Genomic DNA, 56,256 nt, shown 5'->3' on the forward strand with positions numbered 1-56,256 from the left:
GCCCGCTTGGCCGCGCTCGTCTCGAAATAGGGTGCCCACTCGGCCAGGCGGGGCTCGGCCTCGGGCAGCAGCTCCCAGGCGCTGCGCAGCCTGCGCCTGCGCCCCTGCATCGGACGGGGACGGGCCGCCAGGACGGCGGCTGCCGCCCTGAGCGCGGCGAGGTGGGCCGCGACGTAACGCGCGGCGGAGGTCCGGGCGGCGGCGGCCTCTTCGAGGCAGTCGCGCGCGTCTGAGAGGTGTGCCCGCACCGTGGGGGACAGCCGGGGCCCACCGGAATCGCCGAGCCGAGGGGTCATAGCGCTTCAGCCTCCTTGGTCGCAAGCGGCTCCGGCGTTTTCGCCGGTGGTATCACATTCGCAGACCCCACCGACAAATCCGCCGGACGGCCGGACGAGGAGCTTCCCCTCTCCCCGTCCGCCCTGACCTGGTCCGATCGTCTCTGCCGACGATATGGACCCGATCGGCCGCTCTTGGAACACGAGCCGCGAGCCCCGTGTCATCACATCGAACATAAATTCGATCACTAATACTGTCAAGTAAAACGACGAACAAAGGTTCGATCTTCGGGTCCCTGGAGCACGCGAAAGGGCCCCGGGAGATCACCGTCTCCCGGGGCCCCTGCTCTCGACCGGCGTGGGCACGACCGGCGGCTCGCGTTCCGCCGGCTCGCCCCTACCGGACGAACCTGCCTCGGACGTGCACCGGCACCCCCGTACCGAGCAGCCCGGGAAGGACCTCCGCCACGTGCATCGGCAGTCGTACGCAACCGTGGGAGGCGGGCGCCAGCGGCACCGACAGCGCGCCGTGGAAGGCGATGCCCCCGTTGAAGAAGATCGGGTTGTAGAGCTGGCCCAGGTAGGACTTGTGCCAGCCGTCCCTGCGCCAGGTGGTCTTGTAGTCGCCGGTCGGCGTGCGCGCGTCGCCGCAGAACCGCTGGGTCCTGCCCTCCCAGGTGGCCGTCTCGCAGTAGGCGATCCCGCTGCCGGAGGAGGTGTGGCTGATCAGCTTCACCGTGCCGTTCACGTAGAGGACCATCACCTGCTTGGCGAGGTTGACCTCCACCCGGGTCGGCTTGCCGTTGGGGACGAGCACCTTCGGCGCCAGGGGAGCCTCCAGAGCGTCCCAGGTCCTGCGTGCCACGGTGCTGGTCGGCGAGATGCCGTTCACCTTCTGGAAGGCCCAGATCGCCGTCAGGGTCGCCCCGCCGTAGCGGCCGTCGATCCTGCCCGGGGCGTAGCCGAGCTCGGCCAGCCGGGTCTGGAGCACCTTCACCGCGGCGCCCTTCGCACCGAGCTTGAGCGTTTTGCCGGGCGCGACGAACGAGGACACGCCCGTCACCCCCGCCGTGACGGCCGGGGAACCCGACGTCCCCGCCGCCGCGGCGCCGGCGGGAAGGGCGACGCCCACGAAAGACACGGAAGAGAGGAGCACGGCCCCCGCCGTCATCAGCGCGGCCACTCCCGGCCGCAGTCCAACCCCCACTTTCGATCAACTCCTCATATCACTATGGATCGGGTCAAGGGACCATAGCGCACGGTTTCCCTGTGCAGACAGCCGGTCATGAAACGGCAATCAACGGTCAATCTGTTTAGAGTGGCCGCGTGCCAGAAAAGTTGCATCCGAACATCGAGAAAGTCGCCGCCGTCCTGCGCGAGCACGGCGTCCCCGGCGAGATCGTCATCTTCGCGGAGGCCACCCCCACCGCCGCCACCGCGGCCGCGCAGCTGGGCTGCGAGGTCGGCGCCATCGCCAACAGCCTGATATTCGACGCCGACGGTGAGCCGCTCCTGGTGCTGACCAGCGGCGCCCACCGCGTCGACACCGACCTGATCGCCAGGACGGCCGGAGCGGCGAAGGTGAAGCGCGCCGCCCCCGCCTTCGTGCGGGCGGCCACCGGCCAGGTCATCGGCGGCGTCGCCCCGATCGGCCACCCCGCCCCGGTCAGAACCCTGGTCGACACCTGGCTGGCCAAGCACGAGGTCGTCTGGGCCGCGGCCGGCCACCCGCACACCGTCTTCCCGACCTCCTTCGACGAGCTCGTCCGCATCACCGGCGGGGTGCCCGTCGAGGTCGAATAACGGCTTCGCGCGGCTTTTGAACTCGGTGCCCACGGGCTCCGTGCCCACCCCGGGCCTGCGCGCCCGCGACCCGGCGGGCTCGTACGCGCGACACGACCGGTCCCACACCGAACGGACCGCGGGCGAGCACGCCGGCGCTTCGTGCGCACGACGCTCGCGACCGTGCCCGGAGCCGCACGGCTCCGGGCGCGGTCGCGAGAAGCCGGTCAGGCCCTTCGTGACCGGGTCGGCAGGCGGGTGGGAAAGGCCGGGAAACTCCCTGGTGAGCGCCGGACGACCCTCCCTCGCCACACGGTGACCCGTGCCACGGCCACCCTGCTAGGGTGCGACGCGTGATCGGACTGCGACGGATCGGCCCCGACGAGTTCACGCTCCGGCTGGACGCGGTCCTCGGCGTCTACACCGAGGCGATGAACCCTCCGGCCGACCAGATCGCCGGCCGCAGGCTCATCATGGGAAACCACGCCACTCATCCCGCCTTCACCTGCCTGTTCGCCGAGCTCCCCGACGGCACTCCTGTGGGCATCGCCTACGGCTTCCACGGGGTTCCCGGGCAGTGGTGGCACGACGTGGTCAGGCGAGCCCTCGCGGACGAGTACGGAGAGGGCGGCGCCCGCGGCTGGCTGGGCGACGCGCTGGAGCTCGCCGAGATCCACGTCCACCCCGACTACCAGGGCAAGGGCATCGGCCGGGCGATGATCACGGGGATGTGCGCGGGCCGCCTGGAGCGCACCGCCGTGCTGTCGACCCGCGACCGGCCCACCGCGGCACGCCACCTCTATCGCAGTATCGGCTTCGTGGACCTGCTCACGCAGTTCGTCTTCCCCGGTGGGCACGAGCGCTACGCGATCCTCGGGACTCCCCTGCCGCTGGGCGGCTGAGCCGTCCCGAAGGATCCGCGGTCTCAGGTCGGCAGCGGGGCGATCTCCGGCGTGTGGTCGAGCGCCTGGAAGACCTCCCGGGTCGCGCTTGAGCGGTTGAAGGTGATGAAGTGGATGCCCGGCGCGCCCTCGTCGAGCAGGGTCTGGCAGAGCTCGGCGGCGTGTTCGATGCCGAGGCTGCGCACCGCGGCCGGGTCGTCGGCGACGGCCGCGAACCTCTCGGCCACCTCCGGCGGGAACGGCGCGCCGGAGAGCTGCTCGGACCTGGCGATGGTGCTCATCTGCGTGACGGGCATGATGCCGGGGATGATCGGCGTGTCACAGCCGGCGGCGGCCACCCGGTCACGCAACCGCAGGTAGTCCTCGGCACGAAAGAACATCTGGGTGATCGCGTAGTCGGCGCCCGCACGGCACTTGCGCACGAAGTAGTCGGTGTCGGACTCGATCGAGGCCGACCTGGGGTGCTTGTACGGGAAGGCGGCCACGCCCACGCAGAAGTCGCCGGACTGCCGGATGAGCCGGACCAGCTCCTCGGCGTACAGGACGCCCTCGGGGTGGCGCACCCACTCGCCCGTCACGTCGCCGGGCGGGTCGCCCCGCACGGCGAGGATGTTGCGCACGCCCGCTCCCGCGAAGCGGCCGATCAGATGGCGCAGCTCGCGGACGGAGTGGTTGACGGCGGTGAAGTGGGCGACCGGGGTGAGCGTGGTCTCGTGGGCGATCCGCTCGACGATGTCGACCGTGCGGTCTCGGGTGCTGCCGCCGGCGCCGTAGGTGACGGACACGAAGGTGGGGTGCAGCGACTCCAGCTCACGGACGGCGCGCCAGAGCTGACGCTCCCCCTCGTCGGTCTTCGGGGGGGAGAACTCGAAGGAGAACGAGCGGGCACCGGCAGCGAGGAGTTCGCGGACGGTGGCGACACGATCAGGAAGGACAGACGCGCGACCCAGAGCCATGGGGTCAAGGATACTTGCCCGGCCGCTCGGCCGTCCGATCAGATCATCTTCGCCGGGCGTGGCGCGAACTTGTCACAATTAGCACGTAAACCACCACCCCTCTAGATCGAAATGTCCCCTTGGACCGTTAATCTCATTACCTGACCTCCTCACGCCGTCAAAGCCGGGGGATTCCAATTTTCATAGATTGGGTTCCCTGCCTCATCCTCAGTCGCAAGGAACCCGGAGGTGTCGTGCCCCACACCGGCTCCACAGGCGTTCCACCTCTCCGCCGGACCGGTGGAGAGGATCTTGTCCATCATGCGTACGGTGGTCGGGGTGTCATCACCGCCGGTCACGACGCCGGGATGCACGGCGCCGTACCGCGTTTTCCCCCCAGAGCTGAAGCCCAGGGTCTCCACACTGGAGGTATTCGATGATCACTTCTGTAGCCGCGTTGGACATGATCCGGTCCGAGGTGGATCGTTCTCTTCGGCGATTCGTCGAACAACAGCGCCCACAGGTCAGCGCTCCCGAGCTGGCGCCGCTCATCTCTGCGGCCGAGGATTTCCTCGCGGGTGGCAAGCGGCTGCGCCCCGCCTTCTGCTACTGGGGCTGGCACGGTGCGGGCGGGGGCGAGGAGCCCGCCATCTTCTCCGCCGCGGCCTCGCTTGAGCTGCTCCAGGCCAGCGCTCTGGTGCACGACGACGTGATGGACGCCAGCGATCTGCGCCGGGGCATGCCCTCGGCGCACCGCAGGTTCGAGGACCTGCACAGGAAGGCCCGCTGGCACGGTTCGGCCGAGCAGTTCGGCGAGGGGGCCGCCATCCTGCTGGGCAACCTGATGCTCATCTGGTCCGGTGAGATGTGGCGCAACAGCGGCCTGCCGGCCGCCTCCCTGGCGGCGGCGCAGAAGGTCCACGACGACATGCGCACCGAGCTGATGTGCGGTCAGTACTTCGACCTGCTGGAGCAGGCGCACGGCGAGGGCACCTTCGAAAGCGCGCTGCGGGTCGCCCTCTTCAAGAGCGGCAAGTATTCCGTGGAGCAGCCGCTCAGGCTCGGCCTGGTGCTGGCGGCCCGGGGCAGGGAGCCCTGGATCGACCGGCTCTGCGAGGAGTACGGGCAGTCGGTGGGCATCGCCTTCCAGCTGCGCGACGACATCCTCGGCGTGTTCGGCGACCCGGACGAGACCGGCAAACCGGCCGGCGACGATCTTCGCGAGGGCAAGCGGACGATGCTCATCGCCCGCACGCTCGCCGTGGCCTCGGAGTCCCAGGCCCAGGTGGTGCGCACCACGCTCGGCGACCCGGGCCTGGACGAGACGGGGATCGACCGGCTGCGCCAGATCATCGAGGAGACGGGGGCTCTCGTGGCGTGCGAGGACCTGATCAAGGGGTATCTGGAGAACGCCCTCGGTTCGCTGGAGGGCGCACCGATCCTCCCCGAGGCCCGCGTGGCCCTGGCCGACCTCGCGGTGGCCGCCACCTCCCGGCGGACCTGACCGTACCCGGCACATGACGGAGCGGCACATGGCGGAACGGCTCGCGGCGTGGTCGCCCACGACGGAGCGGCTCCCGGCAGAGCCGGCTCCCGGCGGGCGGCGAACAGGACCGGGCCGACGATCAAGGCGATCCGCCCGCCCGTGGGCACGGGCCCGCCGGGCGGCGAGTCACGGGAGCGGCGGAAACCTCAGGCGGGGGCGTCCAGCCTCCGCCTGAACTCCGCCGCCGCCGCCTTGGGGTCGTCGGCCTCGGTGATCGCCCGGACGACCACGACCCTGCGCACGCCGTACGACATGACCTCCTCCAGGTTGGCGAGGTCGATGCCGCCGATGCCGAACCATGGCCGGTCGGTCTCCAGGGCCGCGGCGTGCCTGAGCAGACCGGGGCCCGGGGCGGATCTTCCCGGTTTGGTAGGGGTCGGCCAGATCGGGCCGCAGCAGAAGTAGTCGACTCCGGGCTCGACGGCCGCGGCGGACGCCTCCTCGGGGGCGTGAGTGGAACGCCCGATGAGGATGTCGTCGCCGAGCATGTCGCGCGCGACCCGCACCGGCAGATCATCCTGGCCGAGGTGGAGCACGTCGGGACGGATCGCGTACGCGATGTCGGCCCTGTCGTTCACCGCCAGGAGGGCGCCGTGCCGGTCGCAGGCCTCGCGGAAGACGGCGAGGAGGTCGAGCTCCTCGCGCGCCTCAAGGCCCTTCTCGCGCAGCTGCACGATGTCGACCCCGCCCGCGAGGGCGGCGTCGAGGAAGTCCGCGAGGTCTCCCCGGTCTCGGCGCCCGTCCGTGCAGAGATACAGGCGGGCGTCAGAAACCGAGGGCTTGGGCACGTCTCTTCACCTCGGTGTGGCGGCCCGCCACGATCGCGTCCACCGGTGAGCCCGGCAGCGTGTCGTCGGGAGTGAAAAGCCAGCGAAGGGATTCGACGTCGTCGTATCCGGCGTCCAGGAGCACCGTGAGGGTCCCGGGAAGGCCCTTGATCACTTCTCCGTCGACGAGGAACACGGCGGGGACCTGTGGCTCTCCACCGCCCCTGCGCACTCCGATGAGCTTACGGTCCTTGAGAAGTTGCTTGGCGCGACCGGCGCTCAGGTTGAGCCTTCTGGCCACCTCGGTCAGGGTGAGCCACTCGCCCACCAGCTGGTCGGTTTCCCGGTCGATCTGCGCAACAGAAAGCGTCACGAATCCACCACTACCACATCGAGCCCTTCGCCAAACACCCGGCGGCGAGGTTACGCCACCGTACAATCGCGCAACGCTATCGCAGGGTCGGTGAGGCGATCGACGTCGAGGCGCTGGCCGCCCTCGATGAGGCGGCGCCCCTGGACCAGATCGCGGGGGCGGTTGACCGAGAGCACCGCGGCGAGCCGGTCGTCCTCGGTCACCCAGCAGATCGCCCACCTGGGCTTTCCCTCGGCCGCAGGGTCGCCGCGCAGGACGAGCCGGGCACCGTCGTGGTGGCCGGCGTACTGGACCATGTGGCCGAACTGCTCGGACCAGAAATAGGGGACCGGGTCGTAGACCGCGGCGTCGCCGAGGAGTGTGGCCACCGCGACGTCCGGGGCGCCCAGGGCGGTGTCCCAGTGCTCGACGCGCAGGCGGATGCCGTAGCGGCGCGACCACCAGGCGGCGCAGTCACCCACCGCGACCACGTCGGGCAGCGAGGTGCGCAGGTGCTCGTCGGTGACCACGCCGTTGTCGAGCCTGATGCCGGATCCGGCCAGCCACTCGGTCGCGGGCCGCACGCCCACGCCGGTGACGACCACGTCGGCCTCCAGGGCGGAGCCGTCCGCCAGGGTGAGCCCCCCGTGGTCGACGGAGGCGACCATGGTGCCCAGGCGCAGGTCGACGCCCGCCTCGGCGTACCAGGGGGTGGTGTACGCGCCGACCTGGCCGAGCGCGGCGGCCAGCGGGGTGCGGGCGGCCTCGACGACGGTCACGGCACAGCCCGCCCTGCGGGCGGCGGTGGCCACCTCCGCGCCGATCCAGCCCGCGCCGATGACGGCGACCCTGACTCCCTCGCCGAGCAGGGAGCGCAGCCGGAGCGCGTCGTCGATGGTGCGCACCACGTGCTGGGGGCCGTCCCCGCGCAGCCTGATCGGGCGGGCACCGGTCGCGACGACCAGGCCGTCGTAGGCGATCTCGCCCTCGGTGGTCTCCACCACACCGGGATGGAGACCCTTGGCCGACACGCCCGCGCGAAAGTCGATCTCAAGCGCGTCGAGGTCGGAGTCGACGACCGTGGAATCGGTCTCGCCGAGCAGCACTCCCTTGGACAGGGGCGGGCGGTCGTAGGGCCGGTGCCGCTCCTCCCCGATCAGGGTGATCCTGCCGCCGAACCCACGGGCTCGTAACGCCTCCACGCTGCGCACACCGGCGAGGCCGGCTCCAACCACCACGACATGATTCACACTTCCCGACGATAAGCCGGAACCCCGTACTCCTACCAACGGTCGTTGATAACGAAAACGGGATTTACCTCACATCTAACGCGCTAAGCGTGTTGTCCCAGCCCTTAGGGTGAGAGGAGAAGACGCGCGGGAGCCCGGAACGCACCGGGCTGAGAGGAGGGCTGCGGACGAGGAAGGACCCCCTGCGAGCTGGTGATGTGCGAGGAGGAACGCCCCGCACGGCACGGCGAGCGAGGTCCGGAGACGACCGCGAGCGGGCCCTCGACCGCCACGAACCTGATCCGGGTCATGCCGGCGAAGGGAGCGGAGCACGTATGGCGGACCATCTCGACCTCCTCGTCGTGGGCGGCGGCGTGATCGGCCTGTCGGTGGCGTGGCGCGCCGCCGTCCGGGGCCACAGGGTGACGGTCGCCGACCCCGCGCCGGCCTCCGGCGCCTCGCACGCGGCGGCGGGCATGCTGGCCCCGGTGAGCGAGGTCACCTACACCGAGGAGCCGCTGCTGCGGCTGGGGCTCGCCTCCCTGAAGCGCTGGCCCGCCTTCGCCGCCGAGCTGGCGGACGCGAGCGGGCACGACCTCGACTACCGCACCGACGGCACGCTCGACGTCGCCTTCGGCTCCGACGACCTGGCGGCACTGGACGACCTCGCCGCCTTCGTCTCCAAGCTGGGGCTGCCCGCCGAGCGGCTCACCGGCCGCGAGTGCCGCCGCCTGGAGCCCATGCTCGCCCCCGCGGTCCGCGGTGGCCTGCTGGCCGGCGGCGACGCCTGGGTGGACCCCCGGCGGGTCACCGCGGCACTCCTCGCGGCCCTGGAGCGCGCGGGCGGCACCCTGGTACGCGCCCGCGCGGCCGAGCTGATCACCGCCTCGGGAAGGGCCACCGGGGTACGCCTCTCGACCGGCGAGAGTGTCGGGGCCGACCTGGTGGTCCTCGCCGCCGGAGCCTGGTCGGGCTCCCTGGAGGGGGTGCCCCCGGAGGCGCTGCCCCCGGTACGGCCGGTCAAGGGCCAGATCATGCGACTGCGCTCCCCCGCGCCGATCCTGCGGCGGTGCGTACGCGGGGTCGTTCACGGCTCGCACGTCTACCTGGTTCCGCGCGGCGACGGCGAGACGGTCCTCGGCGCCACCCAGGAGGAGATGGGCTTCGACACCCGCGTCACGGCCGGTGGGCTGTGGGAGCTGCTGCGCGACGCGCGGGAGCTCGTCCCCGGGGTGACCGAGCTGGAGGTGGCCGAGATGACCGCGGGCATGCGTCCGGGCACCCCGGACAACCTGCCGTTGATCGGCGCCACGATCGTGCCCGGTCTCCACCTGGCCACCGGGCATCACCGGGGCGGGGTCCTGCTCGCGCCGCTCACCGCCGACCTCTGCTCGCGGGAGGCGGGCGAGGCGGACGCCGGGCTCTCCGCGATCTGCTCGCCGCTCCGCTTCGGTGATCGCGGTGCTCAGGACCGCCACCGGGAACGCCGGGAACAGCGGGAACACAACCTCGGAGAGCACCACCGGAAGCACGACTCCCGGGAACTCGATTCCCCAGAACCTTCGCCACGGGAGCACCGCCTCCGCGACCACACACCGCAGGAGTACAGATGAACGTGACCATCAACGGCGCCGCGCACGAGTTGCCCTCGGGCGCGACCGTCGCGCAGGCCGTACGGCGGCTGACCGAGGTGCGGAACGGGGTGGCCGTCGCGGTGAACGACGAGGTCGTCTCGCGCGGCGCCTGGGATTCCACGGCGCTCGCGGAGGCCGACCGGGTCGAGGTGCTCACCGCGGTCCAGGGAGGCTGACCGATGACGACGGACGCGAGAGGGACCGGCCGGTCGATGACGGACGCCAGGGAGGCCGACCGGCCGACGACGAAGGCGAGAGGGGGCGACAGGGTGACGACGGACGTGAGGGAGGCCGACGGGGTGACGGCGGACCCGGTGGACGACCTGGTCATCGGCGGGGAGAAGTTCTCCTCCCGCCTCATCATGGGCACCGGGGGCGCCCCGTCCCTGGAGATCCTCGACCAGGCGCTCGCCGCCTCCGGGACCGAGCTGACCACCGTCGCGATGCGGCGGCTCGACCCGTCCGCGCGGGGTTCGGTGCTCGACGTGCTGCGACGGCGCGGCATCAAGGTGCTGCCGAACACCGCGGGTTGCTTCACCGCCGGTGAGGCCGTGCTGACCGCCAGGCTCGCCAGGGAGGCGCTGGAGACCGACTGGGTCAAGCTGGAGGTCATCGCCGACGAGCGCACCCTGCTGCCCGACCCCATCGAGACCTTCGACGCGGCGGAGCGGCTGGTCGCCGACGGGTTCACGGTGCTGCCCTACATCGGCGACGATCCCGTACTGGCACGCAGACTGGAGCAGGCGGGCTGCGCGGCGGTGATGCCGCTGGGCGCGCCGATCGGCTCGGGACTCGGCATCCGCAACCCGCACAACATCGAGCTGATCGTGGAGTTCGCGAGCGTGCCGGTGATCCTGGACGCCGGGATCGGCACGGCCAGCGACGCGGCACTCGCCATGGAGCTCGGCTGCGACGCGGTCCTGCTGGCCACGGCGGTCACCCGGGCACAGCGTCCCGACCTGATGGCCCAGGCGATGCGCTCGGCCGTCTGCGCAGGCCGGTTCGCGCGTATGGCCGGGCGGATACCCCGGCGTCGCTACGCGGAAGCCTCCTCTCCCTCGATCGACAGGCCGCCGGCGGTCCATCGATAGAAAACCACCACGTCTCGGCATCGGTTTGGGATTCGGGGATCCTGTCGGCGCCAAATCGCCCGTAAACTCGGCCACGTGGACACGACGCTTACGGACCCCCTGGTCGGGAAACTCCTCGACGGGCGTTACCGCGTCGAGTCCCGGATCGCCCGGGGCGGAATGGCGACCGTCTATCTGGCCCTGGACGTCCGGCTCGACCGCACGGTCGCCGTCAAGGTGATGCACCGCTCGCTCGCCGAGGACCCCGCCTTCGTGCGTCGCTTCATCGGCGAGGCCAAGTCGGTGGCCAGCCTGTCGCACCCCAACGTGGTGCACGTGTTCGACCAGGGCACCGACGGCGACAACGTCTACCTCTCGATGGAGTACGTGCCGGGCCGGACCCTGCGCGACGTGCTCCGTGCCCGGGGCAGGCTGCCCGCCCGCGAGGCACTGGAGGTCATGATCCCGGTCCTCGCCGCGCTGGGCGCCGCCCACCAGTCCGGCCTGATCCACCGGGACGTCAAGCCGGAGAACGTGCTGCTCGCCGACGACGGCCGGGTCAAGGTCGTCGACTTCGGCCTGGCCCGCGCGATCGAGGCGAGCAACCAGACGCGCACCGGTGTCATGATCGGCACCATCGGCTACATGTCGCCCGAGCAGGTGACCGCGGGAGGCGCCGACGCCCGCAGCGACGTCTACGCGGCCGGCATCATGCTGTTCGAGCTTCTGACCGGCCGCCAGCCCTACGAGGGCGAGACCCCGATGTCGGTCGCCTACCGGCACGTGCACGACACGGTTCCCGTGCCCTCGGCACTGCTGCCCGGCTCTCCCCCGCTGCTCGACACCCTGGTGGCGAAGGCGACGGCCCGCGATCCCGCGAACCGCCCCGTGGACGCCACCGCGCTGCTCGTCGCCGCCGTCGAGGCCCACCGGATGCTGCCCAGGGAGAGCGGCCCGGTGCCGTCCCTGCCCGCCGGCCCGCCGCACGGCCCCGAGACGGCGGCGCCCACGCCCCCCGCCCCGGCCAACCACACGCTGATCCAGCCCCGCGTGGAGTTGCCCACCGGCCCGGCCGACGGCCGCCACACGACCGCTCCCAAGGCAGGCGGGAGGTCCGGCGCCCGCTGGTTCCTGATCGGGCTCGCCGCGGTCATGGTGATCGCGGTGGGGGTGACCGGCTGGCTGTTCTCGCAGAACACCTCCATCGTGGTGCCCTCCACCCTGGTGGGCAAGAACATCACGGCCGCCACCGGCGAGGCCAAGCAGCGCGGCTTCACCGTCGAGACCGGCAAGGCCGAGCACGACGAGAAGGCCCCGAAGGGGACCGTGCTGCGCACCGAGCCCGTGGCCGGCACCGAGGCCGAGCCGGGGAGCAAGCTGATCCTCATCGCCTCCGCCGGCCCCAAGCGGGTCGCGGTGCCCAATGTGGTGGGAATGACCGAACCACAGGCCAGGAGCAGGCTGGCCGAATCCTCACTCCTCGTCGACGACGTCAAGAAGCAGCCCAGCGAGACCGTGCCGCGCGGCCAGGTGATGCGGACCGTCCCCGCCGTGGGAAACCCGGTCAAGGAGAACAGCAAAGTCGACCTGATCGTGAGTGCGGGCCTGCTCATGCCGGACGTGAGGGGCATGCCTCGCGACCAGGCCGACGGGGTGCTGCGCGGGGCGGGGTTCGCTCCCGAGTTCGTCGAGCAGACCGACTCGGCCCAGCCGTGCACCGTCATCGCCCAGGACCCGCAACCCAAGGCCGAGATCGACAAGGGCGCCGTGGTCCGGCTCACCCTGTCGCAGTGCAGCAGCGAGTGGCGCTGGCCCTGGGAGCGCGACGGTGAGGTTCCGCCCGGGGAGAACGGAGACAACGGCGGCAACGTCGTGGTGATCCCGAACATCGTCTTCAAGGACTACCGGGCTGCGAGAGACGAGCTGCGCGCCGCGGGGGTCACAGTGAAGATGAAGCGCACCCTGGGCAAGGGCAGGGTCCTGGCCCAGGTCCCGCCGGGCGGCCAGGCGGTCCCGCCCGGCACCCAGGTCACCATCTGGTACTGACCTCCCGTACGGCCCCTGTGAAGGAGGCCGTACGGGCGGGGTGTGGACCGCGGGTCACCATCCGTCGCCGGGACCGCGTCAGCTCTCGGTCTCGGTGAGGAAGCCGTGCAGGCGGACCCTGGCCAGGCCGCCGTCCGGATAGATGTCCACCCTGGCGTACGTGGCCGCGGGCGCGTCCCGGATGCGGAAGCGGTGCCGGGTGTCGGGCAGCAGACGGGTCCTGGGCAGCAGCGGGAACCAGGTGGTGCCGTCCGCGGTGCCCGTGACGGAGACCTCGGCGGGGGCGTTGAACACCAGGTTGGTGGTGTCGATCTCGGCGAGGCCGACGACACCGGAGCCCGCCAGGCGGATCACCAGCCAGTCGTTGCCGCCGTCGCGGCGGCGCGCGGTCTCCCAGCCCTCGGCCTGGTGACGGGCGAGACCCGGTGAGATGGCGTTGTTGGGCGAGGAGTAGAACTCGTTGGAGCATGCGGTGACGAGCGCGCCGTTCTCCAGGGCGGCCAGGTCCAGGCCGAGTCCTTCGTACAGGGACAGGTCGGGCCTGACCTCGCCGTGCACTCGCAGGCGGGCGATGCCCCCGTCGGGAAACATGTTCAGCCGCACGTGCGTGTAGCGGCGCTCGCCGGACACCGCGAAGAGGTGCTCGGCGTCCCCCTTGAGACCGCTTCTGGGAACGATCTCCACCCAGTCGGCCGCCTCCAGCTCGGCGACCGTCGGGTAGCCCTCGACCTCGACGGCCTCGACGGAGGCGTACGGCGGGTAGTTGCCCTTGAACCAGGCGGTGTCGATCACCACGCCCCTCACCACGCCGGGCATGCCGAGCCTGACCAGGGCCCAGTCGTGGCCGGGCTCGCGTCGCCTGCGGGTCTCCCAGCCGTCGTAGACCTGGCCCTTGGCTCCGAAGGTGTGCGGCATGAAGCCGGGACGGCCCGGCCTGATGAGGCTCTCCCTCTCGGCGAAGGACTCGTCGTTGGCCGCGACGACCGCGCCGCCGAGGGTGCGCAGGGCGAGGTCGGGCAGCGCGGTGAATCCGGTGGGGCCGGCCGCGTCGGTCGGCTCGGTCGCGTCAGTCGCGTCAGTCGCGTTGGCCGGTTCGGTCGCGTCGGTCGCGTCGGTCGGTTCGGTCAAGGAGAGGGCCTTTCTCACGGTGAACCGTCCGGGCCGCCGTGGCGGTCCCACCGCGGACCGGGATCGTCTTGGCGGCGTCGTCCTACAGGAGGGTGCCCTGGGGATCGTTCCCCACGACCCGGCCGCGCAGCCACGTCGTACGGACCTCGCCCATCAACGTCCTGCCGTGGTAGGGGGTGACCGGGTTTTTGTGGTGCAGGGTGGAGACGTCCACGGTGTGGACGGCGTCGGCGTCGAAGGCGACCAGGTCGGCGTCCGCGCCCACGGCGATGGCGCCCTTGCCGCGCAGCCCGGCCAGCGCGGCCGGGTGTTCCGCCATCCAGCGCACGACGTCACCCAGGCCGTGCCCGCGCCGGGCCGCCTCGGTCCAGACGGCGGTGAGGCCGAGCTGCAGGGAGGAGATCCCGCCCCAGGCGGCGGCGAAGTCGGGCACCTTCAGGTCGGGGGTGGACGGCGAGTGGTCGGAGACGACGCAGCCGAGCACCCCGTCGGCGAGGCCGCGCCAGAGTTCGTCACGGTTGGCCGAGGAGCGGATCGGCGGGCAGCACTTGAACTGAGTGGCGCCCTCGGGCACCTCCTCGGCCATCAGCGTGAGGTAGTGCGGGCAGGTCTCCGCGGTGATCCGCACCCCCTCCCGCCTCGCCTTCGCCAGCGGTTCCAGGCACAGCGCGGACGACACGTGCAGGATGTGCGCCCGTACCCCGGTCTCCCCCGCCAGCGCGGCGACCCGTTCGACGGCGCGGCACTCGGCCTCTCCTGGCCGGGAGCCGAGGAACTCCGGGTATCCCGGTCCTTCCGGGTCGGCGAGCAGCGCGGGGTCCTCGGCGTGGACGACCAGCAGCCCGTCGAAGGAGGCGATCTCCACCATGGCGGCCCGCAGCCCGTCCTCGTCGAGCGGCGGGAACTCGTCCACGCCGGACGGGGACAGGAAGCACTTGAACCCGCGCACGCCCGCCTCGTGCAGCGGCCGCAGGTCCCCGGCGTTTCCGGGGATCGCCCCGCCCCAGAAGGCGACGTCCACCGCGCACTGCCCGTCCGCCGCCTCGCGCTTCACGGCCAGGGCGTCCGCGTTCACGGTCGGTGGCAGCGAGTTGAGCGGCATGTCCACGATCGTGGTCACCCCGCCCGCGGCGGCCGCCCGGGTGGCGGAGGCGAACCCCTCCCAGTGGGTACGGCCCGGCTCGTTGACGTGTACGTGGGTGTCGACCAGGCCGGGCAGCAGCGCGACGTCGCCGAGGTCGACCTGCTCGACGGCGTCCGGCGCGGCGTCGTGCGAGTACACTCCGACGATCTTCCCGCCCCTCACGGCGACCGCCGCCGGGCCCTCTCCCTCGGGCAGTACGACCCTGCGGGACCTGATGACCAGATCCGCCACGTCCTCAACCTCCGCGCTCATCCACTCTCCGTTCCTCGCCGTCCATGAGCCGTCCATGAGCCGTCCATGAGCCGCCTGCCGGTCGGCCGCCTGTCAGAGGTGCCTTTCCGCGACCGTGCGCGCGAGCCGTTCCAGCAGCGGGCCCGCCTGGGACATGCACACGGCCGGGTCGGGCTCGATGTCGGTGAGCGCGTAGGCGGCGGTGATCCCCGCCGCGTTCAGCTCCTCGTCGCCCAGCGTGCGGCGCCCGCAGACCGCGACGACCGGGACGCCCGCCTTGGCGGCGGCGCTCGCGACCCCGGCGGGGGCCTTGCCGCGCAGTGTCTGCTCGTCGAGCGAGCCCTCACCGGTGATGACGAGGCGTGCGCCCTCAAGCCGGTCGCGGAAGCCGAGCAGCTCAAGGAGGTAGTCGATGCCGGGACGGAAGTCGGCCGCGAGGAAGGCGAGCGCGGCGAAGCCCACTCCCCCGGCGGCGCCCGCGCCCGGCCGCCCCGCCACCCCCATCGAACGGACGACACCGTCGTGCTCGATGGCGCCGACCAGTCCGTGGGTGTGCGCGGCGACGGCGGCGAGCCTGGCGAGTGCCCGGTCGAGCAGCTTCACGTCCTCAGGACTCGCGCCCTTCTGCGGTCCGTACACGGCGGCGGCGCCGTGTGGGCCGAGTAGCGGGTTGTCCACGTCACCGGCGACGACGAACTCGACATCATCAATCGCGATAAGTCCAGAAATATCGATTTTTTCCAGGTCGCGGAGGGCCGCTCCCCCGAAGGGAAGTTCCCGCCCCCCGGAATCCAGGAAGCGGACGCCGAGCGCCCGCATCATGCCCGCGCCACCGTCGGTGCAGGCGCTGCCGCCGAGGCCGAGCACGACCCGCCTCGCCCCGCGCCGTACCGCGTGGGCGATCAGCTCGCCGGTGCCGTGACTGGTCGCGGTGAGCGGGGCGAGCTCCACCCCCTCGTGCGCGGGAGATCCCTCGGTGGCCGCGCGCCCCGAGGCGACCGGCAGCCGCCGCAGCCCTGACGCCTCGGCCAGCTCGACGACCGCCGTCGGCACGTCCACTCCCGCGAGGGCACCCTCCCCCGAGGAGGCGTCGCGCCAGGCGTAGGAGGCGAGGACCGATTCGCCGACGGGACCGGTGACCTCGACCTCGACGCGGGTGAACCCGCAGGCCACGACCGCGTCCACGGTGCCGTCACCACCGTCGGCCACCGGTAACGCGACCGTGGCGACGCCCGGCCCGAGGCCCGCCGCGACCCGCGCGGCGACCTCGGCGCCGGTGAGCGAGCCCTTGAACTTGTCCGGGGCGATCACGACGTGTCCCGAAGACTCAGACAACCCTGCTCCTTGCTGACGGACGGGGGGCACGCGCCCCCGGCCGGCGTGAACGGCCGGGAGGCGGACGCCGGACCCCGATGAGACGGAGCACCATCATCACATTCGTCCCCGCGCGTCCTCGACGCCCGGCCCCGCGACCCGTCTCATCCGCCGACCTCCTTCGCCGCCGTGAAGCCCTGCTCCTCGGCCAGGCGCATGAGACGGCGGTGCGCCTCGCCTCCCGCGCGGCCGAGCTCGTCCTGGGCGACGGTACGCAGCTCGTCGTCCTCGACGACGGTCTCGCCGCCGACCAGCAGACGGGCCAGCGGAGGCTGCCGGGTGCCGAACACCAGGGCGCAGACCGGGTCGGCGACCGCGGAGGCGAAGGCGTCGGTGCGCCAGAGGGCGATGTCGGCGAGCTTGCCCGCCTCCAGGGAGCCGAGCTCCTCCTGACGGCCCAGGTTCCTCGCCCCGCCGAGGGTCGCGATCTCCAGGGCCTGGCGCGCGGTGAGCGCGGTGGGCCCGTACCTGGCCCGCTGGAACAGCAGGGCCTGGCGCATCTCGCCGGAGAGGGAGGTGAGCTCGGCGGAGGCGCTGCCGTCCACGCCCAGGCCGACGTTCGCCCCCCGGTGGAGCATCTCGGAGACGCGGGCGATCCCGGCGCCGAGGCGGCCGTTGGAGCTGGGGCAGTGCGCCGAACCCGTACCGGTCTGGGCGAAGACGTCGATGTCGCCGTCGCTCAGGTGGACGGCGTGGGCGAACCACACGTCCGGGCCGAGCCAGCCGAGCTTCTCCATGTAGTCGACCGGGCGCTGCCCGACCTGCCGCAGGCAGTGCTCCTCCTCGTCGAGGGTCTCGGCGAGGTGGGTGTGCAGGCGCACGCCCTTGGACCTGGCCAGCGCGGCGGCCTCGGTCATCAGGTCGGCGCTGACGGAGAACGGCGAGCAGGGGGCGACCGCGACGCGCAGCATGGAGGAGAAGGACGGGTCGTGGTAGGTGTCGACGGCCTCGGCCGTCGCCTCAAGGATCTCGTCCAGCCGCTCGACCACGACGTCCGGTGGCAGGCCGCCCTGCGACCTGCCCCGGTCCATCGAGCCCCGCGCGGGGTGGAAGCGGAGGCCGACCTGCCTCGCCGCCTCGATCTCCGCGGCGAACAGGTCCCCGCGCCCGGAGGGGAAGATGTAGTGGTGGTCGCTGGAGGTGGTGCAGCCCGACAGGGCCAGATAGCCCAGCCCCGCGCCCGCCGCGCCCCTGACGACCTCGGCGTCCATCGCGGCCCACACCTGGTAGAGCGCCGTCAGCCACTCGAACAGGGTGGCGTCCTGGGCGAGCCCCTGGGAGGCCCACTGGTAGAGGTGGTGGTGGGTGTTGACCAGGCCGGGGGTGGCGAGACAGCCGGTGCCGTCGATCCTTGCCGCCCCGGGGACGTCCGGCGCGGGGCCGGCGCCGAGGGCCACGATCCTGTCACCCTCGACGTGGATGTGCCCCGAGGGGATCTCCTCGCCCACCACCGGGGCGATGTGGACGTTCTCGATCAGGGTCGCGCTCACGAGGCCTCCGCCTTCCGCGCCGCGGCCAGACGAACGGCGTCGAGGATCTTCTCGTAGCCGGTGCACCGGCACAGGTTGCCCGCCAGGGCCTCGCGGATCTCCGCGTCGGACGGCCGCGCGACCCGTTCGATCAGGTCGTGGGCCTGTACGAGGAGGCCGGGGGTGCAGAAGCCGCACTGGACGGCGCCGCACTCGACGAAGGCCTCCTGGATCGGGGCGAGCCGGTCACCGTCGGCGAGCCCCTCGACGGTGCGGACCTCACGCCCCTCGGCCTGCCCGGCCGCGACCAGGCACGCGCAGACGGGGATCCCGTCGAGGTAGACCGTGCAGGAGCCGCACTCGCCCTGCTCGCACGCGTTCTTGGAACCGGGCAGGCCGACGCGCTCACGCAGGACGTACAGGAGGCTCTCGCCCTCCCAGACGTCGTCGGCGACCTCTGTGCGACCGTTGACGGTGAAGGTGACGCGCATCATCCGGCCCTCCTCTCGAAGTGTCCCGAGCGGAACTCGTTCCACGCCCAGGTGAGGGTGCGCCGCGCCATCACCGCGATGGCGTGGCGCCGGTAGTCGGCGGTGCCGCGCACGTCGTCGATCGGGGAGACGGACCCGGCCGCCAGTTCCCCGAAGCGTTCCAGCACCCCGGGGTCGAGCCGGGCCTCCCAGTCGAGCTCGGTGGCGAGGAACTCCTCGGCGGCGACGGCGCGGCGGGGGGTCGGGGCGGCCGAGCCGATGCCGGTGCCGACCCGGCGCTCGCCGGGGTGCAGCGCGATCGCGAACGAGCAGACCGCGATCACCATGGCGTTGCGGGTGCCGACCTTGGAGAAGTACTGGGGGCCGCTCGCGGGGCTCATCCAGAACGCCCGGATCAGCTCGTCGGCCTCCAGCGCGCTGCGCTTGACCCCGAGGTAGAACTCGTCGGCCGGAATCATCCGCGTCCCCCTGGCCGCGGACTCGACCTCCACGACCGCGCCGCCGGCCAGGAGCGGCGGGTGGCTGTCCCCCGCGGGCGAGGCGGCGCCGAGGTTGCCCCCCACGGTGCCGCGGTTGCGGATCTGCGGCGAGCCGACCGTGCGGGAGGCCTGCGCCAGGCCGGGGAGCCGGTCGCCCAGCTCGCCGATCAGGCGGGCGTACGTCACGCCCGCGCCGATCCTGAGCCTGCCGTCCGCCTCCTCGCTCCACGCCGTGAGCTCGGCGACGCGGTTCAGGTCGAGCAGCGCGGCGGGCCGCCGCACGTCGAAGTTGAGCTCGACCATCATGTCGGTGCCGCCCTGGATGGGCACGGCCTCCGGCAGGCCGGCCTTGGCGGCGAGTGCCTCCGCCCAGGTGGCGGGTCGCAGGAAGTCCATGGTCGTCACTCCCAGGCGAAGCGGGCGTCGGGGGCGTCGTCGCGGAGCACGTCGCCCTCGATCAGCCCGTAGGGACGGTCGGCCGCGTAGAACACCTCGTTGGGGTTGTCCAGCCCGAACGGGGTGAGGTCGACCAGGAAGTGATGTTTGTTGGGCATCGCCAGACGCACCTCGCAGACCTCCTCTCTGGCGTTCAGTACCCGCTCGCCCATCGCGTAAAGGGTCTGCTGCAGCGACAGGCTGTAGGTCTCGGCGAACGCCCCGAGCAGGTGGCGGCGCACCTCGTCGTACGACTCCCGGTACGCCGTCCGCTGCCCGGCCACCCCCGGCAGGTGCCGCCAGCGGGCCGAGACGGCGGTGGCGAGGACCCGGTCCTTGGTGGGGGCGAGGGTGGTGTACTCGTCCTGGACGAAGCCGGAGAACTCCGAGTCGGTCGAGTTGAGCACCGTCAGGTCCTTCAGCCCGGAGACCACGGTGGTGGTGCCGTCGCGGTCGTGGTGGACGACGCAGGTGCGCGTCTCCCTTCCCGAGCGGACGAAGGAGTGCCGCCCGCCCTTCTTCTCGGCCTCCTCCGACACCGGGATGCGGTCCCAGAAGTGCTCCTCGATCTCCACGCGGGCGTGGTGGACGGTGGGCTGCGCCTCCACGTAGTGACGGGCCAGCAGGATCGCGAAGTCCTCGATCTCCGCCACGCCGTACTTCCTGGCGAAGGCGTACACGGTGTTCTTCTGCGTGTCGGTCGGCAGGACCGCGGCGTTGTCGCCGGTGAGGTGGACCTCCTCCATCGTGCCCGACAGCGCCGAGCCGACGGTGACGTCCTTGATGTGGTGGACGCCGCCGTCCCTGACGACGCGGACCAGGCGGGTCTCCGCCTTGCCGTAGCGGTTGGGACCGAGAACGACGGCCATCTAGCTCCCTCGATACGTCGAGTAGGCGAACGGGCTGAGCAGCAGGGGAACGTGGTGGTGCTCACCGGGGTCCGCCACCGTGAAGTCGATCGAGACCCGGGGGTAGAAGGCGTCCACCGCGCGGGCGGCGAAGTAGCCGCCGGTGTCGAAGACCAGGCGGTGCTCTCCCACCCCGCAGGTCCACCCCGCGATCCGCCCGTCGGCGTCGGTGACCCCCTCGGCGAGCACCTCGCCGTCCCTTTCCAGGCGTACGGCGACCCCCGCCGCGGGCCTGCCCAGGGCGGCGTCCAGCACGTGGGTGGACAGGCTCATGCGGCGGCTCCCAGAAGTTTCGCCAGCCGCAGACGGGTGATCTTCGCGAGTTCGGTCCTGACGACGTCCCGCTCGGTGTCCTCGTCGTTGCCGAGCCGCTCGGTGAGACGGGCCAGCATCTCCTCCGCCGACAGACCGGTGGCGCAGATCAGGTAGACGTGACCGAACCGCCGCTCGTAGGCGCGGTTGCCCTCCGCCAACCTGTCGAGGATGTCCTTCCCCGCCGTGTCCACCCCCGCCTGCTCCCCGCGCGACCAGGCCGCCTCCCTTTCCGAGCGTTCCGGACGTTCCTGGTGTTCCGGGCGTTCCGGGTGTCCTTCCGGGCGATCGGCCGACCCGGAACCCGGCACCGGTCCTCCCTCGAGGGACGGCTCCTCGGCGGGGGGCCGCTCCGCCGCGCGAGGCGGCTCGCCGATCCGGGGGTGGGCGGCCAGCGCCTCGCGGACACCGGACCAGTCCAGCCCTCGTACGACGGCCTCCGCCGTCTCGGCCAGCCGGTCGAGATCGCGATAGGGGCGCGACGCGGCCACCTCCCGGGCGAAGGCCCGGCAGGCGCAGCAGGCGAGCAGACCGGCCTCGGCCTCCTCGGCGCCCAGCGCGTTGAACGCGGCCAGCCCCGAAACCGGCGGCGCGGAGTTCACGTTAGGCATGGCAGCAGTACACACACCACCGGTGTGTGCGGTCCAGCGCCACGAAGCGCAAACTGAGCCATGATTTGCCCCGGATTTTCGTAACATGCTCCAAACTCGTTGATCTTCACCCTCCGCCCGCCTCCGTGATGTGCGCCGGAAAGCCCTGCGGGAGTGCCGAACCGGCCCCTGTCAAGGGGTCCCACGAAACGGGCCGGGCGGCCCGCCGGATCACCGCCGGACCGTCGCGGGCCGCCCGCCCGATCCCGTACATCACCCGCTCCCGCCCCGCCCTCGCGCACCACCGTCCCATCCATGAGCACCGAAAGGTACAAAGCGTCGGCGGCCGAGGTCACGCGATAAGAAACGCCGATCGCCGGAAGCGGGCCTGCCCCCTGGACGACGCCTAAAATGGTGGCACTATGACTTCACTCTCCCCCATCGGCGGGCACGTCTCCGTCACCGGCGGCCTCGCCAAGGGCGGGCTGCGCTACGCCGCGGACATCGGCGCCGAGATGATCCAGGTGTTCGTCAGCAACCCCCGCGGCTGGGCGCTCGCCGCAGGCGACCCCGTCCAGGACGCCAAGCTGCGCGAATCGGGCGTGCTCTCCTTCGTGCACGCCTCCTACCTGGTCAACATGGGGTCTCCCAGTCCCGAGACGCTGGAGAAGTCGGTGGCCGCCGTGCGGCACAACCTGCTGCGTGCCCACGCGATCGGCGCGAAGGGAGTGGTGATCCACACGGGGTCGGCGGTGAGCCAGTCCCGTGAGGACGCCCTGCGGCAGTTGCACGAGCATCTCCTGCCGCTCCTGGAGGAGATCCCCGAGGACGGCCCCGATCTGCTGCTGGAGTCGATGGCCGGGCAGGGCGGGGTCCTCTGCGCGACCGTCCAGGACCTGGAGCCCTACCTGGAGGCCCTCGGCTGGCATCCGAAGGCGGGGATCTGTTTCGACACCTGCCACGTCTTCTCCGCCGGGCACGACCTGTCGACCTCCGAGGGCCTCAACGAGACCCTGGACGCCCTGCACGCGATCGCCCCCGGGCGGCTCAAACTGGTCCACGCCAACGACTCCAAGGACCCGTGCGCCTCCCGGAGGGACCGGCACGAGAACATCGGCGCGGGCCACATCGGCGCCGCGTCCTTCGCCGAGATGATGCGCCACCCCGTGGTGGCGGGCGTCCCGTTCTGCATCGAGACGCCGGGCGGCGCGGAGAAGCACCGCGAGGACATCGACCTGCTCAAGAAGCTCCGCGACGCCTGACGCGACGACCGGCCGCCTTCCGGTGTTCGCCGGGTCGTTCACCTCGGCGTTCGCCGTCCGGCAGAGCCCGCGTCATCGGGCTCGTGGGGCCGGACGGGACGCCCGTCCTCGTGATCCGACCGCCCCCGTGTGGCCGGATCACGGTCCGGCCCGTCGGCTGGCGCGGGCGTCCCGTCATATCGGAGATCGGCGGCCCCTCCCCGTTCTGGCCGAGGACCCGGCGGCCGAGTGACCGGATGTCGCCGGCTCTCGACGGTCACCCGATGTCCGCACGTCAGGTCTTACCCGAGCCTCGCGGCTCTCTGTCCCCCCCTGACGCGGCGGGTCCCGTTCTCCGATGAGGGAACACTAGAGGCGCGTCCAGACGAGCGAGCGGCGCTTTCCCTCCAGCGCGATTAACGGTTCGTAGTTGTCGATGTGCGGAGAGTGCCGACGCGACGAGCGGCCGCCGACGGGCGACGAACGGTCGATCGGGGGCTCGTGGGGCCTGCGTGAACACCGGTCGGCAGGGTGCGCGAAACGCCCGCCGGTGAGCGGAGTCCGCGACCGGGAGTCCGGCGACGACAGGTGGGCGTCCCAGGCGGGGGTGCTTACGCCAGGCGCGGGCCTCCCGGCCCACTGTCGAGTCGGGTGCGGGCCTCCCCGACTCACCGCCGGGGCGGGTGCGGATTACTCCCGGACCGATCGCCTGGACGGGCACGCGTCGCCCAGGACCAACCGCCGGGACGGACGCGGGTCACCAGGAGCCGGCCGTCGGGGGCCGCGATCGGGGACACGGACGAAGGTCCACCGGTCGAAGGGGGCGCACCCGGGTCCACGCGGGCGTGAATCGCCACAGGAGGCCGCGACGACCCGGTCCTCGGGAAGAAAACTCCCACAGCGGTCTACGGCCGCGAGAGAGGCAAGGAGCCGCCGGGGAAACCCCGCACGGCGTCCGGTAGAGCGCCCGCGAAAGCCACGAAAGGCAGAGAACGGGCGGGACCCGCCCCGACCCCGTGTCTTCGAGAGGTGAGCCCTGACCGTCAGCGCCGGGTTCGCGCCGACGAAGCCGACGAAGCGGGTGCGACGGAACTCCCATCGGAGCCGGGCCGATGCGACGGAATTCCCGCGAGGAGGAAGCGACCGGACCCGTTGGACGGGGCTCCTCGATCCGCGAGGGAGATGCGGGTGGCTACCGCAGGGCGGCGGAGGGCAGGGGCCTGGTCCGGGTCACGCCGGGGACGGCCGGGCGGTCGCGGAACTGGCGGACGAGCCGCTCGCGGACCTGGCGGGTGTGGCGGCGGCTGACCGGGAGCGTCTCGGTGCCGACCCTGAGCATCACCCGGCCGCCGTCGAAGCGCAGCTCGCTCACGTGCCGCACCGAGACGAGCGTGCTGCGGTGCACCCTGATGAACCCCGATCCCGCCCACCGCCGCTCCAGCGCGGCGAGCGGCATGCGGACCAGGTAGCTGCCCTCGTCGGTGTGCAGCCGGACGTAGTCCCCCTGCGCCTCGGCGAACCAGACCGCCTGCTGGGGCACGAACCTCGTCCGTCCGGCGAGCTCGACCGGGATGACGTCCTCGGGCACGAGGGCGGGCGCCGCGGGAACCATGGACTCCAGGCGCCGCACCGCCTCGGCCAGCCGGTCGGCCCTGACCGGTTTGAGCAGGTAATCCACCGCCTCCAGCTCGAAGGCCTGCACCGCGCAATCCTCGTGGGCGGTGACGAAGACCAGCCGGGGCGGGTTGGGGAAGCCCGCGATGAGCCTGCCCAGGTCGAGGCCGTCGAGGCCGGGCATCCGGATGTCGAGGAAGACCCCGTCCAGCCGCTCGCCCGTACCGATCATCTGGACCATGTCCTGGAGCGCGGTGACGCCGCCCAGTGCTGTGGAGACGTGCTCGATCCGGGGGTCCTGGCGGAGGAGATGGGCGATCTCCTCAAGAGCGGGGACCTCGTCGTCAACGGCCAGGACTCGCAACATGGCCCTACGCTGCCCTTCCAATCGCATCCGCCGCAAGCCTCACGGCGACTTCAGGTAATAGTTTGACTACAAATAGCTATCGGCGGTGGGAGCTTGGGAACGCGGAGCCTCACCGTGGTGCCCGCGTTCGGGGCACTCTCCACGACCAGGCCGTAGTCCTCTCCGTACATCTGACGGAACCGCACGTCGACTCCGGCCAGCCCGATCCCACCCTCCCCGTCCTCGGGCGGGCCTCCCGGTGAGCCCTCATGTGAGCCTTCGCGCGGGAAGCCGCCGTCGAGGAGCAGCCGGGTCCGCTCGGGTGGCATGCCCAGGCCGTCGTCCTGCACGCTGATGTGGGCCTCGGGTCCGGCGTCGCTGACGACCACCCGGACCTCGCCGCGCTGTCCCGCGGCGGCCACCCCGTGCTTGACGGCGTTCTCCACCAGGGGTTGCAGGCAGAGGAACGGGACGGAGAGCGACAGCACCTCCGGCGCGACCGTGAGGGTGACGTGCAGCCGGTCGCCGAACCTGGCACGTTCCAGCAGCAGGTAGCGATCCACGCAGTGCAGTTCCTCGGCGAGGGTGGCGAAGTCACGGGCCCGGCGCAGCGCGTACCGGTTGAAGTCGGCGAACTCCACCAGCAGTTCCCGCGCCCGGTCGGGGTCGGTACGGACGAACGAGGCGATGGTGGTCAGCGCGTTGTAGACGAAGTGCGGGGACATCTGGGCGCGCAGCACCCGCATCTCGGCCTCCATCGTCCGCCGCCGCGAGGAGGCGACCTCGGCCAGCTCCAGTTGCCCGGAGACCCAGCGGGCGACCTCGGTGACGGTACGCGCCAGTGCCGCGCCCATCACGGTGTCGTACGCGGCGAGTGCGCCGACCACCCGCCCGTCGACGGTGAGCGGTACGACGACGCCGCTCCGGATGACGCAGCCTGGCGTGCCACAGCTCAGATCCTGTCCTGCCACCGCCCGAGGGCCGGCCGGGGCCAGGACGCCGCGGGCGTGCTCGGGCAGGTGGTCGCGATGGCAGCCCGCCGCGCCGTCCCAGGCGAGCAGGCCGCCGGTGTCGGCGACCGCGACGGCGCCGGTGCCCAGCAGGGCGCGCAGGTGGCGGGCCGCCTTGCCGGCGGACTCGCGGGTGAGCCCGGCCCGCAGCGAGGGTGCCGCCATCGCCGCGATGTGCAGTGCGAGGAAGGTGGCCTCGTCCATCGGGGTGCCCGAACGGTCCGGATGCTCCCGGCGCGGGCGGGGGAGGAGGAATCCGAGGATGGCGCTGAAGGCGCAGAGCAGCGTCCAGCCGGTGGTCGACATGCGGGAAACGGTAGTCAACCGACCCCTCTGATCAGGGGCGAACACCGATCACGGTGGACCTTCGCCCGCTTCCTCCTGATAGGAGTAGCGCTGCTCACGCCAGGGGTCGGCGATGTTGTGGTAGCCGCGCTCCTCCCAGAAGCCGCGCCTGTCCTCCAGCAGGTATTCCACGGCGCGGACCCACTTGACGCTCTTCCAGGCGTACAGGTGGGGGACGATCATCCGCACCGGGAAGCCGCGCTCCGGGGAGATGGGTTTCTCGTCGAACTCCAGCGCGAACATCGTCTGGGGGCGGGTGAAGTCGCCGATGCGGATGTTGGCGCTGTAGCCGTACTCACCCCAGATCATCACGTGCCTCACGTCGGGCGCGGGCGGGGCGATCTCCATCAGCGTCGCCGTGGACACCCCGTTCCACTCGTTGCCCATGATCGAGAACTTGGTGACGCAGTGGAAGTCGGCCACGATCGTGGTGCGTGGCAGTTCCGAGAACTGCGGCCAGCTGAAGCGGTGCTGCTCGCCGGAGGCGGTCGCCCCCATGACGTGCAGCTGCCAGGTCGCCGGGCGGAACGTGGGCACCCGGCCGTAGTGGATCACCGGCCTGCCCCGGGGGACGTACTGGCCCGGGGGCAGGCGAGACTCCTCCGAAGGTTCGGACTGCTCCACCATCACTCCCCTCGCCGTTTCCCCCATGGCACGGGGTAATCCTGCCATCGCGGATTTCCCGGCCTCTCGGTGGCTGTCGCATAGCGCTCTTCTGCCTGGCCCCGGGGTCGCGGGAAGGGTGTGCTCTCCGCGTGCGCTATCATTTCCCGCTATGCGCACCGCGTTCTGGTTTTGGTATGGCGACGGACCCTCAGGTCGGACCGTTCGCCTCCAGATGCTGCGCTGACAGCCTGGCGAACAGAAGGCCCCGGGTCCGGTTTTCGGACCCGGGGCCTTCTGCTTTTCCGGCCTTCGTCGAGAACGTCACAACCACTGCAGGAAACATCGGAGCCGGCCGGGATCGGCGGGCGCCGACGGAGTGATCGAGAGGGAGAGAAATGGTCATCGTCATGGGTCCGGACGCCACGCGGGAGGACGTCGAGTCGATCGTGAAGATCATCAGCTCGGTGGGAGGGGAGGCGTTCGTCAGCCGGGGGGTGAGCCGTACGATCATCGGCCTGGTCGGCGACATCGCCCAGTTCACCACCCTCGACCTGCGCGGGATGCCCGGGGTGGCCGACGTGATGCGGGTGAGCGCGCCGTACAAGCTGGTGAGCCGCGACAACCATCCCGAACGGTCCACCGTCCGCGTCGGCGGCGTGCCGATCGGCCCGGACACGGTCACCCTGATCGCCGGGCCGTGCGCGGTGGAGACCCCGGAGCAGACCCTGAAGGCCGCCCTGATGGCGAAGGCCGCCGGTGCCACCCTGCTGCGCGGCGGCGCCTACAAGCCCCGCACCTCCCCGTACGCCTTCCAGGGGCTCGGTGAGGCGGGCCTGCGCATCCTCGCCGACGTGCGCGAGGAGACCGGGCTTCCCATCGTCACCGAGGTCGTCGACGCCGCCGACGTCGAACTGGTCGCCTCCTACGCCGACATGCTCCAGGTCGGCACCCGCAACGCGCAGAACTTCGCGCTGCTGCAGGCCGTCGGCGCCGCCGGCAAACCGGTGATGCTCAAGCGCGGGATGAGCGCCACCATCGAGGAGTGGCTGATGGCCGCCGAGTACGTCGCCCAGCGCGGCAACCTCGACATCGTGCTGTGCGAGCGCGGCATCCGCACCTTCGAGACCGCCACCCGTAACACCCTGGACGTCTCGGCGGTGCCGCTCGCCCAGCGTCTGTCGCACCTGCCGGTGATCGTCGACCCGTCCCACTCGGGCGGGCACCGCGACCTGGTCCTGCCCCTCACCCGCGCGGCCATCGCCGTCGGCGCCGACGGTGTGATCATCGATGTGCACCCGAATCCCGCCCAGGCCCTCTGCGACGGCCCTCAGGCACTGGTCGACGCAGACCTGGAGGAGCTCGCCCAGGTGATGGAGCACCTCCCGCCGCTGCTGGGCAAGGTCGCCGCCGGCGACCTCCTCGCCCCCGCCTGACGGGAGCCGCCGGTTCGGTCTCACCGGTCGGCTCGGTAGCCCCTCAGTAGCGCCCCTGTGGCCCTCGTGGCCCCTCGGTGGCCCCGGTAGCCCCACCCCCCTCGGGCGACGCCCGTCGCCCGAGGGGGGTGGTTCAGGCGTCGAGCCTGTACTCCTGCAGGGACCCGGCGAGCTGGACGGCGAGCTCCTCGGCGTCCAGGCGGCGCTCGATCTTCTTCAGGTCGGCGACCTTCGCGGCGGTCTCGGCCCGGCGGGGGGCGAGAAGCGTGCAGCAGTCCTCGTCGGGCAGCTCGGAGATCGCCAGGGTGCCGATGCGGCGCGCCTCGGCCATGATCTCGGTCTTGTCGAGGCCGATGAGGGGGCGCAGGATCGGCATGTCGACGGCGTCGTCCTGGGCGGTGATGTTCTGCAGCGTCTGCGAGGAGACCTGTCCCAGGGAGTCACCGGTGACCAGGGCACCGGCGCGCAGGCGACGGGCGACCTCCTCGCCGGTCTTCAGCATCAGGCGCCGCTGGGTGATGATCGCCAGGCGGTCCTGTCCCGAAGCCTTGATCGACTGCTGGGCCTTGCCGAAGGGGACGACCCACAGCCGGGATCCGCCCTGGAACTTGTCGAGCGCTCTGACCAGCGCGTACGCCTTGTAGATGGACTCGGAGGTGGTGAAGGGGATTCCGGAGAAGTGCAGGAAGTCGACCCGCAGGCCCCGGCGCATCATCCGGTAGGCGGCCACCGGGGAGTCGATGCCGCCCGACATCAACACCAGGCCCCTGCCGCTGGTGCCGACCGGCAGCCCGCCCTGGCCGGGCTGCCCGCCGGTGAAGACGAACGCCTCGTCGCGGTCGACCTCGATGGAGACGACCAGCTCCGGGCGCTTCAGGTCGACCGGCAGGCCGTAGATGTCGTTGAGCTCGCCGCCGACCGAGCGGTCCAGCTGCATCGAGGTGAGCGGGAAGCGCTTGTCGCGGCGACGGGAGCGGACCGCGAAGGAGACGCCACGCCTCACGTCGTCGCGGTCGGCCAGCAACTCGATGGCCGCCTTGGTGATCGCCGAGGGGTCCTTCTCCACCCGCCAGGCGCGGTGCACCCAGACCAGGCCGGGGACGTACGAGACGCGCTCGGCGACCGCGTCGGCGACCTCGACCTCGCTGCCGTCCGGCAGGAAGAGCGCGATGACACCGTGGCGCTGCCGTACGTCGACCTTGACGCCGACGTCCTTCAGGGCGGCCTTGATGTTGGCCTGCAACCTGCGTTCGAAGAGCTCGCGGTTGTTGCCCTTGAGGACGACCTCGCCCAGTTTGAGCAGAACGCAGGGCTCGCCCAAGGCGGACATGGTCATGGTGCGACCTCCGGTGGAGCTTCGAGGGGAACGGGAGTCGGGGACGTCGGGGAGTCACCGTCAAGTCTCTCGCGTACTCGCGCAAAGACAACGTCTCGACCTTGCCACTTTAGTCGCGCCGTCAATCCGATTGCGCCGTCACCCGGATCGTCGCCCGCACCCCGCCGAGACCCGTCCACGTGATCGCCGTCCGGGGCGCCTCCGCCACACCCGGGTCGTCCCTACGACCCGTCGAGGCCCTGTTCGATCGCGTAGCGGACCAGTTGCACCCGATTGTGGAGCTGGAGCTTGTTCAGCGTGTTCTGGACATGGTTCTGCACCGTCCGGTGGGAGAGCACGAGACGCTCGGCGATCTGCTTGTACGACAGGCCCTTGGCCACCAGGCGGAGCACCTCGGTCTCCCGCTCGGTCAGGCGGGGCGTCGCCTCGGGCGCGGGTCTGGCCGCCAGCCTGCGGTACTCCCCCAGGACGAGTCCCGCCAGCCCTGGAGTGAACACCGCGTCGCCCTCGGCGGTGCGCCTGACCGCGTCGAGGAACTCCTCCTTGCTCGCGGATTTCAGGAGATATCCGGACGCGCCTGCCTTGATGGCCTCCAGCACGTCCTCCTGCTCGCCGCTGGCCGACAGGACCAGCACGCGGGGCGGCGGCTTCGACGCGGCCAGGCTCCTCGCCACCTCGACCCCCGGCAGGTCGGGCAGTTGCAGATCGAGCACGACCAGCTCCGGCCGGACCGCCGCGGCCACCCGGACGGCTTGGCGCCCCTCCCCGACCGTGGCCACGACCTCGTACCCGGCCTCGGCCAGATCCCTGGCCACCCCGTCCCTCCACATCGGGTGGTCGTCCACCACCATCACGCGCATTGGCCCACCTTAGGACTGTTCCGTCCCGGGCGACACGCCCGGAGCGGCGGTCGAGTACAGCCCACGCGGTGTTCGGCCTCCGGGTGAACCGCAGGTCGCGACAGGTCGGCCCGGCCGCGTCCGGTGTCGATCAACACTTTGTGCGGTTACCCGACCGGCTCCCTAACCGACCGGGACCGACATCTCGATCTCGGTGCCCCGGCCGGGACCCGAGATCACGGTGACCGTGCCGCCGAGGTCGGCGATACGGCCCCTGATGGACTGCGCGACACCGAGGCGCCCGTCGGCGGCGGCCTCCTCCAGTCGTCCGGGGGCGATGCCCGGCCCCTCGTCCCGCACCGTCACGGTGACCAGCCCGTCCTCGCCCTCGGCGAAGACCCAGGCGGGCGCCCGCGCCCCGCAGTGGCGGGCGACGTTGTCCAGGGCGGCCCCGACCGCGGCGGCCAGCTCCGTCGCGGTGGCCGCGGGCAGGGTGAGCGGGGTCGCCGGGGCGGAGACGGTGACCGTGGCCGAGCCGTACCGGTGCAGCAGTGCGCACAGGTCCGCGGTGCCGAGGGCGGGCGGCTCCGGCCTGAGCCTGACCAGCTCGCGCAGGGCGGCCTCCTGCTCGCCCGCGAGCCTGCCCAGCTCGGCCGCCTCACCACCGATCTCCTGCCCGCGTCGCTGGACCAGCGCGAGCACCTGGAGCACCGAGTCGTGGATTCCCCTCGCGAGCCGTTCCCGCTCCCGGCCGGCCGCCTCCAGCTCGATCGCCTGCTGCATGCGTTCCTCGGCCTTCTTGGCCAGCCGGGCGACGTGCCCGACGACCACACCGGCGAGGAAGAGCAGGACGGTGCCGTTGATCGGCAGCGTCTCGAAGTCGCCACCGGGAATGCCGCGCAGCCACAGGTCGGCGAGCGAGACGATCAGCGCGGCCACCGCCCCCAGCCGCCGCCCGCCGTACACTCCCCAGGCGAGCACCGCCCCGCCCATCCAGGTGCCGGTGATCGGCAGGCTGCCCTGCTGGTAGACGCCCTGTACGGCCGGGGTGGCGAGCAGGCAACCCATGGTCACGAGCATGTCGGCGGCGAGCAGAGGCCGGCCGCGGAACTCCTCGACGGAGTAGGCGAAGATCGTCGCCACGGTCCACAGCGCCATGACGCCGATCACCACCCAGCCGGTCGCCGGGTGGGCGTACCCTCCGGCGCGGATGAGCAGGACCGCCGCGTACGCGAGGGACGCGACGCGGAAGACCGCGATCGCACGCCAGAACGGATCCTCGATTCCCGTCACCCGTCGCCCGCACCTTTCATCGGATAGGCGACGAGCCGCTCATCGGAAAGGCGACGAGCCGCGATGATTCGCCGACGAGAGATCCGTCCCTCTTCGGCCCCCGTTCGCCCCCGAGCGGTTCGCGCCCGGTGGGTCCCGGAGCGAGGAGGGCGATGGTGTACGGCTTGCGCCCCCGCTTTTGCCTGGTCAAGGCGCAAGCCGTACACGGAGGGGAATCGCGGGCGGCCGCCCTGCCGGGAGGTTAGGAGAGGCCGCTTGCAGAACGCTTGCAGGCGTCCCCTCAAGGGGGACGCCTCGGAAAGCGGGGCTCAGCCGAAGAAGACCTCGGCCTCCTCGTAACGGCCGGTCGGCACGGTCTTCAGCTCCTTGGTGGCCTCGTCGAGACCGACCCGGACGATCTCGGTGCCCTGAAGGGCGACCATCTTCCCGAAGTCGCCCTCCTGCACCGCGTCGATCGCCTGCAGGCCGAACCGGGTGGCCAGCACCCGGTCGAAGGCCGTGGGGGTGCCACCGCGCTGGATGTGGCCGAGCACGGTGGTGCGGGCCTCCTTGCCGGTGCGCTTCTCGATCTCCTTGGCGAGGGTCTCGCCGATGCCGCCGAGCCGCACGTGCCCGAAGGCGTCGAGCTCGCCCGCCTGCAGCGCCATCTGGCCCTCGACCGGGTGCGCACCCTCGGCCACGACGATGATCGGCGCGTACTTCGTCTCGAAGCGGGACTCGACGTAGGCGCACACCTTGTCGATGTCGAAGGGCTTCTCCGGGATGAGGATGACGTTGGCACCGCCCGCCATTCCGGCGTGCAGGGCGATCCAGCCCGCGTGGCGGCCCATGACCTCGCAGATCAGCGCGCGGTGGTGGGACTCGGCCGTGGTGTGCAGCCGGTCGATCGCCTCGACGGCGATGTTGACGGCCGTGTCGAAGCCGAAGGTGTAGTCGGTCGCGTTGAGGTCGTTGTCGATCGTCTTGGGCACGCCGACGACCTTCACGCCCTTGTCGAAGAGCTGCTTGGCCACGCCGAGGGTGTCCTCGCCGCCGATCGCGATCAGCGCGTCGACCCCGCTCTTCGCGAGGTTCTCCTTGATCCTCTCAACGCCGTTTTCGATCTTGATCGGGTTCGTCCGCGACGAGCCCAGGATCGTTCCGCCACGGGGCAGGATTCCACGTACGGCATTGATGTCGAGCGGCATGGTCTCGCCCTCGAGGGGACCCCGCCAGCCGTCGCGGAACCCGACGAACTCATGCCCGTGAACACCCACTCCCTTGCGCACGACGGCGCGGATAACGGCGTTCAGGCCGGGGCAGTCGCCGCCGCCGGTGAGCACTCCGATACGCATGGCATCCTCCGGTAATGAGTGTCGGTTCAAGGTGGCCAGACTAGGTGGCTTGGTCGTCCGGCAACGGATTTTCGCCACCGACGCAACGCATTCTGCCCGCAGATGCCCCAGTGGTCTAGACCAAGTGTAGTAGGCCTCACATATCGTTTCTCACGATCGACGGCGGAGCGTCCGGGCCGCGTGGCGGCGTCCCTCTCCGCCCGCGTCCTGCCCGGCGCGCACGTCGGAGGCTCACCGGACACCTCGGGAAAGCCTCCGCTGAGCACCTTCACGACGAGGGCGGCACGGGCCCTGCGGGAGCGGCCCTGTGACAGCGACACGGCGTCCTATGACACGACCCTATGACAGGGGCAGTACGCAGGAGGGAGTGCCGACGGCGAAGACCTCTTCCGCGGGCTGCGGGAGGCCCGACTTGAGCGAGAGCACGGCGACGCCGTTCGAGCGCTGGTTGGCCACGTACATGTGACCGTCGGCGATGGCGAAGTGCCGCGGCCAGACACCGCCGCAGGGAACCTCGGCCACCCGCTCCAGTTCGGGGCCGGAGAAGACCGAGATCGTGTCGGGCCCTCGGTTGGCGACGTAGACGAGGCCGCCGGAGACCTCCAGGTGCGAGGGCTGGTTGTGCCCCTCGCCCCCACTGGCCGCGACGACCGCGATCTCGCGCCACTGTCCGCCGGAGGGATCGGAGGCGTCGGCGGGACCGGCGCCGTCGGAGACCTCGTAGACGCGTACAGTGCCGTCCAGTTCGCCCGCCACGTACCAGTGGCCGTCCGACCAGGCCATGTGCCGGGGCCCCATGCCGGACGCGAGCCGCACCGGCCCCGCGGGGTGCGGGACCACCTCGTCCCCGACCAGGTAGCGGCGGATCTCGTCGGAGCCCAGGTCGCTCACGTGCAGCACCCCGTCGGGGCCGAAGACCGCCTGGTGGGCGTGGGCGCCCTCACGGTAGGGGAAGATCCACACATCGGTCAGGAGGCCGGATCCGTCGATGCCGTGCACACTGACCGTGCCGTCGCCGTAGTTGGTCACCGCCAGACGCGTGCCCGTGGGGTCCACCGCGAGGTGGCAGGGGGCCGATCCCTCACTGGGCCGCTGCGCGAGCGGGCTCAGCGTGCCGTCCTCGGCTCGGGCGAAGACGCCGACGGTGCCGCGCTCACTCTCTCCCACCGCGTACAGGATCGGGAGGGTGGGGTGGACGGCGAGGAAGGAGGGGCCGGAGGCCGTCGTCTCCCCGAGACGCGCGAGGCTCCCCAGCTCGACCAGGGTGATCCCCGGCCCGGACCCGTCGGTGTCGGGGGTGTACCCACCGATGTACGCGACCTCAGCCATCATGCTCCCGTCATGGGCACGGCACGCGCCGCCCCCGGAATCATCATCTGTTTCCGACCAAAATGCGAAGTTAGCGCAGCGGCCCGCCGATCTCACATCGGCCCGCATCGATTAATTCATTGACTGCGTCAACGAATCGGTTGATGCTGTCAAGCATGGAAAGACACGTGGCGGACGTCCGCGCCTTCAACCGCTTCTACACCGGGCACATCGGCCTGCTCCACCAGGGGATCCTCGACAGCTCCTACTCGCTCACCGAGGTGAGGGTGCTGTTCGAGCTGGACCGGGCGGGCCGGATGGAGGCGAGCGAGCTGCGGCGGCTGCTCGGCCTCGACGCCGGATACCTCAGCCGGATGCTCGGCAGGTTCGAGGGCGAAGGGCTCGTGGTGCGCGAGCGGTCCGCCGCCGACGCGCGACGACAGGTGGTCGAGCTGACCGGCGAGGGCAGGACGAGGTTCGCGGGCTTCGACGAACGCGCGGCGGCGGAGGTGCACGAGCTGCTCGCCGGGCTGACCGAGGAGGACCGCGGACGACTGGTCGCGAGCATGGCGACGATCGAGGAGATCCTCGGCCAGGCACCGAAGCCGGACCGGCCGTACGTCATCCGCCCGCCACGTCCCGGCGACCTCGGCTGGGTGGTCTACCGCCACGGCGCGCTCTACAGCCAGGAGCAGGGCTGGGGGATGGACTTCGAGGCGCTGGTGGCCGGGGTCGTGGCCGACTACGTGAACGACCACGACCCTCGGCGCGAGGCGGGCTGGATCGCCGAGGTGGACGGCGAGCGCGCCGGGTGCGTCTTCTGCGTACGCAGGGACGACGAGACGGCGCAGCTGCGGATGCTGCTCGTCGAGCCGTCCGCGCGCGGAATGGGGATCGGCACCCACCTGGTGGACGAGTGCATGCGCTTCGCCAGGGCCGCCGGATACCGGCGGATGATGCTGTGGACCAGGGACGTGCTGCTGGGCGCGAGGCGCATCTACCGGGCGGCCGGCTTCGAGCTGGTCGAGAAGGAGCGGAACGAGGGCGGCGAAGACTTCGTCGAGGAGATCTGGGCCCGCGACCTCTGAGCCCGCCCCCGCCTCCGGCTCTGTTCCCGGCTCCACTCCCGCCTTGGCTTCGCCCCTGCCCCGCTCCGTCCTGGTCCTTGGTTCCGACTCCGGCCCTCCTGCTCCATACCGGCCCCCGACTCTGTCCCGACAGCCTCGTCTTCGAAGGTCGCTCCGACCGAGTCCCAGGTGCCCGCAGGCCGAAGGCCCGCCCGGGGTCCTCCCACCCCTCCCCTAATTCCCTCTTTATAGATAGGTATTATGTGGTTACTATCGGGGGCACCACCCCGTTCCGTATGAGCCCGATGAGGCGAAGATGCGCTTGCACTGGTTCCTGCCGACCACCGGCGACGGCCACCATGTCAGGCCCGCCACGACCACCGTCGCGGCGGACGGCGCCGCGGCCAGGCCCGCGACGCTCGACTACCTGTCCCAGGTGGCCCGCGCCGCCGAGGCGGCGGGTTTCGAGGCGGCGCTGACCCCGGTCGGCGCGGGCTGTCCCGACCCGCTGGTGGTGTGCGGCGCCGTCGCGGCGCGGACCGAGCGGATCAAGCTGCTGGTCGCCTTCCGGCCGGGCTTCACCCTCCCCACGCTGCTCGCCCAGCAGGCGCAGACCTTCCAGGAGATCAGCGGGGGACGGCTCCTGCTCAACGTGGTCACCGGCGGCGACCCCCTGGAGCAGCGCGCCTACGGCGACTTCCTCGACCACGACGCCCGCTACGAGCGCACCGGCGAGTTCATCGAGGTGCTCAGGCGCACCTGGGCGGGCGAGCCGTTCGACCACCTGGGCGCGCACTACCGGGTGTCGGGGGGCGGGCTCGCCACACCGCTCCTCGACACCCCCGACATCTACTTCGGCGGGGCCTCCCCCGCCGCGGAGCGAGTGGCCGCCGCCGGGGCGGACGTCTACCTGATGTGGGGCGAGCCTCCGGCGATGATCGCCGAACGGGTCGCCAGGATGCGCAAGCTCGCCGCCGAGGCGGGCCGTGAGCTGCGGTTCGGCATCAGGCTCCACGTCATCGCCCGCGACACCTCCGAGGAGGCCTGGGCGCACGCCCGGCGCCTGCTCGACGGCATGGACCCGGACAGGATCGCCGCCGCCCAGGCGCGGTTCGCCCGGATGGATTCCGTGGGACAGCGCCGCATGGCCGACCTCCACGGGGGTTCGGCGGACGCGCTGGAGATCTCGCCCAACCTCTGGGCGGGGGTCGGGCTGGTCAGGGAGGGCGCGGGCACCGCGCTGGTCGGCAGCTACGCGGAGGTCGCCGAGCGCCTCCGCGAGTACGCCGAGCTGGGCCTGTCGGAGTTCGTGCTGTCCGGCTGGCCGCATCTGGAGGAGGCCTGGCGGGTGGGCGACTTCGTCCTTCCCCGGCTCGCGCCCCCCGCGCTCGTCACGTGAGCGTCCTCACCGCCCCTCCCCGCCTTCCCCGTCTCCGCCCTCGCCGCACCGGCGCCTCCGGAGGCGAACAGGGCTCCGGACTCTGGCGGGCCCTCGCGCTGCGGGCCGGGGCGATCGTCGCGCTGGTCGCGATCTGGCAGGCCGTGGCCATGGCCGGGATCTGGCCACCGGTCTTCGTGCCGGAGCCCGTCGCGGTCTGGGACCAGTTCCTGCGCACCACCGCCGAGGGGGTGAGCGGCCACACCCTCCAGGAGCACCTGCTGACCAGCCTGCGCCGCATCCTGCTCGGCTGCCTGTACGGGGTGACGGGCGGCATCGCGCTGGGACTGCTGATCGGCATGGTCCCCACGCTGCGCGCGCTGCTCGGCCCGCTGGTCACGTTCGTGCGCACCCTGCCGCCGCTGGCGTACCTCAGCCTGCTGGTGATCTGGTTCGGCATCGACGAGGAGCCCAAGATCTGGCTCCTGCTGCTCGCCGCGCTCCCGCCGGTCGCGGTGGCCACCGCCGACGCCGTACGCGGCGTGCACGAGGACTACCTGAACGCGGCCCGCTCACTGGGCGCCCGCCGGCACGAGCTGCCGCTGCGGGTGGTGCTGCCGAGCGCGCTGCCCGAGATCATCACGGGGGTACGGGTGGCCGTGGGCGTCGCCTACACCACCGTGGTCGCCGCCGAGACCGTGAACGGCGTGCCCGGCATCGGCGGGATGGTCCGCGACGCCCAGCGCTACAACCAGACGGACGTGGTGGTGCTCGGGATCATCGTCATCGGCCTGTCCGGCCTGCTCATCGACTTCCTCCTGCAAACGCTGGACCGCCGCCTGGTTCCCTGGCGCGGCCGTACCTAGGAAAGACCCCCATGAAACACCTGGCAATGACCCCCGTGAAGCGGGCCGCGCTCGCCCTGACCGCCGCCGTACTCGCCCTGACCGCCTGCGGGTCCGGCACGGAGGAGGCGAAGCCCGCCGCCGACGGCTCCCCCGCGACCCTGCGCATCGGCTACCAGCTCATCCCCAACGGTGACCTGATCGTCAAGGACCAGCAGTGGCTGGAGAAGGCGCTGCCGAACACCAAGATCACCTGGAGTAAGTTCGACTCGGGCGGCGACGTGAACACCGCGATGATCGCCGGATCGCTCGACATCGGGCTGGCGGGCAGCAGCCCGGTCACCCGCGGCCTGTCGGCGCCCCTCAACATCCCGTACCGGGTGCCGTGGATCTTCGACGTGATCGGCGACAACGAGGCGCTCGTCGCCAGGGGCGGCGTGACCGACGTCAAGGGGCTCGCGGGCAAGCGGGTCGCCGCCCCCTTCGCCTCGACCACCCACTACAGCCTGCTCGCCGCGCTCGACGAGGCCGGGCTGTCGGAGGCCGACGTGAAGATCCTCGACATGGAGCCGCCGGACATCCAGGCCGCCTGGCAGCGCGGCGACGTCGACGCCGCCTACGTCTGGACGCCCACCCTGGCCGAGCTGCAGAAGAACGGCGGCACGACGCTGGTCACCAGCCGTGAGCTGGCCCAGCGGGGCAAGCTCACCGCCGACCTCGCGGTGGTGAGCGACGACTTCGCGAAGAAGTACCCGAAGGCGCTGCACGTCTGGCTCCAGCAGCAGGACCGCGCGGTCAAACTGGCCAGGAGCGACAAGGACGCCGCCGCCGCGGCCATCGGCCGCCAGCTCAACCTCGACCCGGCGGAGGCCGCGCGCCAGCTCGGCCAGCTCGTGCTCCTCGACGCGACGGAACAGCGCTCGGCCGAGTATCTCGGCACTCCCTCGGCCCCGGGGAAGTTCGCCGAGAACCTGCGCAGCTCGGCCGAGTTCCTCAAGGGCCAGCAGAAGGTGGACGCCGTGCCCGAGCTGAGCGTCTTCCAGAAGGGCCTGGCCACGCAGGAGCTCGCCGATGCCTTCGCCGGAAGCTGAGACCACTCGCGCGGGCACGGACTCCGGCCGTGCCCGCACGGCCCCCGGCACGGCCGCGACTCCCGGCCCGGCTCACACCGATCCCGACACAGCCGGACGGAACACCGGATCCGCCCGTACGGACCTCGGCACGGCTTCCGGCGGGAGCGCCGGATCCGAAGACGCCGGAACCTCCACCACGGCGCTCGCGCTCGCCGGGGTGTCGCACTCCTACCGGGGGCGCGCGGGGACGGTCGACGCCCTCGGGCCGATCGACCTGGAGATCGCCGCCGGGGAGTTCGTCACGGTCGTCGGTCCCTCGGGGTGCGGTAAGAGCACGCTGCTGCGGCTGGTGGCGGGCTTCACCGCGCCGTCGGCGGGAACGATCACGGCCTCCGGCGAACCGGTCGTGGGCCCCGACCCGGCCAGGGGGTACGTGTTCCAACAGCATCGGCTCTTCCCCTGGCTCTCGGTCGAGGGGAACGTCGGTTTCGGGCTGCGCGGCCTGCCCAGGGTCGCGCGGCGCGAGCGGGTGGCCGAGTTGCTGGAGCTGACCGGGCTCACCGACGTCGCCAGGGCCAGACCGTACGAGCTGTCGGGGGGCATGCAGCAGCGCGCGGCGATCGCCCGCGCGCTCGCGCCGGGACCCGCGCTGCTACTGATGGACGAGCCGTTCGCCGCCCTGGACGCCTTCACCAGGGAACGCATGCAGGAGGAGGTCCGCGAGCTGTGGCGGCGGGCGGGCACGACGGTGGTCTTCATCACCCACAGCGTGGACGAGGCCGTCTACCTCGGCACCCGCGTGCTCGCGCTGAGCGGCAGGCCGGGCCGGGTGGTCCTCGACCGCGCCTCGAACCTGCCGTACGGTGACCACCCTCGCACCGACCCGCTCTTCGCGGGGTTGCGCGAGGAGCTGACGGAGGTCGTCAGGCAGGCCGCGTCGCTCAGCGGCGGAAGCAGCCGGTGACTTCGTAGGTGACGCCGTCGAAGGGGGTCTCGGCCGCCCCCGACGACGGCGAGGCTCCCTCCCGCCGCAAACTTTGCGGAAACCGCGGAGCAAACATCCGTCAAAACAGGTCGACCTATCGCCAAGATCGCCATCTGCCCCGCCCGACGCGTCCACAGTGGGATGACCGCCGTCAGATCGGGAGGACCGTTGAGCGAGGGACTCGCGTTCGCGAATCCAGTCTTCGAGACCACGCCCCATGTGGGCACCCGCCGAGCTCTCGTCTTCCTCGACTCTTCTCCCGCCTCGCCCTCGCCACCGTCCGCACCCCTGTCCCCGGTTCCGTCCCCGCCCTCACTCTCGCCGGACTCGGGCGTGGGCACGGGCACCCCCGTCGCCGGATCGCGCACCGCCCTGCCGGGACCCCTCCAGGAAACGCGGCCGGACGCGCGGCTGGCGAGCGCCCTGCGCGCCGAGGGGTTCACCGTCGAGGCCGAGCTCAGCGAGGGGGCGGGCCCGGACGGCGAACGCGTGTGGAACCTGCTGCGCTCGGCGCGGGAGGGCGACCTGCTGGTGATCCGGCTGCCCGCCGACGGCGGCTGGACCTCCGGACAACTCGGATCGATGATCGGCGCGTTCGGGCGGCAGGTCGGCGAGTCGCTCGCCGCCGCCGTACTGATGATCGTCGACTTCGGCTGGAGCGCGCTGAGCGGCTCCGCGGAACCGGTCAGGCAGCTCGCCGTGGCCGGGGAGCCGAGGGTCGCCGCGGCCGCGCTCACCCTCACGCTGAGGTTCGACGAGACGGCGCCGGGACCGGCGCGCACGCTGACCGACGTCATCGCGGAGGGCCTGCTGACGCGGGCCGCCGATCTCGACGGGGACGGGACGATCAGCGTCGGGGACCTGCACGCCTACGCGCTCGCCCGCTACGCCGCGGCCTCCGCCGCCCGCACCCCCATCCTGATCTCGTACGGGGCCGTCACGGGGGTTGCCCTCACCCCGGCGAGGGACACCGCCGCCGTACCGCATGCCGCCTTCGCCCACGTCCTGGCGCGGCTCGGTGACCACGCCCCGCCCGCCTGCGGAGTCGAGATCGTACGGCGGGTCTACGAGCTGCACCTGAGCGAACCCGCCAGGGAGCTGCTGCGCAGGGCCGCCCTCCTCGACGAGGACGAGCCGATCGACGAGATCCTCGGCGACGCCGCCGAGCTGCGGCAGTGGGGCCTGCTGGGCGAGACGACCACGTTCGTCCACCCCGACGTCCGGGCCTTCGGCCACTCGCGGCTGTCGGCGGCCGAGCGGGCGCAGACCTCGGCACTGCTGCGCCGTCGCAGGGCCGGGCTGCGGACGGTACGGCCCAGGGCGAGGCTCACCGCCGACCGGTGGACCACCGAGGACCAGCTCGGACACCGTGTCTACGCCGAGGCGATCGCCGCGTTCGTCCGCCACCCGGAGACCAGGCCCCCGCTCACGATCGGCGTCAAGGGACCGTGGGGGGCGGGCAAGACCTCCCTGATGCGGATGATCCAGGACCTTCTGGACCCCGGGGCCGCCGGGGACGCCGCCGCCCCGATCCACCTGCCCGGCTCCCGCGCGGAACGGGCACTGACCAACGCCGAGGTGCTGGCCAGGACCGGACGGCGCCCCCGGGAGAACGCCGGGCGGGCCGAGCCGGGCCCGCTCCCGCTACGGCCCGCGGACTGGCGGCCCACGGTCTGGTTCAACCCGTGGATGTACCAGAACGGCGAGCAGGTCTGGGCCGGGCTGGCCCACGAGATCATCAGCCAGGTCACCCGGCGGCTGCCCCGCGCCGAGCGGGAGCGGTTCTGGCTGGAGCTGAACCTGTCCAGGATCGACCGGGAGGCGGTCCGCAGCCGCGCCTACCACCTCGCGCTCACCCGCCTGGCCCCGGTGGCCCTCGGCCTGGTCGCCACCGTCGTCCTCACCGGGGCGCTCCTCGCCGCCGCCACGCTGCTGCCCGCGCTCGGCACCTTCCTGGGGAACACCGCGGCGGCCGTCGGCTCCGCCGGATCCGCGGTGGTGGTCGGGGCGGGCGCGCTGCGGCTGGCGCGGTTCTTCGGGGAGTCGGCGGACAACGCGTTCCGCGGCCTGGTCACGCAGCCCGACCTGCTCGGCCCCGGAGCGGCCGAAGGGCTCGTCAACGAGGCTGCGGCCACCCCCGGGTACCGGTCGAGGACCGGCTTCCTGCACCTGGTGCAGACCGACATGCGCCAGGTCCTCGACCTGGTCGCCACCGGGGAGCGCCCGCTGGTGGTGTTCGTGGACGACCTGGACCGCTGCTCGTCCGCCACGGTGGCGCAGGTCATCGAGGCGATCAACCTGTTCCTCGCCGGCGAGTTCCCCAACTGCGTGTTCGTGCTGGCGATGGAGCCCGAGGTGGTCGCCGCGCACGTCGAGGCGGCCTACCCGGAACTGGCCGGTACGCTGCCGGGCGCCGGGCGGTCCGGCCTCGGCTGGCGGTTCCTGGAGAAGATCGTGCAGCTCCCGCTGAGCGTGCCGCTGCTGGACGACGCCGACCGGCTGCCCGCCTTCGTACGCGCCCTGCTGGGCGTGCCCGACCTGGCGCGGCCCGCGACCGGCGTAGACGCGAGCGTCCCCGCGGGCAGTGTCTCCACGCTCGGCATCTCCCCGGGAGACGTTTCCATGAGCGGTGTTTCCACGAGCATGGAGGCCGCGCGACCCCAGGTCCCGGAGACCACATGGACACCGAATCCGGCCGGACCGCGTCCGGCGGGTCCCCCAGCCGCCCTGGAACGGCTCGACCCGCCACCGGATCCGGCCGGACCGCGTTCGCGCGGTCCCCTGCCTCCCGCACGGCCCTCCCCGCTCGGCGCGGTCACACCGGGCTTTCCCGGCACCACCGCGCCACCGGGAGCGGCCGTGTCGGGACCGCGGGTGTCGGAACCGCGACGACTCGGACCGCGAACGCCGGCGGAGACACCGGAACCCGGGTCACAGGCGGCGGAACCGCCCGATCCGGTCCAGGTGAGCCGGTTGCAGGACGCCATCTGGGCGCTGCGCCCGACCACGACGACCCTCGACGAGGCGGCGCGCCTCGCGCAGGACGCCCTGGGCATCCAGTGCTCCGACGCCGTCGGCGGTCTCTGCGCGGCGACCCGCGAGGCCGCAGACCGGGTCTTCGACGACCTCTACAGCGACGAGAACGCCTACCGGGCGATCGAGTTCGTGCTCCCGGCCCTGACGTTCTTCAACCCGCGCGAGATCAAGCGGTACGTGAACGTCTTCCGCTTCTACTCGTTCCTCACCTACCGCCGCGCCCTCGCCGGGGCGGCCCCCGCCTCGGACGGCGAGGTCGCCAAGCTCGCGGCGCTCGCCGTCCAGTGGCCGCACCTGCTCACACTGCTGGCGATGGAGACGGACGGGGAGAGCGTGCTGCGACGGCTTGAGGACGCCGCGAACGACGACGCGGGCTGGGAGCGGGCCGTCCGCGACACCGGCCTCGTCGCCCACCACACCTCCGGCGGCGCCCACCTGGACACCCTGCGCGACCTGCTCTCCCGCCCCCACCCCATCGCCGACCTCGCCCGCTATCTCCTCTGATGCACGCGTCCTTCCGGCTCCGACCAATGGAGACGGAAATGAGTAGGGGTGTACTCATATGCCGGACGGCGCGGGTTCGCACACTTGAGACGGCGGCTCCGCCCGGCTCGTCGGCGACGGCGCGCGCTCGAAGGCCGTGGGAAACGATCGCCGGTACGGCTCGCGTCTCGCGGATTCCGATGATTCGGATCATCGAACATTCAGAGCATCCGGCTATCCGGCCGGGCGCGACAGCCCAGGACAGGAGTTCGACGTGCGGGATTCATCGGTGCCGTTCAGCCGTCGCGGCGCGCTCCTGGCAGGGCTCGGGCTGGCCGCGTTCCTCGGCCTCGAACGATCGGGGGTCGCCTCGGCGGCCCGCGTCGCGGAAAGCGTGGAAAGGCTCCGTACCGGGACGGCGATGTCGGCGGGGACGTTCCCGTGGGTGGCCCGCCACGGCCTGAACTCGGAGGAGTACCAGGCCGAGTTCGACCGCCTGGCCAAGGAGGGGTACCGCCTGATCCAGGTGGACGGCTACCAGATGGGTGACCGGGCGGGATACGCGGCCATCTGGGAGAACGCGCCGGGGCCGCCGCAGTTCGCCCGCCACGGCCTGACCGAGCCGGAGTATCGGGCCGAATACCAGCGGCTGGAGAAGGAGGGCTATCGCCTGCTCCACGTGGCCGGATACGAGGTCGCCGGGAAGGTGTACTTCGCGGCGATCTGGGAGCTCACCGGCGGGCCACACCTGGTCACCCAGCACGACATGTCCTCGGAGCGGTACCAGGCCGAGTTCGACCGGCTGCTCAAGGAGGGATACCGGCTGATCCACGTAGATGGGTACGGCCTCGAAGGAAAGGCACACTTCGCGGCGATCTGGGAGAAGGTCTGGGGAGCCCGGGGACCCGACTGGGAGGCCCGCCACAACCTGACAGGGGCGCAGTACCAGGCCGATTTCGACGAGCTGACGAAGAAGGGATACCGCCCCTTCCACGTCAGCGGTTACACCGTCGGTGGCACCGACCTGTACGCGGCGATCTGGGTGCGGGGTGCGGGCCCTGCCTGGTCGGCCCGTCACGGCGTGGCGGGGGCGGACTACCAGGGGGTCTTCGAGGAGCACCGGCGAGACGGCTACCGGCCCGCCCGGGTCAGCGGCTACGGTTCCGGTTCGGAGCGGTTCGCGGGGGTCTGGCTGAGCGACAAGATCGTGGACGGCAACTTCGCCGCCGTCCACGCGGTCGTCGACCGCCACATGAGGGCCTCCGGAGTCGCCGGCGTGTCACTCGCGATCGCCCGGCGCGGCGCGCTCGTCTTCGCCCGAGGGTACGGGCTGGCCAACCGGGAGACCGGCGAGCAGCTCACCGAACGGCACCTGATGCGCATCGCCAGCGTCTCCAAGCCGATCACCGCGGTCACGGTCATGCGGCTCGTCGAAGCCGGTCGGCTCACGCTCGACCAGCGCGTCTTCGGCGCGGGCGGCATCCTCGGCACCCGGTACGGCGGCAGGCCCTACGCTGCGGAACTTCAGGCGATCACGGTCAGGCACCTGCTCCAGCACACCGCGGGCGGCTGGACCAACGACGTCAACGACCCCATGTTCGGCAACCCGGCGATGAACCACGACCAGCTGATCGGCTGGGTGCTCGACAACCGGCCCCTCCTGCACACGCCCGGCACCACCTACCTGTACTCCAACTTCGGCTACTGCCTGCTGGGCCGGGTCATCGAACAGGTCACCGGGGAACCCTACGCCGACGCCGTACGCCGGATCGTGCTCACGCCCAGCGGAATCACCAACATGCACCTCGCGGGGAACACCCGGGCCGAACGACGCCCCGACGAGGTGGTCTACTACGGCGCCGGCGACCCCTACGGCATCCCGGCGCGACGGATGGACTCCCACGGCGGCTGGCTCGCGTCACCCGTCGACATCGTCCGCTTCGCCCTGCGGGCCGACGGCTTTCCGACCGTCCCCGATCTGCTCAGGCCGGACACGATCGCGACGATGACCGCGCCCTCCTCGGCCAAACCGACGTACGCCTGCGGCTGGAACGTCAACACCCTCGGCAACTGGTGGCACGACGGCCGGCTGATCCCCTACGGCACCGAGAGCATCCTCGCCCGGACGAGCAACGAGTTCTGCTGGGCGGCGCTCGCCAACGGCAACGGCATCGACCTCGACACGATGATGTGGGAGGTGTTCCAGCAGTTCACCGCCTGGCCCTCCCGCGACCTGTTCTGAGGACGGCCCCCGTCAACGAAGAAACCCAGGCCCTCTCCGGGCCTGGGCTGCCGAGAGTCCCCGGCGTACACGAGATGGCCCCCCTTCACGATCACATCTCGGGCACGCTCGCACCTTCAGGCGCTGAGGGCCCGCGCGACCGTGAGGCTGTCCTCGTAAATGTGATAGCGGGTGATGAGCCCGTCCTCGACGGTGAGGTGCAGTGCGAACGGCGAGGTGTACGCGGCCCCGTTGCCCCGCACCGTCTGCACGATCTCCCCGAACACGACGGCGTCCGCCCCGTCGACCAGGATCCGCGTCACCGACGTGCCGTTCAGCTCGGGCACGTGATGGGCCTCCAGCGACCGGAAATGGTCCGCCACCTCGGCCCGGCCTGACCTGGGGCGAATCCACGGCACCGCCGGATGCCCCTCGGCGGGCCAGTTCAGCTGCCAGTCGACCGGCTCGGCGAACAACTCCGCCGTACGATCATGATCGCCCTTGACCATCCGACCCAGCAGTTCTTCCACGACGTCACGGGTTTCACCACTCATGTCGCAAGCATCCCGATTTCGGATGCCGCCCGTCGATTACCGCCGAGGTAGGGCGAGGCTCGCGAAGACCGAGACCGGAAAGCGCGCCGCACTCGACCGCCCCCGAACGGCCACACCATCACCCGAGGTCGCGCCTCATCGTGAGCCGGTGCGGTCAGCGGACGGAAAAGTCGAATTCGCCGTCCTTGACGCCGCCGACGAACGCCTCCCACTCAGCCCGGGTGTAGACGATCACCTCAGCCTCGGGACGACGACTGTGCCGCACAGCGACCCGCCCACTACCATCACCCAGCGGACCGGCCTCAACACACTGACCACCCGCATCAGGGCTTCTGGTGCTGATGTGCCAGGCGACACCCGCCAGTTCTTTGGGGTCGATCATCATGTGCTTCTCCCTCTCGCTCGTCCGACACGACCGATCGCAGTCCGAATGAGAGTCGCGGACTCATCCGGGTTGAGAGCAATGCTACGGATGGAATTGTACGCTCGTGTGAAGTTCTCGGCGCCCTCTGCTTCGCTATAAACAGCGCCGCTCCGGGTTTCCACGCAGGCGATGTCGGAATACGGCTCCCGCATGTCGAAGATCGAAAAAGAGCCCTCCAGGCTGGCGTGCGCTCCAGCAGTAAATGACAGAATCCGAATGGTCACATTCGGCCTGTTCATAACCTCGGACAGATGCTCCAACTGGGCACCCATCACCTTCGAATCACCGATCATGCGGTGCAATACAGCCTCATCAAGGATGACCTCCAAGTTCGGAGCGGGTTCGGCATCGAACACACGTTGCCGGTCCATCCGGAAGTCCACCCAGCGCTCGATCTGCTCGCTGGAAGCATCCATACCACCTGCTGCGATGACCGCCTGCGCGTAGTCCCGAGTCTGAAAGAGACCGGGAATGACCATCACTCCGTAGAAGCGGATTCTCTCCGCCCGAGTTTCGAGCCAGGCATGATCAAACATCACACCAAGGGGAGCTGCGGCATAACCGTCCCACCAGCCTTTGCGCCAGATATCGCGGCTCAGCTCTTCTAGTCCGTCACGAATCTTATGGTCGTCGACGCCGTACAGGTTGAGGAGTGCCAGCACGTCAGACGCCCTCGCCGGGATAATTCCGGACTCCAGTCGACTGATGGTCGCGGCGTCACGCTGCAGGTAATCGCCTGCCTGCTTGAGCGTTATTTTTGCCGAATCGCGGAAATCTTTCAGATGTTTGCCGAGCCATTGCGCCCGCAGGGTGGGTCCTCGCCTCGCACCCATCGTTGCCTCCTTCGAGTTCACGCTGCCCTGTTACCACTTCTGGGTAAATCCGAACAAATCCGGCAAGCTCGTTACGTAAGCTTGCACAAATTCGAATTCGATGCCACGCTACCGAAGCATCGGCCGTCACACTCGGTGTTCGCTCGAAAACGTAGAGAAATCAGGGCGGAGCGGAGTCGTACGGCAGATCTTCACCCAGGTTCAGCATCGGAAGGGAGTACCGGCATGGAGCACCACCCTGGTTCCGACCAGCCATCCGCCTGCCATAACCCGGACTTCGGCGAGCACTACCCGCGAGAGGTGGCTCTGGAGCGTGCGTACACGCTGACCGGCGATCTCCCCCGCATGTTCGCCCTGGTCCAGGACTTCGCCGAGAGCGAGGAGAGTCACCCCGAGGTGGTGGCCTACGGGCTGGCGCTGCCGGGCGGCACGGCGACGACCGTCGGCGCGAACGGCCGCGGCTTCGGCCTGTGGGCGAGCCCCCGCAGCGCCGCCCGCCGACTCCATTCCGACCTGGTCTGGTTCGGCGACGGCGGCATGCAGGAATCCACTCGATAGATCCCGGTATGCACAGGCATCGACTCCCGGCACGGGACACCGTGCCGGGAGCCGTCCTGCACGACGCGGCCACCCACCTGGAAGCCCTCCGCGATCTCCTCTCCCGCCCCCACCTCATCGCCGACCTGGCCCGCTATCTCCTGTGAGCCGGACAGCGGTTCGTCGTCGGCTTCGGCCTGGAGATCGCCGTCAGGGGGACGAGACGTGCGCTTCCCTCCCAGCCGCCATGTCATACGTCCTGCACCACCCGTGGAAGCGATGATCGTGACAGGAACGTTGAATCCGCAGTAGGGGGTTGGGGCCCTTTGCCTACCTCTGCGGCGTTCGCGCGATCTGCGGTCGGCCGCCCCCTGCGTGCTGCGACACCGGTGGCGCGACCGGGCGAGCAAGCTCCCTCCGCTGAACTCCACGCCCTGGTCACAGCCTTCGCCGCAGAACACCCCCGCAACCTCCACCCCCCAGCCGCTGTAGTGCCGTATCAGCCAACGTTTGCCCGGTGAGCGGGCGCTTGCGCTGACCTCCAAGTAAGGCACAAGTACCTTCTGCGACTTTCGGTGACCGATACCGAGATCGCAGGAGATTTTCCATGGGGGTTCGCAACTTCTTTCCGGCCAACCGGATGCGCAGGTGGACGACGCCGTTCCCGCCGCAGGCATCCGGACCGGAAGAGGTCCTGGCGGCCGCGCGGCTCGATCCGCGGGCCGTCGGGGACACGAAGGAGGTCTCGCCGGGAGGCAGGACGCACCTGAAGGGGCCCATCGAGGCCAGACCGGATCCGAAGACCTGGGTGGAGCCGTCGCGACCCTGGCGGACCGCCTATGTGGCGCCCCCGGTCGCCTTCGGCGGGGACGACGAGGGGACGGCATTCGTCTCGCCGGCGAGCGGGAACGACGAGACCACCGCGACGGACGCCTGGCGTGGCCTCAGGAGCCGCGCACCCGCCCGGCCGAAGACGGCGGCCATCGCCGTCTTCACCACGGGTGCCACGATCGCCCTGCTCACCCTGGTCGCGTTCGGCACCGTACTGGACCAGGTCTGGCTGATGCCCCCGCTCGTCGCCAGCGCCGCCCTGGTCTTCGGCGCGCCAACCCTGCCGCTGTCGCAGCCGCGAAGCGTGATCGGCGGCCAGTTCCTGGCGGCGCTCACCGGATTCGCCGTACTGGCCGTCGCCGGCTCCTCCGTCTGGGCCGCCGCCGTCGCCGGCGGCCTGGCCCTCGGGGTCACGGCCCTGACGCGTACGCCGCACTCGCCCGCCGCCGCCACCGCGACGCTCGTGGTCGCCCAGCAGCAGCCCCTGGTGCCGTTCCTGCCGATACTCGTCGCCGCGACCGTCATCCTGGTACTCGTCGGCATGCTCGTCGGACGCAGCGGGGTGACCCCGCGCTACCCCACCTACTGGTGGTGACGACCACCGGCTCCGCCGCTCGCCATGCCCGGCTCGCATTCACTGCGTCGGTGTGCGACAGACAGCAGTGGCATGGCCACCGGCATCGGCTCCCGGTACGGGGCACCGTGCCGGGAGCCGTCTTGAAGGGCTGGAGCGGATCACGGTGTCCAGGCCGGGTCCCGGCCGATGAGGCCGAGCAGGTGGTCGAACCGCGGAGCGTCGTCCGGCACCGCCACCGGCGGTCCGAAGGTGCCGCGCTGCCTGCCCGTCTCCGCCATCCGGCCGGTGAAGTCCAGCGCCCGCGAGACGGCCTCGGGGTCCGGCTCGTACTCCTGACCGGTGGTCCTGGCCAGGTCCCAGCCGTACGGGCTGTTCACGACGGACCGGGAGACCGAGGTCAGGTACCGCCTGGTGGCCGACGGCCAGCCGGGGCCGGTCAGGAGCCGGGTGCTCAAGCCCGGCGTCGTCCAGACGATCGGCGATTTCTGGAACAAGTCCACGCAGAGCAGCGGAAACGGCACCGTACGGCTTGAGGTGCTCAACCACAACAAGCCGACCAAGCAGGCCGCGTATCCGGTGAACCGCATCTGATCGACATCGTCCCGCCCGTAGCCCCCTACGCGGACCACGGGCTTTCACGTTCTCCGGTGTGCCTCGTCACCCGGCTTGGGCCTACCTCCGAATCCGGTTCCAATCTCCCCGGAAGCCGGTCCTACCGCCCGCAGGCGAGGAGCGCCATGCCCCTGACACCGAGGCGGCGTCCGGGTCTGGGCCCGCCGGAAGGGCCTGGTGTAGGTCCCGATGACGTCGCCGCCGAAAGAAGGACTCCGGAGAACACCGAAGGCGCCCTGGCCGGCGGGCCGGGGCGCCTTGGTGAGACGATCTAGCGCTGGGCCTCGATCATCCAGTGGTGCTTCTCCAGATCCTGCGTGATCTCGATGAGGATGTCCTGGGTGACCAGGTCGGGCTTCTCGGTGGCCTCGATACGCTCACGCATCCGGCGAACGATGGACCCGAGGATGTCCGTCATCGCCGCCACGACCTTGCCGTCGTGGATGTAGCCCGTCTCCAGTTGCGGCACCTCGCTGGTCTTCGCGAGCGTGGAGGCCCGGCCGTCGGGGTTGCACCCGAGGGCCACCGCGCGCTCCGCGACGGTGTCCGCGTGCTTCCTCGCCGACGAGACGATCTTGTCGAGCTGCAGGTGCAGCGACCGGAAGTTGTGGCCGATCACGTTCCAGTGCGCCTGCTTGGTCAGGAGCGACAGGTCGAGCAGGTCGACGAGCGCGCCCTGGAGCACGTTGCCGACGACCTTCTTGTCTTCCGGGTTGAGTGGACTGGTGATCGCAGACATAGAGTTTCCCCCTGTTTCGAACCTAGTGTCCTCTTTGCTGCTAAATGTCCGTACCCACCTACCCGCCCCCTATGCCGATCGAAATGTTGACACTGTCACGATTACAGTGTCACTATCAAGGCATGGAATGGACCATCGGTGAACTGGCTGAGCGGGCATCCGCGGCGCTGGCCCCCACCGCCCAGCTCAACGGGCGGGTGAGGGACATGCCCAACGAGCGCCTCATCCGCTGGTATTCGACGATCGGCCTCCTCGACCCCCCGTCGGCCCGCCGAGGTCGCGTCGCCATGTACGGCAGGCGCCACCTGCTCCAGATCGTCGCCGTGAAGCGACGCCAGTCCGACGGCCGCACCATCGCCGAGATCCAGGCCGAGCTGGCCGGAGCCACCGACCAGACCCTGGAGTCGATCGCCCGCCTCCCCGACCACCCGCCGCAACCCCTGCCCCCTCCGGCAGGGACCGGCTCCCCCCAACCGGCACGCCCGCGCTTCTGGGCCGGACCGCCCTCCCCCGAGCCACCGAAGTCACCGGAGCCGGCCAAGCCGGTGAAACCGGTGAAACCGGAGGTGCCCGCACCGCCGCCCCGACCGGCCGCCGCACACGCCGCACAGCCGCCACCGCCCCTCGCCCCCGCGACCGGGACCCGGCTCGCGCCGTCCTCGCCACCCGTCCCGAAGGCGGTGGCCGTCCACGGCGTACGGCTCGCGAACGGCGTGACGCTCCTGCTCGACGCGGGTGCGGAAGCCCCCACCCCCGATGACCTCGCCGAGATCGCCGCCGCCTCGGAAGGGCTCCTGTCACTCCTCCGCGAACGCGGCCTCACACCTCCGGAAGGAACTCGCTCATGATTACCTCGATCACAACACTGCCGCCGGAGGAGTGCCACCCCGTCCCCGACACCGGGCTGGGGGCGCTCGCCACCGAGCTCGGCAACCTGCCGCTGGAGAGCGTGGACGTGACCGCCGCCGTGTCCGGCCTGAGCGCCGGGGTCGAGGTGGTCCAGGGCTTCCGCAACCCGCACGACGTGGCGCTTGAGGCGACGTACGTCTTCCCGCTGCCCGACCGGGCCGCCGTCACCGCCTTCAGGATGGAGGCCGACGGCCGGGTCATCGAGGGCGTGCTCAAGGAGCGCGGCCAGGCCAGGGCCGACTACGACCAGGCGATCTCCCAGGGCAAGCGGGCCGCGATCGCCGAGGAGGACCGGCCGGACGTCTTCACCATGCGGGTCGGCAACATCGTGCCGGGCGAACGGGTCACCGTTCACCTCACACTGAACCAACCGCTCCCGTACGAGGACGGCGCGGCCACCTTCCGCTTCCCGCTGGTCGTCGCCCCCCGCTACATCCCGGGCACCCCGCTGGACGGCGAGCGGGCGGGCGACGGGTGGGCACCGGACACCGACGCGGTCCCCGACGCCTCCCGGATCACCCCGCCGGTGCTGCTGCCCGGCTTCCCCAACCCGGTCCGCCTCTCGCTCGCCGTCTCCGTCGACCCCGCAGGCCTGGAGCTGCGCGAGGTCCGCTCCAGCCTGCACGTGGTCCAGGAAGAGGGCGGTGTGATCCGCCTCCAGCCGGGTGAGCGGCTGGACCGCGACTTCATCCTGCGCCTGGCCACCGGCGCCTCCACCTCCCTCGCGCTCGCCCCCGAGGAAAACGACGAGGAGAACGGCCCGGAGAACGATGAAGGCACGTTCACGCTGACCGTCGTCCCCGAACCGGCGCCCGCGGGGGCCAGGCCCAAGGACGTGGTGCTCGTCCTCGACCGCTCGGGCAGCATGACCGGCTGGAAGATGGTGGCGGCCCGGCGCGCGGCCGCGCGCATCGTCGACACGCTCACCTCGGGCGACCGGTTCGCGGTGCTCTCCTTCGACAGCGTCGTGGAATACCCGGAGGGTCTCGGCGAAGGGCTGTCGGAGGCGTCCGACCGCAACCGCTACCGGGCCGTGGAGCACCTGGCCAGGCTGGAGGCGCGCGGCGGCACCGAGATGCTGTCCCCGCTGGAGCGGGCCGCCGCGCTGCTCGCCGACTCCGCCAGAGAGCGGGTGCTGGTGCTCGTCACCGACGGACAGGTCGGCAACGAGGACCAGATCCTGGCGCGGACCGGCGCCGCGCTGGCCGGGGTGCGGGTGCACACGGTCGGCATCGACAGGGCGGTCAACGCCGGTTTCCTGGGCCGGCTGGCCGGGGTGGGCGGGGGTAGGTGCGAGCTGGTCGAGTCCGAGGACCGGCTGGACGAGGCGATGGAGCACATCCACCGCCGGATCGGCGCCCCGCTCGTCACCGACCTGTCCATCGAGGCCGACGGGCTCGACCTGATCACCGAGACGATCAGCCACATCGGCTCGATCTACTCGGGCGTCCCGCTCACCGTGCTCGGCCGCTACCGTGGCCCCGCCGAAGGGGCGATCACCGTACGGGGCGTGGGCGCCGATGGCTCGCCGTGGGAGCGGAGGGTCACCGCCTCCGTGGTGGACAATCCGGCCGTACGGGCGATCTGGGCGCGGGCGCGGCTGCGTGCCCTGGAGGACCGCTACGCGGCCGGTGACCGGTCGCTGGAGGCCGAGATCGTCGAGACCTCGCTCAGGTACGGGGTGCTCTGCAGGTTCACCGCCTTCGTCGCGGTCGACACGCAGGTGGTCGCCGAGGGCGGTCCCGGACACCGGGTGATCCAGCCGGTGGAGCCGCCCAGCGGCTGGGAGAACCCGATCGCCGCCGCTCCGATGATGATGACCTCGATGGCCTTCGAGAACGCGGCGGCCCCGCCGCCGCCCGCGCCCACGGGACCGCCCGGGATGGCCCGCCCCGGCTCCATGCCGAGGTTCGCGGCGAGCCCCGCCGTCGGCGGCATGCCGCACGAGGCGGCGGCCGGAGGCTTCGACGACCGCGCCAGGATGCTGCGCCCCGCACCGACGGGGGCCGCCCCGAAGCGCGGCAGGTCCCAGGGCGCCCCCCAGGACCCGCCGAAGGAGCAACTCGCCGAGGAGCTGAAGCGGCTGCGCGCCGCGGCCTCCCTGCCCGCCGCCGAGCGGCTGCTCCTGCTGGAGGACCTGGGCAGCCGCCTCGCGGCCCTCGTCGTCTACCTCGGCGGCCACGCCGAACTCGCCGCCCTGGCGAGCGAGCTGCAGGCCGGTGGGGACGTGGACGTCCTGTGGCGGAGGGCCGTGGAGGTCCTGGAGTCCCTGACGGGTTCAACCGGGCGACGTCCGTTCTGGAAGCGCTGACCTCTCCGGTCACCGGATCGGGGCGCCCCGGCGGGACCGGCTCGGTCCGGTGACCGTTCGAACGGTCACCGGACCACCCCCGGCACGAGCACCCGAGAAGAGTGCGTTCCTGGCAGGTCTCCCGGATCCACCGGCGGACGGTCCCACTCTCCGCACGGTCCCGCTCACGGTTCGACGGTGACGGTCCTCGTGGGCATCGGCCCCGATGGTGTCGTCGTACCGACTCGGTCGTCCGGTCCGACGGTGACGGTCCTCGTCGGCATCGGCCCCGGCGGTGTCGCCGTACCGGCTCGATCGTCCGGTCCGACGGTGACGGTCCTCGTCGGCATCGGCCCCGGCGGTGTCGCCGTACCGGCTCGATCGTCCGGTCCGACGGTGACGGTCCTCGTCGGCATCGGGGCCGTCCTCGACGGTGCGGGCCTGCCCATCCGATCGTAGACCCCGACCGCCCACCGCCCCGGTCGCCGCTCGAACTCGGCGATCACCCGTTCGATGACCCCTGGATCCGTCAACCACGTCATCTTGTACCTGCCGTCACACATGCCCAGCTCCTTCTTGACCACCTTGCAGTCATCCTTCGACGGCGAGGGAGGAGCGGGAGGATCGATCGGCGCGTCACCGGGCAGGACCCAGACCTTGAGGCGCTGGGGTCGCTCCGACCAGCCGGAGGTCAGCGGCCTCTCATAGTGGTACTGATGTCTGCCCTCCTCTCCACAGGTACCGACCGAGCTGCTTCCGTCGCTCGCCCGGATCACCACCACCGCCTTCGGATCAGCGCACACGACCCGGTAGGAGGTGTAGTCGCTCAACGGCCGGAACGTGAGCGTCGTGCCGCCGGGCACGGTCGCGGAACCGTATGACGCGATCAAGGGGGCGTCCAGGACGTCCTGCGAGGGCAGTTCGGCTGGCGGTGAGATCCTCGCCGCCGTCGGCGGCTCCTTCTCCACCGATTCGGTGCCCTCCCGGAATCCCTGAGCCTGGAAGGCCGCGACGGCTATGGCGGCCCCCGCGAGCGCCACGCCCACCACGCCCGTCACGGCCCTGCGCCGCCTGATGCGACGGCCACGCCGCACGATCTCCCGCATGTCGGGGGGACCCTCCAAGACGTTCCCGGCCAGCACCGCGCGCAACTCGTCCTCGGTGTGGGTCATCGATTCGCCCCCGTGGTCTGGATCTCCGAATGGACGCGAAGGCGTTTCAACGCCCGGCCGAGCTGGGTCTTCACCGTGCCGAGGGAGCAGCCGAGCACGTCTGCGCACTGTGCGAGGGTGAGCTCCTCGAAGTAGTGCAGGACGATGACCGCGCGCTGCCGCCTCGACAGGCCGCCGATCGCCTCCCAGAGCACCTGGCGGCTACCGACCTCGGTGGTGAAGTCCCTCGGATCGGCGTGCTCGGGAAGGTGCTCGGCGGGCACCTCGTCGCGCCACTTCCTGCGCCACCACGAGGCGTGGGTGTTGACGATGATCCGATGCACGTACGGATCGGGATCGCCCTCGATCCGCCGCCACGCCACCCATGCCTTGGCGAGCGCCGTCTGCACGAGATCCTCGGCGGTCGCCCTGTTCCCCGTGAGCAGATACGCCGTATGTCGGAGCCGCTCGTAGCGTGTCGCCACGTAACCGTCGAACCCGTCGTCCATTCACGATCTCCGTCCTGAGGCCTTACAGACATCTACCGGGCGGCGGGCCGATTCGGACGACAGCGGGAGGTGACGCGTGGCCGTTTCCTTCGCTTCGCGTGAGCGAGGCACCAGCCCCTCGCGGTCAACGGCGCCCCCTGCGAATCCGGCGCTCGTGCGGGCGTGGATCACCGTACGCGGTGAAGACGCCACGAGGCCGATATGGGACAGAGCGGAACCAAGGTCAGGAAGAGCGGGGTTCCAACCTCGGCCGTGCCACATAAAGTAGCGGGATGGTGATTCTGGACGGCGGCCTGGCCACCCATTTGGAGGAGCTGGGCGCGGACCTGCGAGACGACCTCTGGTCGGCGAAACTCCTGCTGGAGAACCCCTCCGTGATCCGGCAGGCGCATCTCGACTACTTCACCGCCGGCGCCGAGGTGGCGATAACGGCGAGTTATCAGGCGAGCATCCCCGCGTTCGTGAAGCGAGGGCTGAGCGCCGCCGAGGCCGAGGACCTCATCCTGCTCTCCGTGCACCTGGCCGCCCAGGCCAGGGACGCCCACGGTTCGGGCACGGTGGCCGCGAGCGTCGGCCCGTACGGCGCCTATCTGGCCAACGGCGCCGAGTACACCGGCGCCTACGACCTCGACGAGGACGGCCTCACCGACTGGCACCGCGACCGCTGGCACATCCTGGCCGACAGCGAGGCCGACCTGATGGCCTGCGAGACCATCCCGTCCTACACCGAGGCGAGGGCGCTGAGGCGGCTGCTCGCCGAGACGCCGGGGATGCGGGCGTGGGTGAGCTTCTCCTGCCGCGACGGCGAGCACATCAACGACGGCACCCCGCTCAAGATGGCGGCCGGTCTGTTCGCCGGCAACCCCCAGGTGATCGCGATCGGCGTCAACTGCACGGCACCGCGCCACGTGCCCAGCCTGATCTCGCAGATCAAGGGCAAGCCCACCATGGTCTACCCCAACTCGGGCGAGGTCTGGGACTCCGCCAACCGGCGCTGGCTCGGGCTGGCCGACCCGGTGGAGTTCGGGGAGGCCGCGGCCGAGTGGACCGCCGCCGGCTCGGCCTTCGTCGGCGGCTGCTGCCGCACCACCCCGGAGCACATCCGCCAGATCCGCGCCCACCTCACGGGGGCGGACACCCCGTGAGGTCCTGAGCGGCCACCGCGCCTTCCACACCCGCGAACGCCGGATCCCCCGCCTGAAGGGGGTCCGGCCTGTCGGCGAGAGCGGGAACAGGCCGGACGATCCTCTCCGCTCGCTCCTCCCCCGGACGCCGGGAAGACCGTCGCGCAAGATCCGAGCGCTTCTTGAAAACGTTTCAACGACGGCGAAAAAGTCGCGTGCCACCCATGGGAACCGTCAACATCACCACGTCGGACCGAGGGACGAAACCAGTCAA

Annotated in this window: 53 protein-coding genes (1 of these 53 cut by a window edge); 23 read left to right on the forward strand and 30 right to left on the reverse strand. The window is 71.2% G+C overall.

The window, feature by feature from the left end:
- On the reverse strand, window positions 1-296 hold the 5' portion of the coding sequence (locus ACFY3D_RS01755; protein WP_389973561.1) for an SAV_6107 family HEPN domain-containing protein. It extends 151 nt beyond the left edge of the window; 296 of the gene's 447 nt are visible here — the first part of the coding sequence; the start codon lies at window positions 294-296; its stop codon lies off the left edge, out of view.
- Window positions 297-672: 376 nt separating this feature from the next.
- Window positions 673-1,482: a L,D-transpeptidase family protein gene (locus tag ACFY3D_RS01760; protein WP_350948031.1), complete on the reverse strand. Its 810-nt coding sequence runs from the start codon at window positions 1,480-1,482 to the stop codon at window positions 673-675.
- 119 nt (window positions 1,483-1,601) lie between these two features.
- Between ACFY3D_RS01760 and ACFY3D_RS01765 the strand changes: the two genes are divergently transcribed.
- A complete protein-coding gene (locus ACFY3D_RS01765) occupies window positions 1,602-2,078 on the forward strand; it encodes a YbaK/EbsC family protein (protein WP_350948030.1) in 477 nt (158 codons plus the stop codon).
- Between the two features lie 332 nt (window positions 2,079-2,410).
- Window positions 2,411-2,959 (forward strand): GNAT family N-acetyltransferase, encoded by a 549-nt coding sequence (locus ACFY3D_RS01770; protein ID WP_389973564.1) that lies wholly within the window; start codon window positions 2,411-2,413, stop codon window positions 2,957-2,959.
- Between the two features lie 23 nt (window positions 2,960-2,982).
- Here ACFY3D_RS01770 and metF read toward each other — a convergent pair whose 3' ends face one another.
- Window positions 2,983-3,915 (reverse strand): methylenetetrahydrofolate reductase [NAD(P)H], encoded by a 933-nt coding sequence (gene metF, locus ACFY3D_RS01775; protein WP_350948028.1) that lies wholly within the window; start codon window positions 3,913-3,915, stop codon window positions 2,983-2,985.
- Between the two features lie 415 nt (window positions 3,916-4,330).
- Here metF and ACFY3D_RS01780 point away from each other — a divergent pair, with 415 nt between their 5' ends.
- The gene (locus tag ACFY3D_RS01780) at window positions 4,331-5,398 is read left to right on the forward strand and encodes a polyprenyl synthetase family protein (RefSeq protein WP_389973567.1); all 1,068 of its coding nucleotides are present in this window, start codon (window positions 4,331-4,333) and stop codon (window positions 5,396-5,398) included.
- A gap of 188 nt (window positions 5,399-5,586) precedes the next feature.
- Here the strand turns inward: ACFY3D_RS01780 and thiE are convergent, their stop codons facing one another.
- Genes thiE through ACFY3D_RS01795 form a run of 3 tightly spaced genes read right to left on the reverse strand, consistent with a single transcriptional unit; the run spans window position 5,587 to window position 7,809 of the window.
- On the reverse strand, window positions 5,587-6,228 hold the full coding sequence (gene thiE, locus ACFY3D_RS01785; protein WP_350948026.1) for a thiamine phosphate synthase: 642 nt from the start codon (window positions 6,226-6,228) through the stop codon (window positions 5,587-5,589).
- Window positions 6,206-6,580, reverse strand: a complete 375-nt coding sequence (locus ACFY3D_RS01790; RefSeq protein ID WP_350948025.1) for an Rv2175c family DNA-binding protein — start codon at window positions 6,578-6,580, stop codon at window positions 6,206-6,208. The genes thiE and ACFY3D_RS01790 overlap by 23 nt, the downstream gene beginning before the upstream one ends.
- A gap of 50 nt (window positions 6,581-6,630) precedes the next feature.
- Window positions 6,631-7,809: an NAD(P)/FAD-dependent oxidoreductase gene (locus tag ACFY3D_RS01795; RefSeq protein ID WP_389973571.1), complete on the reverse strand. Its 1,179-nt coding sequence runs from the start codon at window positions 7,807-7,809 to the stop codon at window positions 6,631-6,633.
- Window positions 7,810-8,123: 314 nt separating this feature from the next.
- Here ACFY3D_RS01795 and thiO point away from each other — a divergent pair, with 314 nt between their 5' ends.
- The 4 genes from thiO to pknB all read left to right on the forward strand — a co-directional run bounded on the left by thiO (window position 8,124) and on the right by pknB (window position 12,538).
- Window positions 8,124-9,401, forward strand: a complete 1,278-nt coding sequence (gene thiO / locus ACFY3D_RS01800; protein WP_389973574.1) for a glycine oxidase ThiO — start codon at window positions 8,124-8,126, stop codon at window positions 9,399-9,401.
- The gene (gene thiS / locus ACFY3D_RS01805) at window positions 9,398-9,598 is read left to right on the forward strand and encodes a sulfur carrier protein ThiS (protein ID WP_350948022.1); all 201 of its coding nucleotides are present in this window, start codon (window positions 9,398-9,400) and stop codon (window positions 9,596-9,598) included. The genes thiO and thiS overlap by 4 nt, the downstream gene beginning before the upstream one ends.
- Window positions 9,599-9,736: 138 nt before the next feature.
- Window positions 9,737-10,513 carry a thiazole synthase gene (locus tag ACFY3D_RS01810; RefSeq protein ID WP_362895837.1) on the forward strand — a complete coding sequence of 259 codons (777 nt, stop codon included), beginning with the start codon at window positions 9,737-9,739 and terminating at the stop codon, window positions 10,511-10,513.
- Window positions 10,514-10,588: 75 nt separating this feature from the next.
- The gene (gene pknB / locus ACFY3D_RS01815) at window positions 10,589-12,538 is read left to right on the forward strand and encodes a Stk1 family PASTA domain-containing Ser/Thr kinase (protein WP_389973577.1); all 1,950 of its coding nucleotides are present in this window, start codon (window positions 10,589-10,591) and stop codon (window positions 12,536-12,538) included.
- Window positions 12,539-12,616: 78 nt separating this feature from the next.
- On the opposite strand, the gene alc is transcribed toward pknB, so the two are convergent.
- From alc to uraD, 9 genes are all read right to left on the reverse strand, one after another.
- On the reverse strand, window positions 12,617-13,666 hold the full coding sequence (gene alc, locus ACFY3D_RS01820) for an allantoicase (protein WP_389973580.1): 1,050 nt from the start codon (window positions 13,664-13,666) through the stop codon (window positions 12,617-12,619).
- 82 nt (window positions 13,667-13,748) lie between these two features.
- The gene (gene allB, locus ACFY3D_RS01825; RefSeq protein WP_389973583.1) at window positions 13,749-15,062 is read right to left on the reverse strand and encodes an allantoinase AllB; all 1,314 of its coding nucleotides are present in this window, start codon (window positions 15,060-15,062) and stop codon (window positions 13,749-13,751) included.
- A gap of 72 nt (window positions 15,063-15,134) precedes the next feature.
- Window positions 15,135-16,376, reverse strand: coding sequence for a glycerate kinase (locus ACFY3D_RS01830; RefSeq protein WP_389973586.1), 1,242 nt, complete (start codon window positions 16,374-16,376; stop codon window positions 15,135-15,137).
- Window positions 16,377-16,519: 143 nt separating this feature from the next.
- Complete coding sequence (locus ACFY3D_RS01835; RefSeq protein ID WP_389973589.1) at window positions 16,520-17,905, reverse strand: 8-oxoguanine deaminase; 1,386 nt, start codon at window positions 17,903-17,905, stop codon at window positions 16,520-16,522.
- Window positions 17,902-18,375: a (2Fe-2S)-binding protein gene (locus ACFY3D_RS01840; protein ID WP_389974350.1), complete on the reverse strand. Its 474-nt coding sequence runs from the start codon at window positions 18,373-18,375 to the stop codon at window positions 17,902-17,904. Before ACFY3D_RS01840 ends, ACFY3D_RS01835 begins: the two co-directional genes overlap by 4 nt.
- Complete coding sequence (locus tag ACFY3D_RS01845; RefSeq protein WP_389973592.1) at window positions 18,375-19,250, reverse strand: FAD binding domain-containing protein; 876 nt, start codon at window positions 19,248-19,250, stop codon at window positions 18,375-18,377. The genes ACFY3D_RS01840 and ACFY3D_RS01845 overlap by 1 nt, the downstream gene beginning before the upstream one ends.
- A gap of 5 nt (window positions 19,251-19,255) precedes the next feature.
- On the reverse strand, window positions 19,256-20,158 hold the full coding sequence (gene pucL, locus ACFY3D_RS01850) for a factor-independent urate hydroxylase (RefSeq protein WP_389973595.1): 903 nt from the start codon (window positions 20,156-20,158) through the stop codon (window positions 19,256-19,258).
- Window positions 20,159-20,470 carry a hydroxyisourate hydrolase gene (gene uraH / locus ACFY3D_RS01855; RefSeq protein ID WP_389973598.1) on the reverse strand — a complete coding sequence of 104 codons (312 nt, stop codon included), beginning with the start codon at window positions 20,468-20,470 and terminating at the stop codon, window positions 20,159-20,161. It abuts the gene before it with no gap.
- Window positions 20,467-21,120, reverse strand: a complete 654-nt coding sequence (uraD, locus tag ACFY3D_RS01860; RefSeq protein WP_389973601.1) for a 2-oxo-4-hydroxy-4-carboxy-5-ureidoimidazoline decarboxylase — start codon at window positions 21,118-21,120, stop codon at window positions 20,467-20,469. The genes uraH and uraD overlap by 4 nt, the downstream gene beginning before the upstream one ends.
- Window positions 21,121-21,521: 401 nt before the next feature.
- On the opposite strand from uraD, the gene ACFY3D_RS01865 reads away from it, so the two are divergent.
- Complete coding sequence (locus ACFY3D_RS01865; RefSeq protein ID WP_389973604.1) at window positions 21,522-22,361, forward strand: deoxyribonuclease IV; 840 nt, start codon at window positions 21,522-21,524, stop codon at window positions 22,359-22,361.
- Between the two features lie 1,171 nt (window positions 22,362-23,532).
- On the opposite strand, the gene ACFY3D_RS01870 is transcribed toward ACFY3D_RS01865, so the two are convergent.
- From ACFY3D_RS01870 to ACFY3D_RS01880, 3 genes are read right to left on the reverse strand one after another with little or no spacing between them, the layout of a single operon-like run.
- Window positions 23,533-24,321 carry a LytTR family DNA-binding domain-containing protein gene (locus tag ACFY3D_RS01870; protein ID WP_350948010.1) on the reverse strand — a complete coding sequence of 263 codons (789 nt, stop codon included), beginning with the start codon at window positions 24,319-24,321 and terminating at the stop codon, window positions 23,533-23,535.
- Window positions 24,322-24,371: 50 nt separating this feature from the next.
- The gene (locus ACFY3D_RS01875; protein WP_389973608.1) at window positions 24,372-25,616 is read right to left on the reverse strand and encodes a sensor histidine kinase; all 1,245 of its coding nucleotides are present in this window, start codon (window positions 25,614-25,616) and stop codon (window positions 24,372-24,374) included.
- A 48-nt stretch (window positions 25,617-25,664) separates the two neighbouring features.
- Complete coding sequence (locus ACFY3D_RS01880) at window positions 25,665-26,306, reverse strand: molybdopterin-dependent oxidoreductase (protein ID WP_362895602.1); 642 nt, start codon at window positions 26,304-26,306, stop codon at window positions 25,665-25,667.
- A gap of 350 nt (window positions 26,307-26,656) precedes the next feature.
- On the opposite strand from ACFY3D_RS01880, the gene aroF reads away from it, so the two are divergent.
- A complete protein-coding gene (gene aroF, locus ACFY3D_RS01885; RefSeq protein ID WP_389973612.1) occupies window positions 26,657-27,694 on the forward strand; it encodes a 3-deoxy-7-phosphoheptulonate synthase in 1,038 nt (345 codons plus the stop codon).
- 133 nt (window positions 27,695-27,827) lie between these two features.
- On the opposite strand, the gene thiI is transcribed toward aroF, so the two are convergent.
- The 5 genes from thiI to ACFY3D_RS01910 form a co-directional block, all read right to left on the reverse strand.
- On the reverse strand, window positions 27,828-29,030 hold the full coding sequence (gene thiI, locus ACFY3D_RS01890) for a tRNA uracil 4-sulfurtransferase ThiI (protein ID WP_350948007.1): 1,203 nt from the start codon (window positions 29,028-29,030) through the stop codon (window positions 27,828-27,830).
- Window positions 29,031-29,251: 221 nt separating this feature from the next.
- Window positions 29,252-29,881, reverse strand: a complete 630-nt coding sequence (locus ACFY3D_RS01895; RefSeq protein WP_362895840.1) for a response regulator transcription factor — start codon at window positions 29,879-29,881, stop codon at window positions 29,252-29,254.
- A gap of 171 nt (window positions 29,882-30,052) precedes the next feature.
- The gene (gene macS / locus ACFY3D_RS01900) at window positions 30,053-31,162 is read right to left on the reverse strand and encodes a MacS family sensor histidine kinase (RefSeq protein ID WP_389973616.1); all 1,110 of its coding nucleotides are present in this window, start codon (window positions 31,160-31,162) and stop codon (window positions 30,053-30,055) included.
- Between the two features lie 308 nt (window positions 31,163-31,470).
- Complete coding sequence (locus tag ACFY3D_RS01905; RefSeq protein ID WP_350948005.1) at window positions 31,471-32,496, reverse strand: 6-phosphofructokinase; 1,026 nt, start codon at window positions 32,494-32,496, stop codon at window positions 31,471-31,473.
- Between the two features lie 339 nt (window positions 32,497-32,835).
- Window positions 32,836-33,828: a lactonase family protein gene (locus ACFY3D_RS01910; protein WP_389973619.1), complete on the reverse strand. Its 993-nt coding sequence runs from the start codon at window positions 33,826-33,828 to the stop codon at window positions 32,836-32,838.
- Window positions 33,829-33,980: 152 nt separating this feature from the next.
- On the opposite strand from ACFY3D_RS01910, the gene ACFY3D_RS01915 reads away from it, so the two are divergent.
- The 7 genes from ACFY3D_RS01915 to ACFY3D_RS01945 all read left to right on the forward strand — a co-directional run bounded on the left by ACFY3D_RS01915 (window position 33,981) and on the right by ACFY3D_RS01945 (window position 44,913).
- On the forward strand, window positions 33,981-34,892 hold the full coding sequence (locus ACFY3D_RS01915) for a GNAT family N-acetyltransferase (protein ID WP_389973622.1): 912 nt from the start codon (window positions 33,981-33,983) through the stop codon (window positions 34,890-34,892).
- Between the two features lie 295 nt (window positions 34,893-35,187).
- On the forward strand, window positions 35,188-36,270 hold the full coding sequence (locus ACFY3D_RS01920) for an LLM class flavin-dependent oxidoreductase (protein WP_389973625.1): 1,083 nt from the start codon (window positions 35,188-35,190) through the stop codon (window positions 36,268-36,270).
- The gene (locus ACFY3D_RS01925; RefSeq protein WP_389973628.1) at window positions 36,267-37,115 is read left to right on the forward strand and encodes an ABC transporter permease; all 849 of its coding nucleotides are present in this window, start codon (window positions 36,267-36,269) and stop codon (window positions 37,113-37,115) included. The genes ACFY3D_RS01920 and ACFY3D_RS01925 overlap by 4 nt, the downstream gene beginning before the upstream one ends.
- A gap of 11 nt (window positions 37,116-37,126) precedes the next feature.
- On the forward strand, window positions 37,127-38,185 hold the full coding sequence (locus ACFY3D_RS01930; protein ID WP_389973631.1) for an ABC transporter substrate-binding protein: 1,059 nt from the start codon (window positions 37,127-37,129) through the stop codon (window positions 38,183-38,185).
- Window positions 38,166-39,131: an ABC transporter ATP-binding protein gene (locus ACFY3D_RS01935; RefSeq protein ID WP_389973634.1), complete on the forward strand. Its 966-nt coding sequence runs from the start codon at window positions 38,166-38,168 to the stop codon at window positions 39,129-39,131. Before ACFY3D_RS01930 ends, ACFY3D_RS01935 begins: the two co-directional genes overlap by 20 nt.
- Before the next feature lie 189 nt (window positions 39,132-39,320).
- Window positions 39,321-42,692, forward strand: coding sequence for a P-loop NTPase fold protein (locus tag ACFY3D_RS01940; protein WP_389973637.1), 3,372 nt, complete (start codon window positions 39,321-39,323; stop codon window positions 42,690-42,692).
- 253 nt (window positions 42,693-42,945) lie between these two features.
- A complete protein-coding gene (locus ACFY3D_RS01945; protein ID WP_389973640.1) occupies window positions 42,946-44,913 on the forward strand; it encodes a serine hydrolase in 1,968 nt (655 codons plus the stop codon).
- A gap of 116 nt (window positions 44,914-45,029) precedes the next feature.
- On the opposite strand, the gene ACFY3D_RS01950 is transcribed toward ACFY3D_RS01945, so the two are convergent.
- From ACFY3D_RS01950 to ACFY3D_RS01960, 3 genes are all read right to left on the reverse strand, one after another.
- Entirely contained in the window at window positions 45,030-45,446 is a 417-nt protein-coding gene (locus ACFY3D_RS01950; RefSeq protein ID WP_389973643.1) for a nuclear transport factor 2 family protein, read from the reverse strand.
- A gap of 154 nt (window positions 45,447-45,600) precedes the next feature.
- Window positions 45,601-45,831, reverse strand: coding sequence for a DUF397 domain-containing protein (locus tag ACFY3D_RS01955; RefSeq protein WP_389973646.1), 231 nt, complete (start codon window positions 45,829-45,831; stop codon window positions 45,601-45,603).
- On the reverse strand, window positions 45,828-46,724 hold the full coding sequence (locus ACFY3D_RS01960; RefSeq protein ID WP_389973649.1) for a helix-turn-helix domain-containing protein: 897 nt from the start codon (window positions 46,722-46,724) through the stop codon (window positions 45,828-45,830). The genes ACFY3D_RS01955 and ACFY3D_RS01960 overlap by 4 nt, the downstream gene beginning before the upstream one ends.
- A 204-nt stretch (window positions 46,725-46,928) precedes the next feature.
- On the opposite strand from ACFY3D_RS01960, the gene ACFY3D_RS01965 reads away from it, so the two are divergent.
- The 3 genes from ACFY3D_RS01965 (at window position 46,929) to ACFY3D_RS01975 (ending at window position 48,666) form a co-directional block, all read left to right on the forward strand.
- A complete protein-coding gene (locus tag ACFY3D_RS01965; protein WP_389973652.1) occupies window positions 46,929-47,261 on the forward strand; it encodes a hypothetical protein in 333 nt (110 codons plus the stop codon).
- A gap of 8 nt (window positions 47,262-47,269) precedes the next feature.
- Window positions 47,270-47,407, forward strand: coding sequence for a hypothetical protein (locus ACFY3D_RS01970; protein ID WP_389973655.1), 138 nt, complete (start codon window positions 47,270-47,272; stop codon window positions 47,405-47,407).
- Window positions 47,408-47,847: 440 nt separating this feature from the next.
- The gene (locus ACFY3D_RS01975) at window positions 47,848-48,666 is read left to right on the forward strand and encodes an HPP family protein (protein WP_389973658.1); all 819 of its coding nucleotides are present in this window, start codon (window positions 47,848-47,850) and stop codon (window positions 48,664-48,666) included.
- Window positions 48,667-48,806: 140 nt separating this feature from the next.
- Here the strand turns inward: ACFY3D_RS01975 and ACFY3D_RS01980 are convergent, their stop codons facing one another.
- On the reverse strand, window positions 48,807-49,103 hold the full coding sequence (locus ACFY3D_RS01980) for a hypothetical protein (protein ID WP_389973661.1): 297 nt from the start codon (window positions 49,101-49,103) through the stop codon (window positions 48,807-48,809).
- Here ACFY3D_RS01980 and ACFY3D_RS01985 point away from each other — a divergent pair.
- Window positions 49,096-49,239: a hypothetical protein gene (locus tag ACFY3D_RS01985; RefSeq protein WP_389973664.1), complete on the forward strand. Its 144-nt coding sequence runs from the start codon at window positions 49,096-49,098 to the stop codon at window positions 49,237-49,239. The genes ACFY3D_RS01980 and ACFY3D_RS01985 overlap by 8 nt on opposite strands.
- A 292-nt stretch (window positions 49,240-49,531) precedes the next feature.
- Here the strand turns inward: ACFY3D_RS01985 and ACFY3D_RS01990 are convergent, their stop codons facing one another.
- The gene (locus ACFY3D_RS01990) at window positions 49,532-49,999 is read right to left on the reverse strand and encodes a Dps family protein (RefSeq protein ID WP_389769118.1); all 468 of its coding nucleotides are present in this window, start codon (window positions 49,997-49,999) and stop codon (window positions 49,532-49,534) included.
- 122 nt (window positions 50,000-50,121) lie between these two features.
- On the opposite strand from ACFY3D_RS01990, the gene ACFY3D_RS01995 reads away from it, so the two are divergent.
- Both ACFY3D_RS01995 and ACFY3D_RS02000 read left to right on the forward strand, forming a co-directional pair.
- Window positions 50,122-50,847, forward strand: coding sequence for a MerR family transcriptional regulator (locus tag ACFY3D_RS01995; RefSeq protein ID WP_389973667.1), 726 nt, complete (start codon window positions 50,122-50,124; stop codon window positions 50,845-50,847).
- On the forward strand, window positions 50,844-53,219 hold the full coding sequence (locus tag ACFY3D_RS02000) for a VIT domain-containing protein (RefSeq protein ID WP_389973670.1): 2,376 nt from the start codon (window positions 50,844-50,846) through the stop codon (window positions 53,217-53,219). The genes ACFY3D_RS01995 and ACFY3D_RS02000 overlap by 4 nt, the downstream gene beginning before the upstream one ends.
- Window positions 53,220-53,383: 164 nt before the next feature.
- Here ACFY3D_RS02000 and ACFY3D_RS02005 read toward each other — a convergent pair whose 3' ends face one another.
- Together ACFY3D_RS02005 and ACFY3D_RS02010 are read right to left on the reverse strand one after the other, a co-directional pair.
- Window positions 53,384-54,370, reverse strand: a complete 987-nt coding sequence (locus tag ACFY3D_RS02005) for a hypothetical protein (RefSeq protein WP_389973673.1) — start codon at window positions 54,368-54,370, stop codon at window positions 53,384-53,386.
- Window positions 54,367-54,858, reverse strand: a complete 492-nt coding sequence (locus ACFY3D_RS02010) for a SigE family RNA polymerase sigma factor (RefSeq protein ID WP_389973676.1) — start codon at window positions 54,856-54,858, stop codon at window positions 54,367-54,369. The genes ACFY3D_RS02005 and ACFY3D_RS02010 overlap by 4 nt, the downstream gene beginning before the upstream one ends.
- Window positions 54,859-55,130: 272 nt before the next feature.
- Here ACFY3D_RS02010 and mmuM point away from each other — a divergent pair, with 272 nt between their 5' ends.
- Window positions 55,131-56,003, forward strand: coding sequence for a homocysteine S-methyltransferase (gene mmuM / locus ACFY3D_RS02015; protein ID WP_389973679.1), 873 nt, complete (start codon window positions 55,131-55,133; stop codon window positions 56,001-56,003).
- The last annotated feature ends 253 nt before the right edge of the window (window positions 56,004-56,256 follow it).

The organism is Streptosporangium sp. NPDC000509 (assembly GCF_042898365.1).
GTDB lineage: Bacteria > Actinomycetota > Actinomycetes > Streptosporangiales > Streptosporangiaceae > Streptosporangium.

What these genes read in the sequence shown, in the direction of transcription:
- metF (WP_350948028.1), bottom strand. Translation starts at nt 3,915, where the DNA reads ATGGCTCTGGGTCGCGCGTCTGTCCTTCCTGATCGTGTCGCCACCGTC.
- ACFY3D_RS01780 (WP_389973567.1), top strand. Translation starts at nt 4,331, where the DNA reads ATGATCACTTCTGTAGCCGCGTTGGACATGATCCGGTCCGAGGTGGAT.
- thiO (WP_389973574.1), top strand. Translation starts at nt 8,124, where the DNA reads ATGGCGGACCATCTCGACCTCCTCGTCGTGGGCGGCGGCGTGATCGGC.
- thiS (WP_350948022.1), top strand. Translation starts at nt 9,398, where the DNA reads ATGAACGTGACCATCAACGGCGCCGCGCACGAGTTGCCCTCGGGCGCG.
- allB (WP_389973583.1), bottom strand. Translation starts at nt 15,062, where the DNA reads ATGAGCGCGGAGGTTGAGGACGTGGCGGATCTGGTCATCAGGTCCCGC.
- ACFY3D_RS01840 (WP_389974350.1), bottom strand. Translation starts at nt 18,375, where the DNA reads ATGCGCGTCACCTTCACCGTCAACGGTCGCACAGAGGTCGCCGACGAC.
- ACFY3D_RS01845 (WP_389973592.1), bottom strand. Translation starts at nt 19,250, where the DNA reads ATGGACTTCCTGCGACCCGCCACCTGGGCGGAGGCACTCGCCGCCAAG.
- pucL (WP_389973595.1), bottom strand. Translation starts at nt 20,158, where the DNA reads ATGGCCGTCGTTCTCGGTCCCAACCGCTACGGCAAGGCGGAGACCCGC.
- uraH (WP_389973598.1), bottom strand. Translation starts at nt 20,470, where the DNA reads ATGAGCCTGTCCACCCACGTGCTGGACGCCGCCCTGGGCAGGCCCGCG.
- uraD (WP_389973601.1), bottom strand. Translation starts at nt 21,120, where the DNA reads ATGCCTAACGTGAACTCCGCGCCGCCGGTTTCGGGGCTGGCCGCGTTC.
- ACFY3D_RS01865 (WP_389973604.1), top strand. Translation starts at nt 21,522, where the DNA reads ATGACTTCACTCTCCCCCATCGGCGGGCACGTCTCCGTCACCGGCGGC.
- ACFY3D_RS01870 (WP_350948010.1), bottom strand. Translation starts at nt 24,321, where the DNA reads ATGTTGCGAGTCCTGGCCGTTGACGACGAGGTCCCCGCTCTTGAGGAG.
- ACFY3D_RS01875 (WP_389973608.1), bottom strand. Translation starts at nt 25,616, where the DNA reads ATGTCGACCACCGGCTGGACGCTGCTCTGCGCCTTCAGCGCCATCCTC.
- ACFY3D_RS01880 (WP_362895602.1), bottom strand. Translation starts at nt 26,306, where the DNA reads ATGGGGGAAACGGCGAGGGGAGTGATGGTGGAGCAGTCCGAACCTTCG.
- aroF (WP_389973612.1), top strand. Translation starts at nt 26,657, where the DNA reads ATGGTCATCGTCATGGGTCCGGACGCCACGCGGGAGGACGTCGAGTCG.
- thiI (WP_350948007.1), bottom strand. Translation starts at nt 29,030, where the DNA reads ATGACCATGTCCGCCTTGGGCGAGCCCTGCGTTCTGCTCAAACTGGGC.
- ACFY3D_RS01895 (WP_362895840.1), bottom strand. Translation starts at nt 29,881, where the DNA reads ATGGTGGTGGACGACCACCCGATGTGGAGGGACGGGGTGGCCAGGGAT.
- ACFY3D_RS01905 (WP_350948005.1), bottom strand. Translation starts at nt 32,496, where the DNA reads ATGCGTATCGGAGTGCTCACCGGCGGCGGCGACTGCCCCGGCCTGAAC.
- ACFY3D_RS01910 (WP_389973619.1), bottom strand. Translation starts at nt 33,828, where the DNA reads ATGATGGCTGAGGTCGCGTACATCGGTGGGTACACCCCCGACACCGAC.
- ACFY3D_RS01915 (WP_389973622.1), top strand. Translation starts at nt 33,981, where the DNA reads ATGGAAAGACACGTGGCGGACGTCCGCGCCTTCAACCGCTTCTACACC.
- ACFY3D_RS01920 (WP_389973625.1), top strand. Translation starts at nt 35,188, where the DNA reads ATGCGCTTGCACTGGTTCCTGCCGACCACCGGCGACGGCCACCATGTC.
- ACFY3D_RS01930 (WP_389973631.1), top strand. Translation starts at nt 37,127, where the DNA reads ATGAAACACCTGGCAATGACCCCCGTGAAGCGGGCCGCGCTCGCCCTG.
- ACFY3D_RS01935 (WP_389973634.1), top strand. Translation starts at nt 38,166, where the DNA reads ATGCCTTCGCCGGAAGCTGAGACCACTCGCGCGGGCACGGACTCCGGC.
- ACFY3D_RS01950 (WP_389973643.1), bottom strand. Translation starts at nt 45,446, where the DNA reads ATGAGTGGTGAAACCCGTGACGTCGTGGAAGAACTGCTGGGTCGGATG.
- ACFY3D_RS01955 (WP_389973646.1), bottom strand. Translation starts at nt 45,831, where the DNA reads ATGATGATCGACCCCAAAGAACTGGCGGGTGTCGCCTGGCACATCAGC.
- ACFY3D_RS01965 (WP_389973652.1), top strand. Translation starts at nt 46,929, where the DNA reads ATGGAGCACCACCCTGGTTCCGACCAGCCATCCGCCTGCCATAACCCG.
- ACFY3D_RS01970 (WP_389973655.1), top strand. Translation starts at nt 47,270, where the DNA reads ATGCACAGGCATCGACTCCCGGCACGGGACACCGTGCCGGGAGCCGTC.
- ACFY3D_RS01975 (WP_389973658.1), top strand. Translation starts at nt 47,848, where the DNA reads ATGGGGGTTCGCAACTTCTTTCCGGCCAACCGGATGCGCAGGTGGACG.
- ACFY3D_RS01990 (WP_389769118.1), bottom strand. Translation starts at nt 49,999, where the DNA reads ATGTCTGCGATCACCAGTCCACTCAACCCGGAAGACAAGAAGGTCGTC.
- ACFY3D_RS01995 (WP_389973667.1), top strand. Translation starts at nt 50,122, where the DNA reads ATGGAATGGACCATCGGTGAACTGGCTGAGCGGGCATCCGCGGCGCTG.
- ACFY3D_RS02000 (WP_389973670.1), top strand. Translation starts at nt 50,844, where the DNA reads ATGATTACCTCGATCACAACACTGCCGCCGGAGGAGTGCCACCCCGTC.
- ACFY3D_RS02005 (WP_389973673.1), bottom strand. Translation starts at nt 54,370, where the DNA reads ATGACCCACACCGAGGACGAGTTGCGCGCGGTGCTGGCCGGGAACGTC.
- ACFY3D_RS02010 (WP_389973676.1), bottom strand. Translation starts at nt 54,858, where the DNA reads ATGGACGACGGGTTCGACGGTTACGTGGCGACACGCTACGAGCGGCTC.
- mmuM (WP_389973679.1), top strand. Translation starts at nt 55,131, where the DNA reads ATGGTGATTCTGGACGGCGGCCTGGCCACCCATTTGGAGGAGCTGGGC.